Genomic DNA, 57,671 nt, shown 5'->3' on the forward strand with positions numbered 1-57,671 from the left:
AAGTGGTGTGAGCCATTAAGCTAACTTGTACTAATTACCCGTGAGGCTTAACCATACAACGCCAAACGCGTTTTATGTGATAGTGAAACAAGCGAAGAAGTTAATATAACTAAAGTAGATATTACTAAGAAAGACTTAAAAAATATTATCAGATATTTTCCAAATTCAGTTAGTGCGTAGCGATACGGATTAACGCCCAAATTTGCTTGGTGACAATAGCGTTTTGGACCCACCTGATCCCATGCCGAACTCAGTAGTGAAACGAAACAGCGCCGATGATAGTGTAGCATTTGCTATGTGAAAGTAGGACATTACCAGGCTTCAAATTGTAGAAAGCCCGAATCTAACGATTCGGGCTTTTTTACGTCTGCAGAAAAGTGAAATGTGCGTAATTAATACACACTCACATTAATACGCATCACGTAGGGCGGGCGAGCATAGCGACTCCCGACGCTAAAATCATGAAAAATATCCGCTCAGCAATGAGTGCGCATCATTTTCACTATGACTCTCCACCGCTGTGGGCACTATGACATTACACAAGCTTCACATTGTAGAGAGCCCACATCTAACGATTCGGGCTTTTTTACGTCTGCAAAAAAGTAAAGCTTGGGTGGGTTTTTCATATATCGGATTATAATTAAATCAATTACGCTTTATCAAACACCCACATTAAACACTCAATCCTAGTGAACGACATGAATTAAGAATCTGTTTTATCTCCTACTTAGTTGATAAGTATCTATATAAGTATAATCAAGCTCTATCTCAGTAATATTCAAGAGGGGTGAGGTGCTTTTCCATGTAAATAGTATTACCTAGATGCTTAATGTTTTTATAGAACACATATATTGTTCCAACATGTAATTCATTGACTATAATGATTAATCCTAGTTATGACTTTGCTAGCTAAACTTAGATAGCGGTAAAATGCGCTACTTAAAATAATTAAATAATTGATTATCCGAACAGGTGAATTATTTCATCGTTAGCATAATTAATCTTCACTGTATTTTGCATAATTCAACAAAGGATTTAATTTTCTCTGATGCGATATAAAATATCTTGGTGCTTACTTTTTACCACTATGCTTACTCATTTTTCTGCTTTTTCTAATGAGTTTGAATTTTCTGGTTATGCTCGAGTTATTGGTGGCTACTTAGACGAAAAAAATGTCGAATATAAGGGATATGAAGACAGCATTAAATTTTCTCCATCTAGTTTAATTGGATTCCAAGGCGAGTATCAGTTTGATGATAAGTGGTCTGCAACAGCTCAAGTTTTGCTAAGAAGCAATAACACAACAGCTTCCGATAACTCAGGGTTAGAGTGGTTATATTTAACATATAGACCGACGGATAATATTCAAATAAAACTCGGAAAATTACGCACACCTTTTTTTACCATGAGTGACTTTTCGGATGTTGGTTTTGCGTACCCATGGATCAATCCACCTCAACAAGTTTATGATACTTATTTATTTAAAACGTTTAATGGCATAGATGCTGTTTATAAATTTGGTGCAGAAAATTTTGATGTGAGCTTTGAAGGTTACTATGGTGAAGAGTCGGGTGATATAGGTATTGGCGCCTTAAGAACGGGCTTTGAAGTTGATAACCTTTTAGGATTTATTGGTAAGATTAATATTGAAAACTTAGAGTTTAGAGTTTCCCGTTATAATGGGAATATCAAGCTTGATATTGATGAGATAAGACAGCTAGAAAACGTACTCGATAGTCTTAACTTTACAAAAAGCGCTAGCTCGGTAAAAACAAAAGGTCGAGCACATGCAGACCAATTTGGTGTGATTTACGATAATTTAGATTATTTTTTTAGAGGTGAGTGGATCCGCATAAAAACTGACCTAGGGATAGTGCCTATAATTCAAAGCTATTATTTAACTGCCGGTGTTAATTATGCCCCTTTTACTTATCACTTAACATTTGCAGATAGCGACGTTGAAACTCGTTCTGCTGAGAATGAAATTCCGTTAGGTATTAATAGCGACTTAGATCAACTTGCATATGGGTACAATCGTATTTTTGATGAATCTACGCCTGATTCAATTAAGAGTTGGACAGTTGGTGTACGCTGGGATGTGTTGCCAAATCTTGCCTTAAAAGCTGAATTTTCAACGCTAGAAGGCGACGATGTAAAAGACTCGTTTTTTGTTACTCCTGATGACTCTGATTTTGATAAAAAAACTAATCTTTATCTTATTGGTTTGGATTGGGTGTTTTAATGATATTTTTTAAACCTATTAATAACATTAAAAAAACTATGATGCTCTTTGTAGTCGCTAGTAGCCTATTTGGTATTAGCATTTCAGTTTATGCAGAAAATACAAAGTCCTCGAACGTCATTATTGTAGTAAATACCACAGACCAAAACTTATCTTTTAGTAAGCAACAAATTCGCCATATTTATATGGGTGGAGCTATGAGCAGACAATTTAAAGCTGTTAACCTATTTGTCGGCAATCCGCTTAGAATAAATTTTAATACTAGGATGGTAGGTCTTACTGAATCTAGAATACAAGCTTATTGGGCCCAAATGCGATTCACTGGGCGCAGCAAACCACCTGTTGAGTTTGAGTCTACAGAAGAGGTTATAGAATACTTACTAACCGTTGAGGACTCAGTAGCTTACCTTCCTGCAGGGATCACTATACCTAAAGAGCTCACCATAATTTCACTAAATTAAAAGTAAGTCGTTTAGTTAGAAAAAGCATCAATTGCACTGAGTTATTTTGTAGTTATTGTTAGTTCTTTAAATAATGTTTCTGCTCGTTCAATTGCTTGTGGTAGTTGTGCAATGCACACTGGCTTTGCAAAATAATAGCCCTGCATTTCATCACTACCATGTGATACTAGGTAGTTAGCTTGATCGGCTGTTTCAATCCCTTCGCTACATATTTTCAAACCAAGGCGCTGGCCTAAATCGAGTATTGCTTGTAATACCGCAGTGTCTTTTGCTGAGCTTGCATATTGATTTACAAACATTCGATCTATTTTTAATGTATCAATTTCAATTTTAGTAAGATAACTCAATGAAGAGTAACCAGTGCCAAAATCATCTAATGCAATCGAGCCGCCCATAGCTTTTACTTGATTAAAAAATTTATTAGCGTTCTCAAAATTTTCTAAATAGCTTGATTCTGTTATTTCAAACTGAATGTTTGAAATATTTACGCTATGTTCAAGTAGTTTACTTTTTACAGTATGAATGAAGTTATGATCTTTTAAGTCATGGCTTGAAAGGTTCATGGAGACGAGTACATTGTTCCCCATAAGTTGTTTTAGCATTTGCATATCTTTAAATACTTGTGTGATAACCCATTGAGTAATCGCTTTTATTTTACCTGCTTGTTCCGCAATAGGTATAAACTCACCAGGAGAAACAAAGCCTAGCTTTTCACTTTGCCATCTTATTAAGGCTTCTAAACCTTTGGCTTCTCCTGTACTCGACATTTTAAGCTGGTAAAATAACTCAAATTCATTTTGTGTTATTGCATGAGTTATTAAGTTAGCGACTTGCGATTTTCGTTTGTTATCTTCAAGCATCTTATGATGGAAAACGGTATATGCACCTTTGCCTTTTTCTTTTGATGTGTACATTGCAATATCAGCATTACTAATGAACGTATTTATATCAAATTTAGCTTCTTTGGCACTCGCTATACCAATACTAATACCTGCTGGTACGTCCCATTCGTTTATAGTGAACGGCTCTTTCATACCCTCAATGATACTTTCGGCGATATCTATAACGATAGACTGCTCAGTGATATTAGGTAGCATAATTAAAAACTCATCGCCGCCTAATCGCGCAATTATGTCGCTACTTCGCAGATGGCTTTTCACTTTATTTGCGACGGCTTGTAAAAGCATATCCCCGGTTTCATGGCCAAGTGTATCGTTAACCCCTTTAAAGCTATCAACGTCAAAAAACATAATTGCAATGTCTTGGTCGTTACTTTTACTACTAGCTAACTCAAGTTTAAGCAGCTCCATAAAAAACATGCGGTTAGGTAGGCCTGTTAATATATCGTAGTTAGCGAGGCGCTCCATTGAATGTGTTTGTACTAAAAGCTGTGCGGTGTGTTTATGATTGGTTTGAACTTGGGAGTCAATTGTTTGTAGTAATGTATTAATGTCATTACCAAGTTGAGATACTTCATCGTGTCCAGTTACTTGATATTGAAGCTTATAATTTGTTGATTTTTCTACTTTCTGTGTGAATTCTGAGAGCTTTAAAAGTGGGCTTAATAAACGCTGATATATCCAAAATGAAATAATAATGGTGAGTACAATAATTAAAACTACAAAGGGTGCTGCACTGTAAAAAAGGCTAACCTTACTTTCATCTAATGGTTTTTTAAAGTCTTGTACAATGAGTAAATACCCAATAGGAAACTGTTCCTCCCCAATTGCCTTTAAGGCAACTAGTCCTTCATTGGTTATTGTAACCGCGTAAGGTAAATCTTTAGGTTGAATACTGACGAGTTCAGGTTTGAAGTTCTCTAGATATAGATAGTTAGGGCGCACGTATGACTGAATTAACTGCCAGTCAGCATCAAATACATTTACAAACTTAATATGTTCGTATCGATCAAAACCGAGCAATTCGGTAGTTATGGAGAACAAGTCAACTTGCTCAGACATAACGCGTAATAAACTATCGGAAATGTTTGAAGACATTGCATCTAAGTTTTGTTTAACAGATTGACGATACAAATCTTCGTGCTCATTAATCGCGAGGAAGAAAACTAAATTTGCGCTAAATATAATTAAAACTGTTGTTATTATAATAAATTTATACCGAATACTATGAAGCATCAAATTTAACCCTTAACCGTCATTTAATTATGTTTTAGTTATTATTATGTAATCAGACAATCCATAATTACAAAAAAAGTTACTTACTTCGCCCTTTTTAGCACTAAAAATCTAACATTAAGAATGCTTTTAAATTCATATACTAAATATAGCTGTTTATTTAATTTTGTACTGACTTACTTTGTTGCAATTTCATTCTTGGTTTAATAAGTGACCTGTGTAAAACTACCTGAGTTAATTTAGTAAATCAGGTGACATGAATGTCGAATATTAAAGCTTGGAAACTTATAAGCCTGTTTTGTTTGTTCGCAGTGCTTATGGGTTGTCAATCGAAAGAAGAGCAGCTGCAACAAACAATTCAAGAGTCTATTAAAAAGGTAGATACGGAGCTGTCTCAGCTTGGTACTGCACTCGATAATGGAAGTGTACGCAATGCTGTGTTACTTAAAGAATATGGCGAGCTTCTTAAAAAACAACAACCAGAGCTTACAAAAGTTGTTGATGTAATTACCCTTGATGCAACGCGCCAAGGCGCACTTTATAGTGGCTTAACACAGCGACTTAAAGATATTAAAGGAACTTACTTAATTCCTCCTTACGAAGATACGTTACATAGCATTGATTTGTTGCGTGATGCATCTAAACCTACGCTATTTTCTGATGCGTTAACCGATCCTATTAACATGCTAGCAGATATGTCGAAAGGCACTTTAGCGCGTGTAGGCGCAATTAGTAAGCAAGCTGAAGGTGAGGGTGTTGGTAACCAAATGGTAGGTAACCCAAACTATGGTAACTGGCAATCAAATAGTAACGGTATTAGCTTTTGGCAATGGTACGGAATGTACCGTATTTTAGGTGATGTATTTGATCGTGTTGAATACGGAAGCTGGAGTAAGCGCCGAAAGTATAGCTATTACAATGACTATGGCCGTTCGCGTTATTCAAGCCCTAAACAAATTAAAACCCAAAGCGCTTTAGAAACACGCACGCGCCAAACATACCAACGCCAAGGTAAGCAGTTTACCAGTCCTTATGCGAGTAAAAAAACAGGTGCATCAGGTTTAAGCCGTAGTAGTTATACGCCAGCAAAAAGCCGCAGTAGTTATTCTCGTTCGAGCAGTTATAGCAATAGCTCAGGATCGGTGCGTGATAGCGGTAGCAGAACCTCTCGTGGCGTGAGCCGTGGTAAGTAAAAGAATAAAGTTGGAGTTAGAATAATATGTATGAATTTAATGGAATAACTATGTGGTCACTGCAAGCGCTGGCGATTGATTTTGCAATTATTGTTTTATTATTTGTAAGCCTTAAATATATAAAAGGCTGGGTTTCAAACTTACATGCAAATGATGAAATAACAGAGCGTGATAACTTTGCTTTTGGGATTAGCTTTGCCGCTGGCTTAGTGGCACTGGCGATTGTATTAACGGGTGTAAGTAGCGGAGCTTTTGCTGCAACACTGCAACAAGAAGCACTGCAAATGTTAGCTTATGGCGCATTAGCAATTGTACTGATTAAGTTGGGTCACTTTTTTCAAGATAAAGTAGCTCTTCGTAAAGTAAGCCTGCACGACGAAATCGTTAAAGGTAACGTTACAGCTTCAATAATTGATTTTGGCCATGTTGTCAGTGTTGCTATCGTTATTCGCTCAGCTCTTTTATGGGTGGCTACTGACGGCTGGCATGGTCTTCCAATTGTAATTGCCGCCTTTATTATAGGTAGTGTTGTATTACTACTTGTTAGCCAGTACCGAGTGCAGTTATTTAAGCGTACAAATAAAAGTGGCGACTGCCTACAACAAGCAATTGTTGATGGTAACTTAGCTGTGGGTATTCGTTACGCTGGATTTTTAGTCGGTAGTGCATTAGCTATTACAGCAGCAACGGGTGTTGCACCTTACGCGGCTGATAATATTAATGCGAGTTTACTATACTGGGCTATTAGCGCAGTAGTGAGCCTTGTTGCATTTATTATTTTGCACTTAGTGACAATTAAAATAATTTTATCTGGTTGCGATATTTCCGATGAAGTTAATCGTCAAAAAAATGTAGGTGTAGCTACTATTTCTGCAGCAGTATCATTTGCTGTAGGTATCACTATGGCAACATTACTAGGCGCATAATCAGTGTCATCAACCACAACTAGCCCAAGTAAGTCTCGCTTACTTGGGCACGATATACTACTTATTACTGTTATGGCCGTGCTTGCTGGGTGCGGCCTTATTTATGAATACTTACTGTCTCATTATGCGGGCCGTGTACTTGGCTCGGTAGAGAGCGCTATTTACGCCATGATCGGTACTATGATTGTAGCAATGGGCTTAGGCGCTTTTTTAGCGCGTTGGTTTAAAGATGCATTTACCGCTTTTGCTTGGCTAGAAAGCATTATTGCTTTGGTTGGCATGGGCTGCATTTTAGCGATAGCGGGTGTAATAGCAGTTAGTTATTCTCTTCCTCATTTATTTTCGAGCATTTTTAATTTACCCCCTGATGTTGTACTTAATGGTTACGTATTTCAAAAGCTACAAGAGTGGTCACGTTTTCTACCTTATGTTTTTGGTTTAATACTGGGCTTATTTATTGGTATGGAAATACCGCTTATAGCGCGCATTCGTCAGCACGTTTATGGCCGTTTTTTAGAAAACAACGCAGGGACTATTTATGGTGCCGATTATATTGGTGCTGGTATTGGTGCAGCCATTTGGGTAAGTATCATGCTCTCAATGCCTATAATGCAAGCTGCAGCGTGGACGGCGTTATTTAATATCATTGCGGGGCTCGCGTTTTTATGGCGCTACCATACCCATGTGCGCTTTGCTAAGGCACTTTTAGTTTGCCATATAGTATTACTGGCATTATTTGGCTTTATTTTAGTATTTGGCAGTAGCTGGATGAACAACCTAAGTAATGTTTTATACAAAGATAAAGTAATTTATTCGCAAGCAACTAAATACCAACACGTAGTTTTAACCGAAAGATTAAGCAAAAACCAACCTCAGCCAATTACCGATTTATATTTAAATGGGCGTTTACAGTTCTCAAGTATTGATGAGCAAATATATCATTCAATGCTGGTTTACCCTGCAATGCTTGCCTCTAACAGACACGACCGTGTATTAATAATTGGTGGTGGTGACGGGCTTGCACTTAGAGATGTTTTAAAGTGGCCTGTAAGTGAAGTAACGCTAATAGATTTAGACGCGCAACTACTCAATTTATTTGGTCATAAAGACGGTGACTTTACGCCGCCAGAGCACATCAATAAGCGATTACTACAGCTAAACAATAAATCGATGCATGACTCGCGAGCCAACATAATTGTGGGTGATGCATTTTTAGAAGTTGAAAAGCTACTTGACCAAGCTAAGCAGTTCGACACTATTTTAATTGATTTACCTGACCCTAATCATCCTGATCTAAATAAAATGTACAGTGATTACTTTTATAATCATGTACGGCAGTTATTAGCACCCGATGGCGCAATGGCGGTTCAATCAACCTCACCTTATCATGCTAAAAAAGCATTTTTAAGTATAGGTAAAACGGTTAAAGCTGCAGGGTTTGGTTATGTTGAGCAATATCAGCAAAACATACCTTCGTTTGGGCAGTGGGGCTGGACTATAGCCACTAAAATGGGGCAGTCGGCCAGTGGTCGTATTAATGATACGACGGCTATGCCTGTGCCATCAAGGTGGATTAGTAAAGAATATTTATTGGCAAGTTTTGTATTTCCTAACCACTACTTTGAACAAGTTAAAAGTATTGAGGTCAATAGGTTAGGATCTGGTCAGTTGTATGATTACTACCGAACTGCATGGCAAATAGAAAGCGAATTGTATAAAAACTAATAAAACATGGTTGACATAATATGTCGACCATGAGAATCTTAACTCAGACATAATATGTCAAACGACAAAAGGCAGAGACATGGAATTAAATGAACTTTCAATAAAATTAGCTTCTTGTGAAACCGAAGGCGCTAACTTTGAGTCTTTCTTGATTGCCAACCCTGGCGAGCAAGATGTTTTACAAGTCATTGTTGATGGAAATGATGAACTTCCAATTTTTGTTACGCAAACGCAAGAGCAGTTATTATGTATTAGCTACTTGTTTGACGAAGATGAAGTTAAAAGTGAATTACGCGACGAATTAAACGAAACATTATTACGTTTAAACGTGCCAATTCCACTGAGTGCATTTGCTAAAATCGATAACAAATACGCGATTTTTGGTGCACTGTCGGTAAATTCATCATTAGATGACGTTACCCACGAACTAGTGACATTAGCCGATAACGCTATCGATGCACTAGAAGCCGTGACCTTGTATTTAAACGATTAATAGCTAGTTAGTGGAGTTAAGATTATGAGTATTTTAAAAAAATTATTTACAGCCGTACGTGGCGGCGCTCGTGAAGCAGGCGAAGCAATTGTAGACAAAAATGGCATCCGTATTTTTGAGCAAGAAATTGCAGACGCGCAAAATGCACTTCACCGAGCTAAAAAAAGCCTTACTGAAGTAATGGCTAAAGAAATGCAAACTAAGCGTAAAATTAGCGCTGTAGATGCATCAATCGCTGAACATGAAGCGTATGCAGGCCAAGCTCTTGAAAAGGGCAACGAAGCATTAGCATTAGAAATTGCAGAAAAAATTGGTGACTTTGAAGCTGAAAAAGCTGAAAACGAGCAAGTATTGTCTGGCTTTAGCAATCACATTGTTGCGCTTAAGCAGCAAGTTAAAGATGCTGAAAAATCGATTAAAGAGAATCAGCGTCAGCTTACAATGGTTAAAACCACTGAAAGCGTACAGCAAGCAACAATGGCTGTTAATAGCACGCTTAATACAAACAGCTCGTCTATGACATCGGCTCGTCAATCGCTTGAACGCATTAAACAGCGCCAACAAGATCGAAGTGACCAGCTTGGTGCTGCAAAGCAACTTGAGTCAGACGTAAATGGCGATGACTTAAAAGCAAAAATGGCTGAAGCAGGCATTGGCGACACAAGTCCAAAAAGCGCTGATATTTTAGCTCGCATCAAAGCGAAGCAAAATAGCTAACCATTACGTTTATACTTTAAAAAGGTAACCGAGTTTTTCTCAGTTACCTTTTTTGCTTAAAAGGCAGCCTTCCTATGTTTAATTTTTTCAAATCTAAAAAAGAGCCAGAACGTCAACTTAATCATCCGAGCGATCTTAAAAAAGGCGACATGTTTAGCGTTATTGACTCATTTGCCTATCCTGCATGGTTAAAGGGTGAAACATTACGTGTTACTGATATTCAGACTTACCAATATCAGCACAGTAGTGATACTGAATTTGTACTTGAGACAAATAGTGGCCAAGTTGTATTTTTACAAATTGAGCAAGATGACGGCGAAGAGTGGGCTAACTTTTCTATTAAAATTCAGCGAAACGAAGTTGAAGAGATATTTAGCCTTGATGAGTTTGCGCGTATTTTTGATGAAGAGTCGTTAACCCACATTACAGTGCAAAATACACCAGAGCGCTTTATGCAGTTTTTAGCTAAAAGCTATCAACAAAGCGAGTCGCCTTATGTGTGTTATTTCCATAATAAAGATTACCGCAACCAAACTTTGCCTCGCTATGAGCAAGAAGGTGGTGAGCCATGTGAAATGATTTGCTTAGCGTCAGATAATGAAGGCTTTGGTTTAAATATCGAAATTTGGGATGGCGGCGAAACCGAAGTATCGCTAACGCTCATGCGTCCAATGTCAGACATTGTAGACTTGTTTCCCGGAGATGCTAAGTGAGTGATGCTAAAGATAAGTGGTTACGTCAGGAACAAGCTGTACGTGCCACACAAATGGCATTCGATCTAAGCAGCGAAGTTCAAAAGCTGATAAAAAAGCAGGCAATTGATCAAGAGCTAACGCCGTCAGATATGATCCGAAAAATACTTGGCTTAGACGTAAAGTCTAAAAAAACGCGTCAACGTTTATCGTTTAACTTAAATGATGATGAAATAGCGCAACTAGCCAGTCGCTTTGATGTACAAAGCGATGATAAGCGAGCCGTAAAACAACAAGTAGCTGATTTATTAATAGCTCACACTAAAAATAAAAAAGTGAAATAATTTAATTAGGTTTTTATGAATATTGTTTTAATTGCTTACTTAATTATTTTTGCGTTGTTTGGTACTGCGGCGAGTTATTTTGTACGTTTTATTTATGCATATTGGGTGCTTAAAACAATGCCCATGAAATACATTATTAAAGCGGGTATTTGCGTGGTACTGGTGGTAGTAATTTCAGCGTTAATTCCGTATTTAAGTTAACGCTGAAATTAGCTTATACGCGGCCGTTTTTATTTTATATCAAACGACTGGCATTGGTGGTTAATACACAGCGATTGCACTTCAAGTACAGGAGAACAATCAGTTAAGCCTTGTGCTTTATTTTGTATGTTTTCTTGTTTTGTTATTTGTTGAGCAAGCTGTTCTGCTTCTTCTTGAGATGTGTTTAGCGTTGAATAAACAGCATATTTACTCGGTCCGCCGCATGAGCGGGCGCCCACTTCAAGTACTTTGCACTGAAAGCTTGCAGTGCAGCTATTATTACTCACCATGTTATTCAGATCATAGTTTAAGTCAGATAAGTTTTTACTTTGCTCATTTGACGTCACAGTACTAGCACAACCACTTAGTAATAAAATGCTGCTAGCAATGCTTAAAATTGATAGTTTAATTGCCGATGGTAAACATCTCATAACGTTATCCTTAAAATGCACTTACCGCTGAGCCTTCAAGTTTAACACATTTATTTTCAACACACTGCGTGCTTGGCGTTGTTAAATGCTGACAAATGCTCATCATCCCTTTTTGTGAATTATAACTACTTTCAAGCTTAGTAATTTTATCGCTAAGGACAGCTACTTGTTCCTCAGACGCGGTGTTTGTTGAGTACACAACAAAGCTGCTTGGCCCACCACATGCGCGACTGCCTACTGCACTTACTCTACATTGGGTGCTGGTATCACATTGCTTATCTGTAATTAGCGTATTTAATTCGGTTTTAGCTGTTTTTATATCGTCTATTGAAACGTTTTTTAAATCAGCTTTTGGTATTTTTTCAGCAACTACGTTCTTTTTAGTATTTTCTTGTAATTGAGTGTTTTCTTTTAGCTTTTGTAGCTCTTGCTTTGGTGCTTCAGCTTCTGAGGTGATTGTTACTTGCTGCGTTTCAGTGGGTGCTTTATCTAAGCATGCAGTTAAACACAGTGGTAAAAGTATGGCTAACAATGGGGTACGCATAACAAACCTTGATAGTGATGAAATATTCATCACTATCATACACGGTGCATTTTTTACGGCAATAAAAACTATATTATCAAGTAATTAAAGCCGTGAAAAATACCGTTTTGTTAAAGTCCACCCTGCGTTAGTTTGGTGGGGTTAAGTAGTTTTTCGAGTTCACTGCGTGGTAAATCAGTTTCTTGTTCGGCTACATCAATAATAGGGCGGGCTTCTTTATAAGCCTGCTTTGCTATTTTTGCTGCTTTTTCATAACCGATCACCGGATTAAGTGCCGTCACTAAAATTGGATTTTTAGCGAGCGCTTTATCTATATTAGGCTGATTTACCTTAAAGCTGGCAATGGCTTTATCGCCCAATGCCTGCGCGCTATTGGCAAGTAATTCTATGCTTTGTAAAATATTATACGCAATGACTGGCAGCATAACGTTTAGCTCAAAATTACCCGCTTGGCCTGCTACGGTAATCGTGGCGTCGTTGCCAATAACTTGTGCGCTTACCATGGCTGCGGCTTCTGGTATTACTGGGTTTACCTTACCTGGCATAATAGACGAGCCCGGTTGAAGTGCTTCAAGCTCTATTTCACCTAAGCCCGCAAGTGGTCCTGAATTCATCCAGCGTAGGTCATTCGCTATTTTCATTTGTGCTACAGCGAGTACTTTTAATTGCCCCGAAAGCGCGACTATGGCGTCTTGTGAACCTATATTATAAAAAAAGTTACTACTGGGCGTAAATCTAATACCTACATTGGCACTCAGATTTTCTGTAAATTTTGCTGCAAATTTAGGGTCGGCATTTATTCCTGTTCCAACGGCTGTACCGCCTTGTGCAAGTTCGCATACACGCTCTAAGCTATGTCTAATTCCTGCTGCGGCATGATTAACTTGTGACTGCCATGCACTTAGTGTTTGATCAAACGTTACAGGCATTGCATCCATTAAATGCGTACGGCCCGTTTTAACTATATGGCCTACTTCAGCTTTTTTCTTTTCCAGGCTTTGCGATAAGTTTTCAAGCGAAGGAAGTAATTTATACACTACATTTATTGCGCTACTGAGTGCGATAGCAGTAGGGACTACATCGTTAGAGCTTTGCCCCATGTTTACATCATCATTAGGGTGAATGCTTTCACTGCCTAATCGGCTAGCAAGCGTTGCAATAACTTCGTTGGCATTCATATTTGAGCTTGTGCCTGAACCAGTTTGAAAAATATCAACGGGGAAATGCTCAACATGCTCGCCATCAATGATACTTTGACAAGCTTGCTCAATAGCATCGGCTTTAGCTTTGCTTAAATGGCCAAGCTCGCAGTTACTTTGCGCAGCAGCTTGTTTTATATAAGCCAGTGCAGTGATAAATTGCTTTGGCATAGATAAGCCACTAATGGCAAAGTTATTAACTGCTCGTTGTGTTTGCGCCTGATAGAGCGCATCAGTAGGTACTTGTAGCTCGCCCATGCTGTCTGATTCTGTTCTAAAGTTGCTCATAAGTGTGCTCCTTAAAAAGGGTTGAATTCGTGACTAAGAATACGAGCTTCACGCTCAAGTATTAAAAATTGTGCAGTATTGTTATGCACTTTATAAAACCGTTTTAGTGCTAATAAAGGTTTGTATAACTGCTCTAAACATTGTTTACGAATAGCATTATGTATAAGAGGGTCGCACATTTTGTTCATAATTTCATGGTGTGTGCGTCTAAGATAAAACTCTTGAAGCAAGGGATTACGTTGTTGCTCAAATTTTTTGGCGACGTTAAGGGCGGTTTCTATGTAATCGGCAACGAGCATGGGTGCATGCAGGCCAGGTCTTAAGCAATGGCAAGAGAGTTCTTGATGGTAACGATGCTGGGCATAATTTGAAGACATAAAAAAACCGACTTAAGTTAACGATAATAGTTATCATTACATTTAATCGGTTTCAGTGTAAACAGTTATTATAAAAATTATTTGCGATACTAATTTGAGTTTTAATTGTAGCCAAGAATAAATATCTGATCTGTTTCATGTTTGGTCATCGCCTGTTGATTATGTTTAGGGTGCGAAAGTAAATCGATTACTGTAGCTCTCATATCAACGGCGTAACTATGATCGTCGGTGGTTTTTTCGGTTATAGCAATAGCTGCGTCTACAGCGGTATAAGGGGGTATATGCATAATTTTATCCTTTGAAATTTAATATAAGTTAAACCCTTTAGTGGGTTAGTTATATAAAAGCATATTACGTACCAATCATAATAAATTAACTCAACCATATGATAGTTATAATGTTTAAAAATTATCTTTTTTTCATCACGACAAAATAAGCTAAATTTGCTTTACTGTTGTGCATTAATCTACAATTTTGGTGCACAGTAATGACAAAGCCATTTTCACAAGCCTGTGAAAACAATAAAGCTCCTATTTTAAAGCAATTAAAAACCGTATTAAAAAATACTAAAACAGTACTCGAAGTTGGCTCAGGAACCGGCCAGCATAGTGTTTTTTTTGCAGAGCAATTACCACATTTACAATGGCATACAAGTGATCGTGCTATAAACCACGAAGGGATTAATTTATGGCACCGCGAAGCTAATTCAACTAATTTACATGCACCATTTGAGCTTGATTTAAATAATGAGTGGCCAATAGATAAAGTTGACGCTATTTATACTGCAAACACATTTCATATTGTAAGTTGGCAATTAGTTGAGCGTTTTTTTGACGGTGTTAAACGCCACTTAAATAGCGACGGTATGTTGTGTATTTATGGGCCATTCAAATACCAAGGTGAATTTACCAGCCCAAGTAATGATGACTTTAGTGCCTTTTTAACAGAGCGCGATCCGTTAAGTGGAATAAGAGATTTTGAAGCAGTTGAACAACTAGCTAAGCAAGCAGGGCTTACGCTTATTAGCGATACAGCCATGCCTGCAAATAATCAGTTACTCGTTTTTAAACGGCAGTAATGAGCTACATTGCTCTTTATATATATCAATATGGCCGCGTTCACGCTTTAAGTAGTCGCTTATTGCATTACTAAAGTCGCCATCAACAATATGGTGAGCAGAGTAGGTAAGTACGGGTTCAAATCCGCGTGCTATCTTGTGCTCACCTTGTGCACCCGAATGAAAACAGTTGAGTTTATGCTTTATTGCAAACTCAATACCTTGGTAATAACACAATTCAAAGTGCAGCGAATCTACTTCCTCACTTGCTCCCCAGTAGCGCCCATAAAGCGTATTTTTACCTACTAAACTAAGTGTTGCAGCAATCACGTTATCGTCTTTTTTGGCCAGCATAATAACGAGACTGTTAGCCATTAAGGCATGTAAAAGCGTAAAAAACTCCATATTTAAATAGCCCAAATGACCAGAGCGCTTTAAATAGGTACGCTGATAAAACTCACAAAACAATTGCATTATCTCGGGCGTAATTTGCGCCCCTTGCAGCCATTCAATATCAATGTTCTGTTGCGCTATTTTAGCTCGCTCTTTTTTAAGTGACTTACGTTTTCGTGAGCTAAGCATCTGCAAAAAGTCGTCAAAGGATTCATAACCTTTATTAAACCACTGAAATTGCACACCCACTCTTAACATGGCGTGTTGCTCAGTTAATGATGTTGCTTGAGCTTGATCGCAAAAGTTAACATGCCATCCCGACCACCTTTGCTCAGCACTGTGTAAGCTAAGTTGCTCTGTAATGTATTGATATACCGCATTTGGATTAGCGTGCTCGATAGCAATGCGCTTGCCTTCAATAGGGCTAAAAGGAATGCCAGATAGCCACTTGGGATAATATTCTAAACCGTGTTTTTCGTATGCCTCAGCCCATGCCCAGTCAAATACATACTCGCCGTATGAATGACTTTTTAAATACCCAGGTGCAAGTGCAACGAGCGTATCACTTTCAAAAATAGCGAGGTGATGGGGCTGCCAACCACTTTTTTGTGTTACGCATTGGCTTTGTTCAAGGGCATATAAAAAAGCATGTTGAGTAAATGGTTCATCACCAAATAAACGTTGCCACTGCGCCTGATCAATCTCATTAATACTGCTAAACCATTGGTGCGAAAACGTTCCCATGACTACTTACCTTGTAGTTGTTCTAAGCTGTTCTACGTTTTTAATAAACGTACTAATTTGCATTTTAAGCTCGGTAAAATGAGGATTATAAGTTAAGCGCTGTAAAGCCGGATAGTGTTTTAAGTTGGCGCTTGTACGCTCTCCTAGTTGTGGGTTTTTAGTTGTTTTACATGTTTTATATAGGGGCTCGTCGTTAATAAAGCTGCCACAATTGCGATAAGTTGCGTTAATTCCATAATGTGGATTTTGCGGTGAGTTAACAACAGCAATATGCGATATACCATGAACCTTTTTACATTGAGGTGTTGTGCATTGCGGATTATTTACTGTGTAGTCACTAGCAAAGTCTGGCGGTAAAATATCAGTACTTCCATAAAGTACTAAAGTATCGAGTGGCTTATATTTGATTGAATTACCTTGGTGTAATGCACTTAATAATTTTAGCGTGGCACGCGTATCTATCGTGGTATCAATATCGCTAAGTACACTAAAAATAGGTAATTTAAGTGCAGGGCGTTTGTTTAAGCTACTTACGCTTGCAAGTGACATTGCATCGTACGAAGCGGCAGCTGCATTTAAAGGAAATGACTCATACTTAGCAAAGTCTACATCGGCGTCTTTATCAATCCAATTAACAAAGGGTATGGCATCAATCCACTTTGCTATCCAGCCGTACTTATTATGTGGCTCGGAGCCTGGCGAATAAAGCATAAGCGCTTTAATTTTAGGGGATACAGTGTGTTTGGTTGCGTAATCAATAAGTAACGCTGCACCGGTAGAGTAACCTGCGAGTATCACCTCATCAAAGTCTTGTACGGAGCGTTCAATACCGTATTTTATTGCTTGTTGCCATTGGCTAACGTCTACATTGAGTAAAGCACTTGCGGCGCTTCCATGTCCTGGTAATAAAATAGTACGCACAGTATAGCCTTGCTGATAATACACTTGTGCTAAATCGTGATACGTAAAGGGGGAGTCAGTTAGTCCGTGGACTAATAGCGCAACTTTATTGCTGTTTGGATGCGTAAGCTCAAAAGGAGCAATAATATCTGCAATAGTAGGGTCAGGTTTTCGCTTACCTTGTGTTACTAATTGCTGATACGTTTGTGTAATAACAGGGCATGGCATATTTGCACGTGGATTGGCTTTATTTATATGTTTATATGCAAAATCTAAGTAATCGTTAAATGGTAAAATGGCGTGGTAATTAAAGCGCTGGTGGTTGTGCTCATTTTCAAAGCGTAATAAGCCTTGTTGCTTACTTTTTGTTATAAATTTAAAGTCGCTCGCCTGCGATATACAGTTTTGAGCGACAGCTGTATGAGAAAAAAGACTTAAAACAAAACCAAAAAATACTCTTAAAACTATTCTTAAAATTAAACCACTATTGTTCATTAACTTCTGCATATTGGACAAGACACTCGGTTAGCTTAATGAGTTCAAGCGGTTTTGCAAGATGTTGATTAAATCCAACTGCTTGTGCATGTGCTTTATCCTCTGGCATTACGTCGGCAGTTAAAGCAATAATCGGGAGTTCTTGTTCGGTTTTAAACTGGCGGATCAGGGCCGTTGCTCTATAGCCATCCATTATAGGCATTTGGCAATCCATAAGGACTAAATCAAAATGTTGTTTTTTCACTATATCGACCGCCAACTCACCGTTTTCTACTATATACGGCACAATCCCCAGCGAGCCAAGCATCGCTTTAATAACCATTTGATTTACTGGGTTATCCTCTGCGACCAAAATGTCTAGCGAAGTAATATTAGTATTATCAAATGTAATAACATGTTCTTTTTTAGGCTCTGTTGTTTCTAATCGCATTGAAAATGTAAAAGTAGAGCCTTTATCTACTTCACTTTTAAGGGCTATTTCTCCCCCCATTAATTGGCTTAGCTCTTTTGCTATTGTTAAGCCAAGCCCTGTACCGCCAAACTGCCTTGAGGTAGAACTATCAGCTTGGGTAAATGCGTTAAATAATTTTTTATGCTGGCTTGGTTTTATACCTATTCCGGTATCACTAACGTTTATAACGAGCTGTACTTTATTGGCGGCAGTAAACTCTGTTTCTATGTTTAAAGTAACGCTGCCTTGGCTTGTAAATTTAATCGCGTTACTACATAAATTAAGTAATACCTGCTCAATTCGCATAGGATCACCAATAAACCAGGTATTTAAAGGTAGCTTTGAGTTAACTTGCCAGTTAATACCTTTGTTAAGTGCGCTTTGTTCAAACATATTGTCTATGCGTGTTATTAAGGCACCTAGGTCGAATGCAATAGATTCAATAACTAACTTTTGGGATTCTATTTTTGATATATCAAGAATGTCGTTAATTAAGTTTAATAAACTTTTAGATGATGAGTTTATTTTATCTAAATAGCCAATGAGTGTACTTGCACTGTCTGTTTCTCGAGCAAGTGAAGAAAAACCAATAACGGCGTTTAATGGTGTACGTATTTCGTGGCTCATATTCGCTAAAAATTGGCTTTTAGCCTGATTAGCTAAATCAGACTGCTGCTTTGCTTGTGCGAGTGAGTGTGTACGCTCTGCAACTTGACGTGTAAGTGCAATCTGTTGCTGATTAAACAGCAGTAAAACCATTAAAATTAAAGAACATACGGCAACTTGAAGTATGAGCAATAATAGAGTTAGTTGGCTATTATGTTGTGTTAAAAAGCTTTCTTTAAGGGCTAGTTTTACAATCCATTTTTGCCCTGCAAAGTCCACGTCAAACGACATTAAACGGCTGCCTTTGGCTTGCTGAACATCTTGAGAGTAATTACTATAAAACGGCGGTGTGTTTGTATCTTCGTATATACCAATCGAAAACATATCAGACTGTTCTTTAGAAATGGCCTGCTCAATAATACTACGCACTAAAAATATACCAGTGGCATAGCCTTTAATTGTTTTTTCATCGTTATATTGGGAGTACACAGGGGCAAATAATAAATAGGCTGGTTTAGGTTGTTTGGTTTGCACCAACTGAATTATTTTAGTTCCGACTGGCATGTACTTTATAGCGGGGTTAAGCAGAGAGTTTTTTCGATCAGGGTTTGAAAATACATTAAAGCCAATAGCTTTTTGATTACCATTAAAAGGAGCTATGTATTTTACTATAACAAGGGGATCGTTAATTTCAAGAGGTTCGCCAACTATATCAATATCTAAATGGTAAATGTTTGATATTTCTTGAGCAAAGACTTCGCGTTGATCTTGAGGTATTTTTGCATTCCACGATAAAGCGTTAATAAACTCGTATTGAGTTAGTAACTGACTAGCATAAGAATAAAAATCTTGCTGGCTCAGCATGGGAGATGATTGAACCTGACTTGCTAAGCTCTGCACTGCAATAATACTACGATTTGTATATCTATAAAGGCTGTTTTCTATAACGTGGACTTCACGTTCGGCAATTTTAATAGTGCTTATACGATTTTCCTGATCGTATAATTGTGTTGTTACCGCGACTGATAAAAATAAAACTGAGCATACTGCAATTGTCGGAAATGCCGATATAGTATGTTGATTAGACTTTTGTGGTAATAAAGAAAGTAAAAACGGAGTTGCAATTAACACCCCTAATGTATCACCAAGCCACCAGTAAATAACATTTTTCCAATGATTATCAATGCTATAAGCAGTATTAAATTGACTCAGTGCGAATACACCAAAATTGGCCGATATTAGGCTGACTAATATAACTACCACTAGAATAAAGTAAATTATACTCTTACGATTTTTAAAGCGTAGTGGATGCCCAAGCCAATACTTTAAAAGTGCTCCACCTACCATGGCTTGTACTACAACGCCAAAGGCAATATACATAGCCTCGTTAAATGAATTACCTACTAGTACCAATTCGTGTACTGAATTATTAAAAATATTTAGATTAAATGCAATTGCCGCTATAAATAAAGGCGGGATAAAGCGCCACCACCAAATATAACAACCAACTAAGGCTATGCCGGCAGGTAACCAAATTGGAATTATTTGCGAGTTAAAAGCAAGTTTAGTGAGTGCTATGCCGACTAAAAAATATGCTAAAGCAAACATAATGTAAAAAATAATGGAATGATTTTTAGAGTTAAAATTTTTCACATAAGGTCCAAGCAATTATTATTATCGTTTTGAAATATCAGTATAGCTAACAGTAAGTTATTTTGGTTATTTTTATAATGGTAACTGTTTTTTGCTAAATGACTGCTTTAACACGACTGTTGATTCTATATTTGCAATACAACTTAAACTACCTAGTTGATGTTTTACAAACGTTTCGTAGCTCTCAAGATCATGTGCAATGATTTTTAATAAATAATCATAGCTTCCTGATATTACACAACACTCTAATACATGTGGTAATTTTTCTACATGTTGCTCAAATTGCTCTGCAGCACTTACCGAGTTTTGGCTTAATCGTACGAACGCATATACCAACACATTAAGGTTAAGTGCTTTAGGATTTATGGCGGCGTGGTAGCCGGTAATAATGTTTTCTTGCTCTAACTTTTTTATACGCCTTAGGCAAGGTGTATCCGATAGGTTGATACTGCTGGCCAAGTCTGAAACCGACATACGAGCTTGGCTTTGCAGTGCAATGAGTAATTGCTGATCTTTTTTATCTAACATAGTTGTCGGCTTTTATTAATTATTTTTATATTTGTAGTGATTATTGCTAAGTATTGCAATTTTTACTAATTTTTTTGGCGTTTTACCCTCATTGAACTCTGTTAGCATTTAACTATAAAAATAATAGAGCACAACAATGAACACACATACCGCTATTTTTGATCACTGGATACGAACAGAGTTTGTCACTTTAAATAGTGAATTAGAGCAGCTTTATTGGCAGCAAACCGATAAAGCAAATGTAGAAGGAATAGGTGAGGCCTTAAAGCAACAATTAGAAAAAGAAGGCAACGCATTAATTAGCAATTTATTAGCCGAGGGAAACACAGATCAAGGCTTTGATAGCGCTTTTGACTTACTCGGTAACGTAGGATTGTTTATGGCGGCGTGTAGGCGCCATGAAATTACTGAGCCAAGCAGAGAAACCAGCTCCCCACTAATTGAAGCCTCAGCGCTTGCTATGCATATAGGCGCATCCATTGGCGTAACCCCTCGTTTTGCTACCGCCCACTTAACTACTCATAACAAAGCACTTAACGGTATTTATAAACGATTTACCAATTTACCTGATGAAAAGCTATTTCTTGATTACAACACCCAAGGTATTTTGGCCTATAAACGTGCAAGTGATGCTTTATTAAAAATATTGCCGTTAGGTATCTCACACCCCCTGTGTGGTGAGTTATTAAAAGTAGCCAAACAAGCGCTTATAGATGTAATTGAGTCAAATAATGCACTTTATTCTGAGCTCGATGCAGATCGCTTTTTTAACTGCGTTCGCCCTTATTATAAACCGTACCGTGTAGGTAAAGAGGTTTACAGAGGTGCAAATGCTGGTGACTTTGCAGGTATTAACGTGATTGATATGTTACTAGGGCTTTGTAGCGCAAATGAGCCTAGTTACTCGCAAATGCTGGTGGATAAGTTTTTATATATGATGCCAGAGGATCAACAAATCCTGCGAGAAGCCATGCGTATGCAAAGCTTTATGGATGACTTTTTACAAGCCAAGCAATATAAAAATACAGATTGGTTTAAAAACCATGCAACGTTATTTATTCAAGTGTGTAAATTACATGGCGACACCGCAGTCGGTCATCATAATCAACTGGTTGAAAAGTTTATTGCTCAGCCCTCAAAAAATATGCAACAGCAGCATATGAGCAAGGTAACAGCAAGTGGTCCGCCGCTTCATGTGTTACTTGATTCGCTCGAAAAATTAAGAGATAGGCGAGCCAGTGCCAAACGCGACGATATAAAAACACGTTTTGACGATCTAAATACACTTAAAAAATGGGTTAAATAGCATGCTTAAAAATGATTTTTGTATGGCTGATGGCTGTTATTTACTAAACCACTCGGTAGGGCGTCCTCTTAAAAATACGCAGCAATATTTAGCTCAGCACTACTTTTTACCGTGGGAGAGCTCAAATAAAGAACCTTGGCAACAATGGCTGCCCGCAGTTGAGCAATTTACTACCGCGCTTGGTAAGTTATTTAATGCGCCTAGTTCGCAGTTTTGTCCTCAGGTTAATTTATCAAGTGGCTTAACAAAGTTGCTTATGTCGCACCCACGGTTACAGCAAAAAAATTGTAAAGTGCTAATGGCACAAAGTGATTTTCCGAGCATGGGTTTTGCAATGCAAAAAGCATTACCAGAGTGCGCACAAATTATGTTTATACCAGAGCACGAAAACCTAACTGATATTAGTGTTTGGCAGCGTTATATAACCGCCGACATCGATTTAGTTTTTATAAGTCATGTGTATTCAAATACAGGTGTACAGGCGCCTGTATACGATATTGTAGCTATAAGTAAATTAACCAATAGTTTATCAATAGTTGATGTTGCTCAGTCAGCGGGTGTTATACCGCTTGATTTAAGCATACTCGATGCGGACTTTATGATTGGCTCGAGCGTTAAATGGTTATGTGGTGGCCCAGGTGCAGCTTATTTATGGGTTAACAAAAATCAAATAGAGTATTGTGAGCCTAAAGATGTGGGTTGGTTTTCGCATCAAAATCCATTTGAGTTCAATATAAACCACTTTGAATATAACGCCAGTGCGCTCAAGTTTTGGGGGGGCACTCCCTCTGTAGCGCCTTATATTATTGCCGCAAATAGCATTGCTTACTTTGCAGAGCTAACTGCTCACAAGGTAAGGAATCATAATTTAGCTATGCTTACGCTTATTCATGAGCAACTAGGCAAATATGTTGCATCACCTATGAGTAGTGATAAATGCAGCGGGACTGTTATTTTGTTTTTTAACAAGGAGCAAGACCATGTACTTACAGAGCTTAATAAAGCGAAAGTCAGTGTAGATGCCCGTAAATTTGGGATACGAGTATCGCCACATATTTATAATACTCAAGAAGACGTTGCGCAGTTTATTTCGATAGTAAAACGAGCGCTTAAGGGTTTTGGCTAAGCTGCTGTTTTCTTTGTTTTAATGACTCTATTTTTTGCTGCGTTTGATTAATTGATGCGTCGTAAGCTTGCTTTAACGAATTTGTTTTAGTTGCGATAGCATCAGCAATAGACGAAGCGCCTAAACGATTGGCTTTATCTTGAGTCATGTAATCTATCTGCTGTTTTTTAGCTGCGTATTCTTTTTGGCTTTGTGCAATAGATAGCTCAAGGCGCTTTATTTCTCGTTCTATTTGTTGAACTTCTAAGTAGTCATCCACAGAGGTGTCGGTAATACCTTTACCGGGCGTAGAGCTTTTGTATGCTTCAATTACGTTTATATCTTTAAGAGTAATAACTTGTGCATCTTTAGCGCAAGGCGTTTGGCTAAAGGTAGGAACGCCCTTAATTACACACTTATACACTGTTGTACTTTGTGCCAAGGTAAAAAATGGTGCTGCCGCGCAAACTGATAGCAATATGAACCGGATCATAGCTAAACCTAAAGTGGCTAAAGTTATGTTAATAATGCCCTAAGTTATTACTAGGCACAATTTGTTTAGTTTTTATAATTTTTAGGCACAAAAAAACCACAATCAAGTGGTTTAAATTAAGTATGGTCCAGAGGGAGGGATAGACTTGCTTACATCCATGTAATCAATCGCTACGCGACGCTTGCAGCGGCCCAAAATGTTCCAGACATTTTGTCGAACCCTGTCGAGGGTTCTCACCCTCCCAATTTTGTACTGGTGTTAAAGTTTAGGTACAAAAAAACCACAATTAAGTGGTTTAAATTAAGTATGGTCCAGAGAGAGGGATAGACTTGCTTACATCCATGTAATCAATCGCTGCGCGACGCTTGCAGCGGCCCAAAATGTTCCAGACATTTTGTCGAACCCTGTCGAGGGTTCTCACCCTCCCAATTTAGTATCGGTGTTAAATTTTAGGCACAAAAAAACCACAATCAAGTGGTTTAAATTAAGTATGGTGGAGAGGGAGGGATTCGAACCCTCGATAGAGCTACAAACTCTATACTCCCTTAGCAGGGGAGCTCCTTCGGCCACTCGGACACCTCTCCAACGCATAACCGTTTGTATTGATGGAAGTAAAAAAAGCCACCAATTAAAATATGGTGGAGAGATAGGGATTTGAACCCTAGATGGGCTATAAACCCATGCCGGTTTTCAAGACCGGTGCATTCGACCACTCTGCCATCTCTCCGTGACGCAGAATAATACTTAGGTGATACCGCTGTGTAAATAGCAAAATGACTGTTTGCCTAAAAAACGTACGTAAATGAGGTTTTTTTTGTAAATAAGGGGAAATTAAGGCAATTTTTAATAAAATAAATAGGTTGCAGCAAACAAAGGGGAGCTAAATAAGTGACTTCATTTAGTGGTTGAGTGTTCGCTGCACCGAAAAATAATCATGGTTGGGTGATTATTTATATTGAGCTGCGCCGCTAAGTGCTAGTCTTTTACCAATAGTGTTAAGTTTAGCTAACATTCTTGCTTTACGGTTAGTTGGTTTAACTGCTACTTGAGCTGCTGCTGTTTGATTTAATGTGTTAATTGGTTTCATTATTCTGCTCCGGGTTGTATATGTTGAAATCGCGTGCATTTTGCACGTTGTTTGATTAAAAAGACAACGATAAAAATTGAGCCTGACGGATTAGTTAAACTAATCCTTATTGATTTTATTAACGTGCGGTTCAGTGTTTTTTATTATCGTTTTTGCATAAATAGTTAAAATAAAATCGGCTTTACTCTCATTGATACTGGTGTTTGTGTGTTTTTTTATTTATTTACATGCATTTTACACAACCTTTTTTGACTAGTTATTCAGATTAAAAAAACTCAATTAAACTCTTTTTTCTTCGTTCTTAAATACATTGTTGGAAACAAAAGCTTGTCACTACTAATAATTATTAAACCAAGTACAAAAAAACAGAGTGAAAAATCACTAATGTGGCTTAAAAGCATTTGTAAAAAACGCAGTTTTTCTTATTGTATGTTTACTACAACGGGAAACTTTAACGATGACTGCGCTCAAATAAGGTTGCTACTGAGTAAATTTACCAAAGTAGTTGTACTTGGCGGAGACGGTACATTGAGCTTGGCGGTTAATGCGTTAATAGGGAGTAGCTGTACGTTAGCATTATTGCCTTGCGGTACAGGTAATGATTTCTCGAGAGGGTTTAGTTGCAAAGAAGATGATTGGCGAAAGGCATTATTTAATACGCCGACATCAATTGATGTAGGAAAAATTAATAGCCGCTATTTTATTAATATTGCAGGGGTAGGGTTTGATGCTCATGTAGTTAAAGCGGTTAATGCTAAAGCTAGTTTTTCATCTTTTGATTACGGTTGGACGAGCATTAAAGAGCTATTTTATTATCAAGCTCAGCAGTTACAAGGTACGTTTAATAACGATGTTAGGCAGTATCAAAATTTAATTACCGTATTTGCTAATCATAAGTACTTTGGTGGTGGTCTAGAAATAGCGCCAAAAGCAGATTTAACTGATGGGCTGCTTGAGTGTTATCAAATGCGATCGGGTGGGCTTTTTTATAATGTAATAAGCTTCATGAAGTTGTTTTTTAAGCGCCATCAGCATATAAAAAACCTTAACTACAGTCGCTTAAATACAGCTTCCATAAAAACTGAAGGGTTATTGATTGAAGCAGATGGTGAACTGGTAGGTAAAACTCCTGCCGTTATTAGTGTACATGGACAGGCTTTACTTTTTCATATGCCAATAAAAAAGCGCCTACAGTAGGGTAGGCGCTTTTACGTTAGTTGCGTTAATAACGCGTCTAACTGGGGACGGAGCCACTTTTAGCGATTGCTCTATTAGCTAAAAAGGCGTTAATTCGTTTTGTTGGAGTAAGCACAATGGCGTTACCTAATAGCACTAGGCTAAATCCTGCAAAGGTATTTGCGTGCCATTCAAAGCCTTCAAAAAAGCTACTCAGTGTTACTGCCACTAATGGGAATAAAACAATAACGTAGCTGGCTTTTTCAGGGCCTATATTTCTAAGTAGAGCAAAGTAGCAACCAAAAGCGATTACAGTGCCAAATATTGATAGATAAAGTAGTGATAACCAGTAACTTGGTGGAGCATTTAAACTAAATTGCACATCGTTCATTAATACATATAAAGCCAAGCCTATAGCGCTGTATAACATACCCCATGCATTGCCTTGCAATACACCAATTTGTTTACGAGAATTACGAACGCTTACCATATTTCCCAATGAAGCCACAAAGGTGCCACCGAGGGCAAGTAGTAACCCGACCAACGCACCATTACTCAAGTCGAACTGCTGTAACTGTGGCCAAAACAGACACGTAATACCTAATACAGCGAGTACAGCACCTGTATAAATTCGTTTTGAGATTGGCTTACCAAAAAATAACCGAGTATTGACTATGTTCATAACCAGCAGCATTGAAAAGGCAATAGAGGTCATGGCTGAGGTAAGGTGATTTTGTGCCCAGTAAAGCATTAAATAATTTAATCCAAAATTACAAATGGCTAATAAAACAAAAAAGCCATGATCCAGTAACTTAAATCGCATGTCGGGTTTTTTGTACGCTACATATAGCCACATTAAAAGCGCTGCAATAGCAAAGCGATAAAATAACGATAACTCTACCGCAATATCACCTAACTGAAACTCTATGGCTAACCAAGTTGAGCCCCAAATTAAAACGATTGTAATGTATAGCGCTGCACTTTTCATGGTTAGTCTCCAAAGCCCGGTTGAATGGCTATTTTAAGACCTATCTGTATACTTACCATATACAGAAAAGTAAAAATGTAACCTATACAGATTTGGTGTGTGATGATAAGACAAAAAAATAGCCAAGGGCATGAGTTTTTATATCAGCAAGTTATTCAGTTGATTAGAGATATGAGCGCTCAACAAGTTTTACTCCCCGGCGAAAAACTTCCATCACTGCGTAAAATGGCAGATAACTTAAGCATAAGTATCCCCACTGTAAAACAGGCTTACCAGTCACTTGAAGATCAAGGGTTGGTAGAGGCGCGTGAAAAATCAGGATATTTTTTAAAAGTCGTTAGCATGGCACATAATTTACCTAAGCGAGTTAAATTAAGTCGCGAACCTGTTGTGGTAAATAAACAAGCCTTAATAGAGCAGGTGTACAGCGCGATTCATCAAGCGAACGTAGTCCCTTTTGGTATCGCTAACCCAATTGCCGCAGCACCTACCGATAAAGCACTCGCCAGAAACATGCGCCGCGTAATGACAATTGCGGGCAGTAAAGCCATAAACTATGGCCCAACAGATGGGTTTGTACCGCTGAAAAAGCAATTAGTGCATCGCTATTTAGATTTTGGTATTGGCATTGATATGGACGAGCTTGTGATCACCAATGGTGCGCAAGAGGCCATGGCTATTGCGCTTAAGTGCGTGACAAAGCCAGGCGATGTAGTGGCTATTGAGACACCTTGTTATCACGGGATTATAGAGCTAATAGAAAGCTTAGGACTTAAAGCGCTCGAAATACCACTGTGCCCAGATAATGGCATTTGGTTAAGCGATTTGGAGCGCGCTTTGAATGAGCATGACATAAAAGCGTGTTTATTCTCGACAGCAATTAGCAACCCTGTAGGCAGCTTTATGCCAGATACAAACAGGCAGCAGCTGGTGGAGTTACTCGAAAGCCACGACGTAGTGCTTATTGAAGATGACGTATACGGCGATCTATATTTTACGGCTAAACGAGGCACACCTGCTTTAGCGTACTCTAAAAAAGGATTAGTGATCAGTTGCTCATCTTTTTCTAAAACGGCAGCGCCTAGCTATCGTGTAGGTTGGTTAGTTGCCGGTAAATTTGCAACACAAGCGCGGCGATATAAACGAGCACTAAGTTGCTCCGCTTCGTTAATAAACCAATGGGCGTTATCAGAATTTATTGCCAGCGGCGAGTACGACCGTAACTTAAAGGTACTCAGGCAGCGCCTGCGCGATAACAAAGAGCGTATGCGATGGTGTTTACAACAAGCTATGCCAAAAAATACACGTATAAGCGATCCAAAAGGAGGCTGTGTAATGTGGCTAGATTTAGGAGGCGAATACGATAGTCAAAAATTATTTTTACTTGCTCTTGAGGTTGGTATTAGTATTACCCCTGGGCTTATTTTTTCAGCCTCTAATAAGTATAAAAGCTGCGTAAGGTTAAGTTATGGTGTGCCGTGGAGCGAGCAGATAGAGCAAGCCATTATTACTCTGGGTAAGCTCACTTTATTAGCTAAAAAGTAAGTTTGGGAAGCACAAAAAAGCAGCATTTAAGTAAACTTAAGTGCTGCCAAAGGGATGTTAAATAACGTTTGCTGTACTAATTCTGTTTAAAGCTAAATAACTGGTAACCTTTAAGCTCTGGCACTTGCATTACTAATTGCTCTTCTTGTTTTGCAATATCAGCAAAGTTTTCACATAAAGAGTTAGCTCTCTCTTCAAGTGCGCTTGCATGTAGCTCTACTTTTTCTTCTATTTGTGCACCCATATTTTCCATGCGTTGTTCAAAGGCATCCATATCGCCGCCTGAACCAAGTAACTCAGAACCTAAAGCCACTAAAATACTGCCCATTGATTGCATTACTGCTGATTCAACCGCTGTTTCTATCTGCTGCTCAAATTGTTGTTCAAAGCTTTCGCCAAATTGATTAAAACTTTGTTGGCCCATTACAAATGTACCTTGCTGGTAAAATGTATTTTCTACCTCAATTTTAATGTCGTCCATAAGCTCAGACATATTATCAAGACCGTCAATATTAAATGCATTGCCTACTTCTTCTAATGCCACACCGGCAATTTTAACACCCTCTAACGCTATATTAGCTACTTCAGGTAATTGAGTGCGTAAGCTGTCAGAGTACTTATTCAGTGCTTCGCGTTGTGAGCTATTAAGCGCTACAAGCTCGCCATTTACGGTTAAGTCACCATGGGTATTAAATTGCATAGTTTTATTATTGGCAGTAAAAATTTCTAATTCGTTTGGTTTAATACGTACATCGTTTTTAAATTCGACGTTACATTCATCGTTACTAAATGAAATTGCAGAATCGTTGTCGTTATGAGCCATAGCGGCTGGCGTACAAATTAATGCGCTAACTAATAGTAATTTTTTCATGTTTGTTCTCTACTTTTTGTTGATGACGATTAATTAATAACAAGTTTGATGCCAGTTTTATTTTTCCATAAAAAACAATTGATTAAGTGTTTTTCTTTGTTTTTTAGCAAGTCAAAATAATTAATAAATAACTATTTTTTAGTCAAATTGGCTAACTAATAAAAATTAATAAATTTTATTTATCGATACGATAAAAAACTCTCACTTTCCTCAATTCAAATTTAGCGCTATTTATTCACATTACTGACATGAAGACTATTTACAGTAGTCGCGTGGCTTTATTTTGATGTTAATTTGCAGTGCACTTTGGCATTAAACATTTTTAATTTTACCGGCTATTGCGATAATAAAATCCTTGGTTGGTCTCAAACACTTTATGGAGTGGGTTGTGGGTAAGACATTTAGTTACGATGCGCTAGATGACGATTTTGTTGAAGACGAGTACGAAATGCTCGGACGTAATCAACACGATAAGAACAAGCAAAAGGTTAAAAAGAAGTTGGAAGACTACCTTGAGCAAAAACGCTTGCGTAAAAATCTAGGCGAAGACGATTTAAGCGATTACACCGATTAAATTTCACTAGTATAAATAAAATACCAATTAATATTGAGAGTTTAAATGTGCAGTTATGCGTATGTTTAAGTTTCAATAGTATTGGCAATAAAGAGGCTTTGCGCCTCTTTATTACTTTTCAAAGCGTACTTTTAGCCTGTGCTAATGCTTTTTGAATTATAAGTTCTAGCTTTTCGGGTTTAGTAAAAGGTGCATAACGTTTAATTGGTGTACCATCTGCGGCAATTAAAAATTTAGTAAAATTCCACTTTATTTTACGTGTTAAAAAACCAGGTAAAGCCGATTTCAAGTGACGAAATACAGGATGTGCATGCTCACCGTTTACATCTACTTTGGCCGCCATTAAAAAGCTCACACCAAAATTAATTAAGCACCCTTGCTCTATTTGTGTTGCGTCGCCGGGTTCTTGCTGACCAAATTGATTGCACGGAAATCCCAGAATAACTAAACCTTGGCTGGCATACTTATTGTGCAAAGCTTGCAGTGACTCGTATTGGTAGGTAAATCCACATTTACTTGCGGTATTAACAATAAGCACAACCTTCCCTTCAAAATCATTAAAGTTGATAGGCTGACCCTGTAAGCTTGTTGCGCTTAATTGATGAAATTCGTGCATATTGGCGTCTTTTTATTGTTGTTAGCCGCATTTTAACCTGAGTGCAGTATTTCATAAAGTATAAAGATCGCACTAATTTAAAATTAGAAATAGCCCCATACCGGCAAGCGTAGTGTAATAAATATTATGTGTTTTGTAGGCAACAATAATGGCGACTATTGCTGCGCTTAAATAAGGGTTCTGCCAGTTTAAGTTAATGCCATCTTCATTCAAAAACACGATAGGCACCCAAATTGCTGTAAGCACTGCCGGTGCACTAAAGCTTAAAAATTGCTGCATTTTAGGGCCTACTTTAAACGGTAAAGCACGGTGTAAAAATAAATAACGCGTAAAAAATGTAATGCATGCCATGAGTAAAATAGTCGTCATCATGGCGTTACTTCCTTTTTAGTGGTTAGTCTTGCTGTGCTGTAACCTGCGGCCATTGCCAGCAGCGCTGAGCAAACAAGCCATAACTCAAATCCTGTGCTTTTTAAAAGCGTTGCGCTAATGCCTGCTACAATTACCGTAACGAGTGAGGCTAGGTTTTTAATTCCCGGAATAACCAAAGCTATAAACGTGGCAGCAATGGCAAAGTCGAGCCCTAAATTAGTTAAGTCGGGCAGCATTGTGCCTGCTACAATGCCAATTAACGTCCAAATATTCCATGCAATATAAAAACTAAAACCAGCGCTCAATGCGTATATTAAGCGTGTTTTTGTTCTGTATGCTTTTCTATGGTGAGAAAACGCAAATAGCTCGTCGGTTAAAACAAAGCTCACCGGTAAGCGCCAACGCATAGGTTGATCAATGACTTTATGACGCACAGCTAAACCGTATAAAAAGTGCCGAGAGCTAATAATAAATGTTGTGAATAAAATTGTGAGCAATGGTGTGTTGCCCGCCATAAGTTCAATCGCAACAAGCTGTGCAGAACCTGCAAATACTAATAACGACATTGCTTGGGTTTCAAAGGCGCTAAAACCATTTTGAATCGCTAAAGAGCCGCATAAAATACCCCAAGGAACAACGGCTAAACACAGTGGTAGCATATCTAAAAAGCCTTTTAAAATAGCTTTTTTAACTGGTTGCATGATATTTACTCTCACGGCTTGTAGAATGGCTCATAAGGATACCTTAATATTATGATGTTAAAGTAGTTAACAAATTAAATAATACTGTTTTTTTAAGGATAGGCGCAATGACGACGTTAAAAGTGTGGGATGGGTTTATTAGATGCTTTCATTGGTTTTTGGTTGTAAGTATTGCGGTGCTTTATTTTAGTATTGAAGAGGGCATGATTGAGCTTCATTTTGTTGCTGGGTTCTTTACTTTAGCACTTATCGTAACGCGTTTAATATGGGGCATTATCGGAAGTAAAACCGCGAGATTAAGTGGGTTGCTGCACTCTCCTCGTGCTATTTTAAAGGCACTAAAGACACCAAGCGACTCGCTAGGTCATTCAGCACCTGGCAGTTGTATGGTAATGGTATTTTTTATAATTATAATTACGCAGCTTATTACCGGGTTAATGAGTAGTGATGGCATTTTAACTGACGGCCCGCTTGCTCAATATGTGTCTAGCGATACGATTGATTTTGCAAATTGGCTACATGAGCTGAATTTTGACATTTTACTTTATGCTATTGGTCTACATGTATTAGCTATTATTGTTTATAGAATAAAAGGTAAGCCGCTAGTTAAGGCGATGATCACAGGCTCAAAAGAGTTAAAAGCGGATGACTCTGAGGCTAAAGTAACAAAAGCGTCTTGGCCTGCGTGGCTAATATTTATATCTTTATTGGTGTTGCTGATATTTACGTGGGCGAAAGAACCTTTAACTTATTTATTTAGTTAAAAACACATTAAACCAACCTTAAAGGGTTGGTTTTTATTTTTGGTTGCATTCTTTTGTTTGATTGTTATGCGGGGCCGAATTATAATCGCCGCATTGCTGGCAAACTAATCGAAAGATTAGGGCGCAAAGTTTCCGGTCTAAGGCTTTTTATAAAGCTATGGTAGCGGGACTACTGCATAACGTGTTGTTATGTATCACTTGCCCTCAGTGTATTTTTTGTGTATCCATAGTGTATGGATAAGATTTTGTAACTCTTAAGGTGTTGCCGTGTTTATGCATACGTCGTTGGCCTGTGGAAAGTGGTCAACAATAGGTTGCTTAAATCATCATACCCAATTGTTTATTGGCGATGTGGTGAGTGTAACCTTTTATGACATGCAAGGAGAGCTAGTTAGTTTATCATTTGATTACAAAATCACCTCGCTTGAACAAGGTGAACCTCACGCATGGCCACGTTTAGTTGCCGAGCATATTAACGTGCATGTACCCCTTGTTAGCGCAGGTAAAATGACCGAACAAGGTTTAATTGTTGCCTATAGAAACAATGAAATCTTTGCTTTGCAAAGCAGTGGTATATGTAAAGCGCATGTCGATTTTCATTGTATTGCAAAATGCGATGAGCGTGTTGTTAATAACCTTGATACTTATGATTACGTGTACCCTGAAAATTGTGAAAACTATAATGCGGGTACAAAGGTATTGCAGCCAAAAACAGGGCATGTTTATCAATGTAGGCCTTGGCCATTTAATGAGTTTTGCCGCGCGAGTGACGATAAAAAGTTTATGTTCGAGCCCGGTGTTGGACAAAGTTGGGCTATGGCTTGGCAGCAAATATAAGGCTTAAGTGAATTATCTTCCCAAAGGTATAGCGGTTTTAGTAATGAAGCGTTTACCGTTTTAGCCCATCCAACTATTGGATGGGCTTTTTTATTTTTATGATAAACTGCAAATCACATTATTTTTTTAATTGGTTTTGTTGTGTCTCGTCCTGACTACTCTTTAAGTTTATTACCTAATTTCCCGATTGCTAAACAGCAAGCCCATACATTAAGTACTCATAATAAAATACGCACTGATAATTACTATTGGATGCGTGATGACGATCGTCAGGATGAGCAAGTACTTGCACATTTACATGCTGAAAATGCGTATTGCGATGAACAGTTAGCTGCAATGAAGCCACTCCAAAATACACTTTTTGAAGAGTTAAAAGCACGCATTGTAAAAGACGATAACTCGGTACCCGTTAAAGACGGGAAATACTGGTATCACTCAGAAGTTCGTGGTGATGATGAGTACTCTCGCCATTATAGAAGCACGAGCATAATGGCTGATAATAAAGAGCTTTTACTCGATGTGAATATATTAGCTGAGGGATTTGAGTTTTTTGAGCTAGGAGAAGTCGCACTAAGCCCATGCGAGCAGCTTATGGCTTACTCTGAAGATACTGAAGGTCGTCGTATTTATAATGTTCGCTTTAAAAGCTTAACGACCGGTGAAATGCTACCTGATGTACTTGAAAATACAGAAGGGCAGGTTGTTTGGGCTAACGACAATAAAACTGTTTTTTATGTAAAAAAAGATTTAAAAACGCTACTAGGATACCAAGTATTTAGGCATGAGCTTGGCAGCGAGCAAAGCCAAGATGTAATGGTTTACGAAGAGCAAGACAGCAGCTTTTTTATGGGGCTTGGTAAAAGCCGCGACGAAGGCTTAATTATTATTGATTTAGCATCGACAGAGACCAACGATACATGGGTGCTTGATGCTAATAAGCCCACTGACGAATTTAAAGCATTAATGCCGCGTGAAGATGGCCACGAGTTTGACGTAGATAAGCTAGGTGACACATTTTATATTGTGACTAACTGGCAAGCTAAAAACTTTAGATTAATGACGGCAACAAACGAAACGATTGCTGATAAAACACAATGGTTTGAGCATACAGCTCACAGAGAAAATGTACTGCTTGAAGGTGTAGAGTTATTTAATGACTTTTTAGTATTGAGTGAACGCGAGCAAGGGCAAGCTCGATTTGTAGTTGTTAATAGGCAAGGGGATCGTATGGCACTTGAGTTTGCCGATCCTTGTTATTATGCTGCAATAGCAATGAACCCAGAGCCAGACACTCGCACTGCGCGTATTTATTACTCAAGCTTAACAACACCAGGTTCTTTATATGATGTTGATTTAGCAACTGGCGAAAAAACACTACTTAAACAGCAAAAAGTACTCGGTAGTTTTAATGCCGATGACTATCAGTCGGAGCGATTAATGGTAACTGCTCGCGACGGAGTTAAAGTACCTGTGTCTGTTGTTTATCGAAAAGACAGCTTTAAAAAAGATGGCACAAATCCGTTATTTCAATACGGCTATGGCGCCTATGGCTATACGATTGATCCTAGTTTTTCTAGTTCGTCACTGAGCTTGCTCGATCGTGGCTTTGTTTATGTTATTGCGCATGTTCGAGGCTCTGAAATGCTAGGTCGCGAATGGTATGAGCAAGGTAAAAAAGAGCATAAACAAAATAGCTTTAGTGACTTTATTGATGTGACAAAAGCGCTTGTTGATCAAGGTTATTGTGATAGCAATAAGGTGTTTGCCTCAGGCGGCAGTGCCGGTGGCCTATTAATGGGGGCGGTTGTAAACCAGGCACCAGAGTTATATTGCGGTGTTGGCTGTCATGTACCATTCTTAGACGTATTAACCACAATGCTTGATGAAAGTATTCCACTCACAACAAATGAATACGATGAATGGGGTAATCCAAATGAGCCTCAATTTTATGATGTGATAGAAGCTTACTCGCCTTATGACAATATTAGCGCACAAAACTACCCGAACATACTCGTTACTACCGGTCTTCATGACTCACAAGTACAGTATTGGGAGCCTATGAAGTGGGTTGCAAAAATGCGTGAACTTAAAACAGACAGTAATATTTTAGTATTTAAAACCGATATGGATGCAGGTCATGGCGGTGCATCAGGTCGTTTTAAAAGCTTAGAAGAAAAAGCCCTCGAAATGGCCTTTTTTATTGCGCTGTTAAATTAACTGCAAAATCGGAAAATTGTATTACTCTATATATAGAAGTTGATATATATAAGGTAATTTATGTTTGGAGCACATGGCGAATTTCAGATTTGTTCACAGCCCCCTCATATGTATTTAAAATTGAAGGGGAGCTTTAACAATGAAGGTATAACATCATTAACTAATGGTGTTATTCAAGAATTGAGCACTCACCCTGAAAATACGATTAAGTTTGTGATTGTTAACTTAAAAGAGTTTGAACTGTTAACTTTAGATAGTCTTGATTCGTTAGAGGCCTATTTTGCGGGTGTAAAAGAACGTGGCTATCAACGAGTTGACTATATAAACATTAATATCATAGCTAAAAACATGTTTGAAAAAGTATGGAAAAATAGCGATGTAGAAGTTAATTTTTATAAAGATACTGAAAGCTATTTATTAGTGCATCCAAGTGATAGTTATATAAAACAGAACTGGTAATTAATATGAGTATTATAAACCGCTACTGAAGAGGGCTTATAATACTCTCTAAACACCCTTTATAGCGTCTTGAAAGGTTTAAGCACATATCGTTTTTAAGTCTGACTTTATAATCGCCACTGTCAGTAGGCATCAGTTCGCAGATAGCTTGTTTTCTTACCAGCGTTGAGCGATGAATACGAATAAACCCTTCTGGCTCTAGCTGCTGTTCAATATTTTTCATGGTTTCGCGGTGTAATACCGGTGTACTACCTTGGGTAAAATGCAGCTCTACATAATTGCCCGCACCATTAATCCAAATAATATCTTTTATATCAATTAGCCTTACCTTACCTACATCTTTAACTACGATATGTGATGATGGTTTTTCGGTTTGTGTGCTTTGTTGATATTGACGTTCGGCCGCGCTTGCAATCGGGCAAAGGTGAATCAGTTTATCAAAGCATTTATCGATACGTGGTGCAGTTGAATCTACTATTAAAAAATCAACAGCGCCAACTTCAAAAGCAAAACTCGCAAAATGACCCGACTGGGCAATAATGACTAACTTAAGCTTTTTAGCTAGCTCTGTTAAATGCACTATTTGCATAGGGTCAGCCAGATTAGTTAGTTCGTAAAACAGTACGTTGTATTGATCTGTATCTATCTGATCTAATCTGTTTGCCTGAATAAAAGATTGAGATTCAAAGTGTCGGTGCTCTTGCACGCGCTTTGTTAAAAATGTTGCAAACTTAGTGTTACTAACAAAAGTTAATGCATGAAAAGAAGCGACCATTATTTTATATCTCTTGCTGTATATAATAATAAAGACCGTGCTTAGCGGAAAAACTGTTATGAAAAGTACAATATATTTATAAAATAATTGTGACGTACTAATTCATCCCATCAAACTAGCTATTCATACCAAAGATTACGCCTAATAAATAACGTACGTAGAGTGTTTAAATAAATCCCCTTACTGTAATCCGCGAAGTAACTATTTAGTTACAAAAATAACAATTCAGGGGAATTATATGACATTAACTAACAAAGGTAGCGCGCGATTATTTAAAAAATCGTCGTTAACAGTTGCGCTAAGCAGCGCGATACTTGCAAGCATTTCATTTCAAGGTGTGGCTGCAGAAGATGACGAAATTACTAAAATAGAACGTGTACAAGTTACAGGCTCTCGCATTCGTTCAGCTGAGGCGATGTCATCAGCGCCTATTCAAGTTGTAGATAGCACAGCAATCGACGCATCTGGTTCATTAAATATTCAAGATTTACTACTAGATAATCCAGCATTTGGTTCACCGGCAATCAGTCGTACTAACTCAAACTTTAGTACAGCGAGTGCAGGTGTTGCGACTGTAGATTTACGTAATTTAGGTTCTAACCGTACATTGGTATTAGTTAACGGTCGTCGTTATGTATCAGGTGTACCAGGTAGCTCTGCTGTCGATTTAAACACTATTCCGAGCCAATTTATTGAACGTGTTGAAATTATGACAGGTGGTGCTTCATCTGTTTATGGCTCTGACGCTGTTGCTGGTGTAGTTAACTTTGTTTTAAAAGATGACTTTGAAGGCGTTGAGTTTGATGGTCAGTACGGTGAATCGAGTGAAGGTGATGATGAGTCACGCCAATTTAACTTTACCTCAGGCTTATCAAGCTCAGATGGTAAAGGACACGCAATGTTTCACCTTGGTTACTCTGATCAAGGCGCTGTTTTCTCACGTGACCGTGATCGCTCAGCGGTAGACCAATTTTCAGGTATTTTCTTCGAAGATGATCCAGTAGCAAATCCAGGTTCTGTATTTGATGCAGTAAGCCCGTTTTTATCTTCATTTCCACCACAAGGTCGTTTTAGCGCTGGGGATGAAACATTTACGTTTAATGATGCAAACAACCTACAAAACTCATTTAGTACTAATGGCGGCGATGGCGTAGCTGCAAATGGTTTTAACCGAAGCGGTGTACGTACAATAGCAATACCTACAGAACGTTACTTATTTGCCTCAAATGGTAGCTACGAGTTAAGCGACAAGCATAGCTTTTTTTATGAAGGCACTTACGCTGCAACAACAACCGTTTCTGAATTAGAGCCATTTCCTTTTGCCTCTGACGACATTTATGCAAATGGCCAGGTACCAATTGAATTTAATGTAAACGGTGAGCTTTTACGTAACGCGTTTGTTCCAGACGATATATATAACGCAGCAACCGATACCGACGGTGATGGCGCACGAGATATCTTCTTTGCAAAACGTTTAAGTGATATCGGTAATCGTGGAGCACGAGCAGAGCGTGATACATTCCGTTTAGCACTTGGTTTTCAAGGTGAAATAGCCGATGGTTGGTTTTACGATACTTACTATGTATACGGTAAAACAAAAGAGCAACAAGTTTCAGGCGGTCTAGTTAATGTACAAAGCTTCCGTCAAGGTTTAGAAGCTGTGATCGATAGCCAAGATTTAGATGGTGATGGTATTACTGATGAGGCTATCTGTATCGATGCGACAGCACGTGGCTTTAATTGTGCACCAGTAGACATTTATGGTTTTAATTCGTTATCGCAAGGTGCTATTGATTTTGTAAGTGCACCTAGTTCGCTTTCAACGTCGGTTGAGCAAGAAATCATTGGTGGTAATATTTCAGGTGATTTATTTGATTTACCAGCAGGTACGGTAGGTATTGCAGCTGGTTTTGAATACCGCGAAGAATTTTCACGCAGTGAATTTGATGCACTACAGCAAGCAGGTCTTAATGCGGGTAATGCAATCCCAGCAACAGAAGGCTCGTTTGATGTAACTGAGTATTATGTAGAATCAAATATCCCAGTGCTTGATTCTGTAACGATGAATGCAGCAGTTCGTTTATCTGATTATTCAACTGTAGGTAGCACTGAAAGTTGGAATGTGGGTGTTGATTGGGAAGTAATGGATAGCTTACGTTTACGTGCTACTCGTGCTCGTTCAACACGTGCTCCAAATATCGATGAACTATTTTCTCCGCCTTCACAAACTTTCCCAAGTGGTTTAAACGATCCATGTTTAGGTGTTACTAATAGTGGCGGTGGTGCTGCTGGTGATGCTTGTCGAACAGATGGTGGTGTTACAACTAATATCGCTTCAAATGGTGAGTTCACGCTTAACCAGTCTGACTTACAAGGCATTAGTGGCTTTAACCGTGGTAACCAAGATTTAAAAGAAGAAGTTGGTGACTCTGTAACAGTAGGTTTAGTATTTACACCAGAAAACCTAATATCAGGACTAGATATTACGCTTGATTACTTTGATATCGAAATTACAGATGCAATCGTATCAACACCTCGTCAGTTTATTCTTGACCAATGTTATGGCGGCGGCGATACAAGCTTTTGTGACTTTGTAACTCGTCGTAGTGCGCCATCAGGTAATAATAGTGCTGGTTCACTAGAATTTATCGACAGTGGTGTATCTAACAGTGGTGGTTTAGGTACAGAAGGTGTTGATTTAACACTAACGTACTCTGCTGATATTGGTCCTGGTGCGTTTAGAACTCGTCTTGCTTATACTTACCTAATCGATGGTTATAGCATTCCACTTCCAGGCGCTGATAAAGATGAGTTTGCTGGAGAAATTGGTGCATCAGAGCATAAAGCTAACTGGAACTTTGGTTATAAACTTAACGACTTTGATTTTAACTGGAGCTTAACTTACATTGGCGCTGCAGACTTTGATGATCAATTCTTAAGTGGTTTTGGTATTGCTCCAGGTGGAGTAGGGATTGGTTCAGTAACGTATCATGATGTTCAAGCAAGTTACCATATCAGCGATTCAACAGAGCTTTACGCTGGTGCAAGTAACTTATTTGATAAAGAGCCACCACGCATTTTATCGGGTGTGAGCGGTTCAAGTACTGGTACTGAAACTGATGCTGGTACGTACGACCCAATTGGTCAATCATTCTACATAGGTTTTAGAAGTAAATTCTAACCAACAATAACGACACTAATATAGTTACTTAATTAGTTACGTTCACAAAGCCTCAGTATCGCTGGGGCTTTTTTATTGGAAAAAATAATAAGAGCAGTAATACTTATACATTGTTTATCCCAATATATGAGCATTGTGCCCACTTAAACCAAAAACAACGCCACTGGTAACAGGGGCGTTGTTTAGTATTGGGGGGAGACTAATATAGTAACCGAATCGCTTGATTATTTAACGATTTATCCCTATTTGTGGCCCTCTTCATTGAGGGCTTTTTTTTTTGCTGGTTTAGTCTAAGTAAGCCTTTAGCATCCAAACCAATTTTTCTTGCTCTGAGATGTAATCGCTCATTAGTGAGGCTGTACCTTCATCGTCTGCATCACCAGCTTGGCTTAAAATATCACGCTGCATGTGAATTAATGTACTGTAACCAGCAAGTAGATTCTCTACGGCTGTAACACCATCACTAATACCTTTAGCTTCTTTAATTTTACTTACTTCAAGGTAATCAGAAAATGCATGTAGAGGTGCGCCATCTAACGTTAAAATACGTTCTGCAACTTCATCTACTTTTAGAAGTAGTAAGTTATAAATTTCTTCAAACTTAACGTGTAGTTCAAAAAAGTTACGGCCTTTAATATTCCAGTGAAAGCCACGCGCGTTCATGTATTGAATCTGGTAGCTACTCAATAATGTATTGAGTGACTTTATGATGTCTTCGCTTTTTGCGCTGTTTAGACCAATTGCGTTTACATGTGACATAACTTGCTCCTGAATAACCGTTTGTTTGTGAACTTGTGATAAGTATTACTAATTTCGATAAATTAGTAAAATCGTTTAAATGTATCTAGTTAATAGTTTTAACCTATTAGCTGTTTTTGATACCTATATTCACTTTAGACTATTAATAGAAGTGGGTCTGATTAATAAAAATACTACCCCTCAAAAGTAAATAAACCTCAAAAGTATATAAATCATGATCTAAAACAAACTTTATTCAAGGTAATAACTTAGCTATTTTTTTATTGATGTAGGTCAAAAATCATCCACCCTAACGGCGCATAATAATGTTGTCGAAATAATTAGGAGAGATAACATGCATGCAAAAACAGCGAAACAAAATAAAGCAGAGTTAATAGTGGTAGGAATTGCAGTCATCGCATTTGTACTTGGGTTAGTAGCGCACTTAGCGGGTGCAAGCTTTGCGAACTCAGATTTTTTTGGCTACATTGCGGCGCCGATTCCGCTTATATTGGCAGTGGTATTTTTAATTAGTTATAAAATAGCAGCCAATGCTGAGGATTAATCTTTCTCGTTTAAGCACTTTAAAATGTAATCGAGTACTTGGCGCGAGTAAATCATACTGGTATGGCTTAAATGAAACACTTTATGTTCGGCCATACCTTTAAGTTTGGTTTCATCTAGTAATACAGTGCCATCTGACTGGCTACCTTTGACTATTAAGGGCATAAGGCCAATAGGTAAATCGCCTGCGATACTATAAAGCTTAGCTTTAAAAGGCCAATTACCATTTTTAGTAAGCAAAAACTCAACACTATTTTTTAAGAATGATTCAAAGCCTTTTTGCTTCATTTTTTGCGCTATATGGCTGCCTTTATGTGGAGTACCCAGTGTAATTACCTTCGTAATATTCTGGCTAGCAGGAGAGTTTGCCTCTAGGTAAGCACGTGCAATCAGCCCTCCCATTGAGTGGCATACAAGCGCTGCAGGTTCGTTAGAAATACACTCATCAATTTGTGCAAATATGGTATCGCGGTGAGGGTCGAGCGTATTATAGGTAATGTTTAATACCGTCATACCCGATTCTTCAAGTCGTGAACAAAGTGGGCGCATAACAAAGCCAGACATATACAAGCCATGTAAAACAATAACGTGTTTAACTTTCATATGCTCCCTAATACCAATTTTATTAAAAACATGATCATTCTAGCGTATTAAATAATCCGCTACCTGCGTTAAAAATTATTTATATAGAACAACTATATGTCATAATTTTCGCCTTGTTATCGACTTATTTATTTGTCGCTATAATAGATAACTAATTTAATGCAATTGGTATAACTACCGTAATTACATTAATTGCAGCGGTTTTATTTCAATATTGGTTGTATCGGTATTTACCCATACTTCACCATCTTGAATGGTAATGGCGAGCTTAATTCCACGATCAACCAAAGCAGCAAGTGCTTGTGTTGCTGCATAATCAAGGCTAAAAATACTTAGATTTTTAAATTCATACAATTTAGGTTGGTGTTTTTGCCACCAAATTGCTTGATTGTTTTCACCGTAAGTATATAGCACCACTTTTTTAGATTTATTACAGGCTTTTTTAAGGCGTTTTTCATCTGGTAAGCCAAGCTCAACCCATAGTTCTATTTCTTCACTATAGCTTACATGCCAAAGTTCAGGCTCATCATCAGCGCTTAATCCTTTAGTAAATTCTAAACCATCACAGCTATTTAGCGCAAAAGCGAGTAAGCGAATCATCAACCGCTGATCTGTTTCTGAAGGGTGTTGAGCCAAGGTTAAATTAAAATCTTGATAAACGTGGCGGTCCATATCGCTAAGCGATAACTGCACTTTCATAATGGTGGATTTAAGAGCCATAACAACTAATCTGAAAAAATTTGCGTCAGTATAGCGCAATTAAATGAATTGCCAGTTAAAATAGCGGTTAATTATACGTTAGGAGTTAAAAATGGCTATCCAGTGGTTCCCTGGGCATATGAATAAAGCCCGCAATGAAATTAAAGAAATAATGCCACAAATGGATGTGATCATTGAAGTGCTTGATGCGCGCATTCCCTACAGTAGTGAAAATCCTATGGTGGCAACCTTGCGTGAAGGTAAGCCGGTCATCAAAATTTTGAACAAAGCTGATTTAGCTGATCCTAAAATGACTCAAATCTGGAAAGATTATTTTGAGCAAGAAAATGGTGTTAAAGCGATTTCTTTTGGACATGATAAAGCAGCTGAAGTAAGTCGTATAAATGAGCTTTGTAAAAAGTTAGTACCGCATAAAGTGGGTGCAGATAAGCAAATTAAAGCCATGATAATGGGTATTCCTAACGTGGGTAAATCTACGTTAATTAATGTACTGGCTGGACGTATAGTTGCAAAAACAGGTAATGAACCTGCGGTAACCAAAGCACAACAACGCATTAAGCTTGAAGACGGTATTATGCTTTACGATACGCCAGGTATGTTGTGGCCAAAAGTAGAGAATGAAAACTCAGGTTATCGTTTAGGCGCTACAGGTGCCATTCGTGATACGGCGCTTGAGTATGAAGAAGTAGCAAGTTACACAGCTGAGTACTTATTGCGTGCATACCCTGAGCTTTTAAAAGCGCGTTATAAAATAGACGAATTACCAGAAAGTGATTGGGAATTTGTTGAAATGGCGGGTAAAAAACGCGGCTGTATTCGTGGTGGTAATCAAATAGACACATACAAAATGTCTGAAATACTAATCAACGAATTACGCGACGGTATTATTGGCCGTATTACTATGGAAACCCCGCAAATGCGTGAGGAAGAAGAAGTAATGGTTGCTGGTTTACGCGCCGCTGCAGAAGCTAAAAAACAAGCTAAAGAAGAAGAGAAGCTTCAACGCCGGGCAAGAGCTCGTAAAAACCGTCGTTAATATTTAACCAGAGTTCAGGTTATTTAATTAAAGTGATTTAGTTTTACTAAATTACAGACATAAAAAAAGCCCGTAAGGGCTTTTTTAGTTTCATATCTACCGTCACCGATATGAGCAATGTAGCAAGTAAAATAGTAGGGCGGTTACTTATCATCAACATCAAGGGGCGTTGCGGTTCATAACAAGTAACCATAGCTGTTTACGTGCGCCACACGTTGTTTCAGGGTCGAGAAACAAATCAATTCATTCCTTAACAAGTGGTATGCAATCCGTCTTGTTGATATTGATTATCAGTTAGATCTAACTGTCTGTCAACATCTAAATGCAAATAATTCTTATTATTGTGGCGCTTGTTTTTTATTCATATATAAATCGGCTAGTTAGCACTGCCATTTCATAAAAATGCTTATCTTGGTTAAACAATTAAGAATAGATGTTTAATGCTTATTGAATAATTTGATATGAATTTTTATTATAAAAGTATTAATCTTTCGAAGTTAAAATAAATTCAAGCTAGGAATGATTTTATCGCCTTCCAAGACAGCGACTGCTTTGATATCAAATCAAATAGTCTCTTGTAAAATCTTAGCCCCCGAAGATCAACAGCCACTAACGCACTTTATTTGCTGTTATACGTAAATTAATCTGCTTCACTAGTACTTTATCCTGCTTGTTTATACGCCCTACAATGAGCAAGAAATCACTACCGTCAGTTTTTATTACTTTAATGCTTGTGTTATCAAGTTTGGTTTTACCGTAGGTGGTTTCTATTTTTTCTATGTCTTTAAAGTGACTAAGATCCGATTCAAGCCTGCCGTCATCGTTTTTGTAGTAACTAAAAATATAGTTCTCGGTTATTCCGTTACCGTCTTCTCGGTAATCAAATACTGCATCGCTATAAAAATAAAGTATTTCTTCGTTTTCAGGTGTTAGGCGATTACGTTTTAAAAAGTGTACTTGGTAAGACCATAAACTATCGCCTTTTATAATTGCGGCATTGGGTAAAATATTTACTTCTTGAAGTACGCCTAAAAATAATAGAGGTGCAAACGCAAGCGAGATTAAATACTGTCTAATTCGCCAGTACGAGTTGTAATGTAGGGCTTCTTTACTTGTATCGGTTTGTTCAATGTAACTAACTAGAGGCAACCATAAAAATGGCATTATACAAATCACTATGGTTGCGTATTCGTCCATACGATAAGCAAAGGCGCTGGCAAGTACCATTAGCCAGAGTGTTAAGGCAGTCCAGTTAGGCATTACTCTATTTTTGTTTAACTGTTGTTGGCTGTGCTCTGCAAGTGCGAGATACAAAGGGTAATACCATAAAAATGCAAATATACCTCGAGCAATAGGCATAATACTTGAGTTATCGCGCTCTTTAATGGCTTTAAAGTTACGATAACTCCAGTAGTTAACAAATATGCCTAAACTTAAAATACTGTAAATAATAAACTTACTTACAGATACTGCATAAAATGGACTATCTTCAAATTTCACTTTTTTTGCTGACTCTAATCGCCAATCGGCGAAAAAGAATATGAGTACTAAAATATAGCCAGCCAACACATATTTAAGCCAACTATAACCAAAGCTATCTAGCACATCAGCTGTTGTTTGAGGCGTTTCGGTCGTTTCCGCGTATTTTAGAATAGGGTAATGGGTTGCTGATATTAACTTTTTACGCTGTGCTAAATAATCATCTATTTGAGCGGCTTTAATATGATCTTGTTTTGCGTAATAGTCATAGCTCAGTGTTAAAATATTATCATTAAATTCAGTAGTTTTTTTTAGGTTGAAGTAGTCGTTATCAATTTCTTGTTGGTCGCTATCAAATCCCCAACCTTTTTCTGCAAAATGTAGTTTTATTGTGGTGTTAATTATATTGGGGTAGCCAAAGTAGAGTGGGTCGGTGCGATTTACCTGCTTTGGTTCGTAAACGCTATTTTGTATTTCATTCGCGTAAAAACTAGCTTCGTAGCCTTCGTCTGTTTTTTCCCAAAATTCACTAATTAAATACGATTCTTTGGTTATTAGTTTACCCGTTTGTTCTTGCTCACTAATAGTCATTGCTTCATTGATTGATAGACCCTTTAAAAAGCCTTGGTAATACTCGAAGTAAGATTTAGCAACGCTATTTAGACCACTGCTGGCTATACTGCTTCTTCGGTTGATAGCTTCAAATTCAGCATAAGTGTACTGGGTTTCAAAACGTGATGGCTCAGATACTTTTTCAGCAATAAAAAAGTTATCTTCTACAGATACATTTGTATGTACAGGTTTTTGCGCCATTGAAGTTAAAGTGGTTTCACCTTTATCAATAATTAGGGCATAGCCATAATCAGGCTGTGCTAAATACTCAAGAGTACCTCGTTGGTAGCTAACCGTAGGATCGAGCCAGTAGCGTTTTCCGTTTTGTTTAAGCGTAACAATTACGTGATTAAATACACTTGCAGAAGGTGGAAGTTCTTTTAAACGTTTGGTTTCCTCTGTATCAACTAGCGCAGGGAAGGCCTCTATATCCATCGCTTTTAGTAACGAAATAAGCAGTACTGTTTTATCTTTACAATCGCCATATCGTAGCGAAAGCGTTTCTGAAGCTGACGTTGGTTGATGCGAGTTAGTGCCCATTTCAAGCCCTAAATATCGAACTTCGTCTTGGCTAAAGCGCAGTGCTGCGGCAATTTTGTCTGATGTTTTTGTGTGTTTTGCTTTTATTTCTTCAGCTACATCCAAAATGCTGTTTGGGGTTTCTATGGCTGATTGATAAAGTGGATATGCCCAGTTAACTACCTGACCCCAATCGTCAAACTCAGAAAAGTAAACTTGTGTATATGGGTCGTACCACGTTGGGGTTTGAGAATTTTGCTCGAGTAAGGGTTCTTCAAAAAGAGTTATAGAATAATCTTTGCCATATTTGTTAAGCGTTTCTTGAATATCTGCTGTGCCGTTTATTGTATTAATATGTAAAGGCGTTTGTTTACCCCAAAGTACACGCATATTTTGTTGCACTACAGGTACCGACCAGTTAAGCGTGCGTCTTGTACTAAATTTATTAGCATATATAGGGTTGCTACCTGTCATTGTGTAGCTGTAATCGAGTGTGTCGCCACTGCGCATATCATCAATAATAATATTGAGTGATAAGCTACCATTATAAATACGATCAGCTAACTCAGATTCACCTTGTATAACCGTCATTCTCGCGCTGCCAAGCTTATCAATACGCTCATTATTTCTAATAATCGTTAAGCTATTTAGTGTTAGCGACTCGTAACTTGGATCAAAATCAAGATTAAGCTGGCTTATATAATCAACACCACTTTGATTTAAAGCTTTCATAACCAAACGCGTATAGCGTTGCTGTTTTTGTCTGCTCGGTATATAGGATTGGTTATCGAGTAACAAATAAAGTGTGCCGTCACGTACTTTGGTTATGTCGGAATGCTTGGGTTGCTCAATAATATGTGTATTAACCCAATTAGCTGGTTTATCTATTTTATATTGCTGCGCAAAAATACTATGAGAGGAAATTAATAAGGTAAGTGCAATTAGCCAAGAGCTGAGTCGAAGGAAGTTCCATTTCATTGTAGGGTCTTATAGTTGTTTTTATAAATACTATTGAAGGAATAATGTACCAAATTTAGGCTTTTTTGACAATGAGATGTTAATTGAATCCATCCACATATTTATATCTATAATTATGATAATGAATAAGTTCAGCTCAATTTAGCTTATTATTTATATGCATAGGTTATAAATACAATGAAAGCATAAAGGTATTTAATTATCTCTAAAAATGGCTTTGCTGTTTGTCTTATTGCTCGGCACACATTTTACTTTGCAAAATACACTATGCTTTTATAAAGCACGCAACCACTGCATTTACCGCTCAGAAAATGGGCGATTTGGTTGGTGTTAGTCGCTCTACAGCACGCCGTTACTTGGAGTATTTACTTGAATCAGTAAGTTAACAGCGGATCAAAGTTATGGCAGTATTGGCCGCCCTGAACGTTGCTATAAAATAGCGAAGTAACTTTGTGTACCTGATGCTAAAATATTAAATGCTATTTATTTCAGTGCCTTACGTTTTTTTTGTTATGTTTGATATTTAATAGATACTGACGATAAAAAAAATATGTTGAATTGATTGCATTTTAAGCGGCTTGTATGGTGATGTTCGCTTTAAGTGATGTTATACTCCTGCGGAATAATTTATCGACTTTATTAAGAGCAAAATTAATGGCAGATTTATCGAAGTACAGAAACATTGGTATTTTCGCGCACGTTGATGCGGGTAAGACCACGACTACTGAGCGTATCCTAAAGCTTACTGGTCAAATCCATAAAACTGGTGAGGTTCATGATGGTGAATCTACTACTGACTTCATGGAACAAGAAGCTGAGCGCGGTATTACTATTCAGTCTGCGGCTGTAAGCTGTTTCTGGAAAGATCACCGCTTTAACGTTATCGATACTCCTGGACACGTTGACTTCACAGTTGAAGTTTACCGTTCACTTAAAGTACTAGATGGCGGCATCGGTGTGTTCTGTGGTTCTGGTGGTGTTGAACCACAATCAGAAACTAACTGGCGTTATGCTAATGATTCAGAAGTTGCACGTATTATCTTCGTAAATAAATTAGACCGTATGGGTGCTGATTTTTACCGTGTAACTGAGCAAGTACGTAAAGTACTTGGCGCAACTCCACTAATCATGACTTTACCAATTGGTATTGAAGATGAGTTTGTTGGTGTTGTAGATGTTTTAACTAAAAAAGCATACGTTTGGGATGACACTGGTCTTCCTGAAAACTACGAAATCACAGACGTTCCTGCAGACATGGTAGATAAAACTGACGAGTATTATGAAATGCTTGTTGAAACTGCCCTTGAGCAAGACGATGCACTACTTGAAGCTTACATGGAAGGTGAAGCACCTTCTTTAGAAGACATCAAACGTTGTATCCGTAAAGGTACTCGTGACCTTGCTTTCTTCCCAACATACTGTGGTTCTGCGTTTAAGAACAAAGGTATGCAGCTTATTCTTGACGCTGTTGTTGATTACTTACCATGTCCTACAGAAGTTGATCCTCAACCTCTTATGGATGAAGAAGGTAACGAAAATGGCGAGTTCGCAGTAGTATCTACTGACGAACCTTTCAAAGCGTTAGCATTCAAAATAATGGATGACCGTTTTGGTGCATTAACATTCGTACGTATTTACTCAGGTAAACTAAACAAGGGTGACACCATCCTTAACTCGTTTACTGGTAAAACTGAGCGTGTTGGCCGTATGGTTGAGATGCAAGCAGATGACCGTAACGAATTAACTAGCGCACAAGCTGGTGACATCATTGCTATCGTAGGCATGAAAAACGTGCAAACTGGTCACACATTATGTGATCCTAAGCACCCAGTAACACTTGAGCCAATGGTATTCCCAACTCCAGTAATCTCGATTGCTGTACAGCCTAAAGATAAAGGCGGTAATGAGAAAATGGGTGTTGCTATCGGTAAAATGGTTGCAGAAGATCCATCTTTCCAAGTTGAGACTGATGAAGATTCAGGCGAGACTATCCTTAAAGGTATGGGTGAGCTTCACTTAGATATCAAAGTAGATATTCTTAAGCGTACTTACGGCGTAGACCTTATTGTTGGTCAACCACAAGTTGCTTACCGTGAAACTATCACTAAAGAAATTGAAGATAGCTACACGCATAAGAAACAATCTGGTGGTTCTGGTCAGTTCGGTAAAATCGACTACCGCATCAAGCCAGGCGAAGTTGCTTCAGGTTTCACGTTTAAATCATCAGTTGTTGGTGGTAACGTACCTAAAGAATTCTGGCCTGCAGTTGAGAAAGGCTTCAAGTCAATGATGGGTACTGGTGTTCTAGCTGGCTTCCCTGTACTTGACGTTGAAATTGAACTTTTCGACGGTGGTTTCCATGCCGTGGATTCATCTGCAATCGCGTTCGAAATCGCTGCTAAAGGCGCTTTCCGTCAATCGATCCCTAAAGCGGGCGCACAACTTCTTGAGCCAATCATGAATGTTGACGTGTTCACTCCAGAAGATCACGTTGGTGACGTAATCGGTGACCTTAACCGTCGTCGTGGTATGATGAAAGACCAAGAAGCTGGTTTAACAGGCAGCCGTATTAAAGCTGACGTACCGTTATCAGAAATGTTCGGTTACATCGGTACACTACGTACAATGACATCTGGTCGTGGTCAGTTCTCTATGGAGTTCTCACACTACGCTGCATGTCCGCAAAACGTTGCTGATACAGTAATCGCTGCAGAAAAAGAGAAAAAAGCTGCTAAGTAATTAGCTCTTTAACTCTTTAAAAAAACCCGCACATGTTGCGGGTTTTTTATTGCCTATAATTTGGTTTTATTTTTTTTAGTTGTTTATAACTACTTTTTATTATTAATTAGTCCTATGTTGCTAATTAATAAAAAGGTACTAGAGAGCAATTTATTTACCTCAATTACTTAATTGGTTGGTTTATAAGAGGTTAATTGTAAAGTAAATGTAACTGTATGAATTTTAAGAACTTCTATTGATGCATCTATATACGTAATGTAGAATATTAGCACTTTTAGACTAGAGCTCTAAAGTCAGATAAGGAAGTCTCCGCAGCAGAGACGTTTGCTATTAATTCTATATAAGACGTAACAATCATGAAATCTATTAAATTAGCACCAAACTGGTGGCTACAATTTACAAAATGCGTTTTAGCATTCAGCTTAATATTTTTAATTCATATTATATTTTCTGTGAACCTAAAAATTGTTTTTCTCACTGTAATGCCAGCTCTACTGATTATTACTACTTTTAATATTCTTCATCTTCGTTTTTTACATTGTTATAAAGCAGGCATTTGTTATACGCGTTTATGCACAAAGCGTTATATCAATAGCGAGGAAATTAGTTGCGTATCATTTAGTTCGTTTTTTCTTTTCACCATTTTTAAGGTGGAGTTAGATAATGGTAAAACGTTCCATTTTTATAACTGGCAACTTGATGATGAAACGCAATCAGCTATTTCTAAAATGTACTGCAATAAGTCAGCTAACAAAATTGAAAATATTAGCGATAAATGCAATGCTTGATCTTTAATTTAGATAGCAAAAAGGAGCGATTAATCGCTCCTTTTTTGTTTTTGTATTTTATAACGCGCTAATTAAACTTTTTTATAGCCTTAGCTTTTAGCGCTTTCATCTTTAGCCTGCGTGGCTTCTTAAAAGACTGGATAGGCATTGTTACCAACTGCTCTTGTGGTAGTGCCGGTATTGTTTGTGGATAAGCACCTTCCTTTGGTACCGAAATTTCTTTTAGATGTATTTTAAGTGCTTCTAGAGTTGAGTCGTTATCAACTTCACTAGGGCAAATAAATATACCTAACTTTCTTAGTTGTACACCGAGTTTAATGCTACTGGTATAACGGATAATCGGAGCGCCTAATACTAAGCCCAGCAATATAGGTGATAACCACCAAAAGAATACTGGCGTGAAGTAGTAAGCCGTACAACCCCATGCAATAGCCACAATAGTTGAGAATAACGTATAACCAAACGCCTCTTTCCACGGAACCATACGACCTTCGCGCGGTTGTGCATCCCACTTCACTTTTTTACCTAAAAACACACAAAGTACAAAGTAAGCATGAAATACCATCATTAATGGGGCAACAATAATAGCAAATACGGTTTCAATGATTGAACCTAGTATGAGCTTAATTGAACCACCAAAGCGTTTGTTTCTATGTATTAAGGTTACTATTATGCCCATTAGTTTAGGCATTAATAAAATAACAATAGTTAAATACAAGAGTGAATCAATCAGATCGGTTTTAGCTATTTGCCATGTAGGGAATAATTGATAAACACGGTTAAAGTACACATCACTATTTAATGCGCGCGTTACTGCATCAATAGTACTTAGCGCTAGCATTGAGAGCCAAATTAGTGATGAAATATAGGCTGTCGCACCGAGTAAAAAGTGTAGCTTACTCATTAATTTTAATTTTGATGATGATAGTAAACCTAAGTGCTGAATATTACCTTGCACCCAGCGTCTATCGCGTACAGCGTAGTCTAGAATGTTACTTGGTACTTCTTCATAGCTACCTTCAATATCTGATAGCAACAATACATCCCAACCAGCACTGTGAAGTAGTGAAGCTTCTACAAAGTCATGACTTAAAATTTCGCCGCCAAAAGGTGCATTACCTTTTAGTGTTGGCAAGCCACAGCACGTTATAAATGCTTCAACTCTAATGATTGCATTATGACCCCAGTAGTTGGCTTTATCAGTTTGCCAAAAAGCTGAGCCAGTAGCGAGCATTGGGCTATATAGCACTGACGCAAACTGTAAAAAGCGGCCAAAAAAGGTATCTTGACGAACAGGGATCGGAATAGTTTGGATCAGGCCTGCTTGTGGGTTGTTGAGCATACTTGTAGTAAGCTCTAACATACATTTCCCGGTCATTACGCTATCTGCATCAAGCACAATCATATGGTCGTACTGGCTGCCCCAGCGCTCACAAAAGTCGGTTAGGTTACCTACTTTACGGTGTTTGTTATCTTCGCGACGACGATAAAAAACGTTTTTAGCCGTATCACCTAAACGTTCACACAATGCATGCCATGCACTTAGCTCGTTTTTAGCTATTTCTGGGTCTTGCGTGTCGCTTAATAAGTAAAAATCAAAGTTTGCAAGTTGGCCTGTTTCTTTTAACGATTGCAGACTAACTTCAAAGCCCGCGATAACACGGTGGGTGTCTTCGTTGTAAATAGGCATTACAACGGCGGTTTTTTGGGCGTTAATTGCCTCACTATTGAACTCAATTGGTTTAATACGCTTTAGCGTAAGTGGGTCAATTCGTAATAGCTGTAATACAAAGCCGATTGTTCCACTACAAAAGGCCGTTACAATCCAGGCAAAAGTGATTGAGAATAATACTAAAAGAGCATACTCAAGTAATGTCATACCGTTTGAGCTTAAAATCTCAAACATAATAGATATGCCGTAGCCAGATGTGCCGAGCGCTGCAATAGCAAATAGCCAAACTCTTAATGTTTTGAATGGCATTGGAGTGCCCTTACCTTTATTACTTGATGTCATTTGGGTACCAAACATAACTCCATACCTCGCTAATTTCTTTATCACGTAGTTTTAACGATAAACGCATATCAACGGGTTGATCGTCCTGTGGTGCAATCTTAAAGGCTACACGCCATCCGCGTGAATCAGGCAGTTTTTGTACATTCACGTCGGTTACTTCGCCTGTTGTAAGTTGAATGTCGGCATCTAGCTTTAACTGTTCAGAGAGTTGATTTATTTCTGACCCAGTAAAATCAACAGTAAATTGGCGATGGCTTTTTGGTGGCGGGTTGTCCTCACCAGGTAAAGCAGCACTACCGATTCTTGTGCGCAGTACTCTCGCTTTTTCGTGCTGAGTTAAAACTGCATTAAAGGTCGTCATTTTGTAGCTTAGCTTTAATGAATCACCGGCTTTCATTGGCTTTTCTGGTACCCAGTAACTGACGATATTGTCGTTAGTTTCTGTGTCAGTAGGTATCTCTACAAGCTCTACACGGCCATTTCCCCATTCACCTTGTGGTTCAATCCATAGACTAGGGCGGTTGTGGTAATGTGCTTCTGTGTCCAGATAGTTATTAAAATCTCGATCTCGTTGAGCTAACCCAAAACCTTTTGGATTATTGTATGAAAACGAAGTTACACTTAGCTGTGAAGGGTTGTTAAGAGGGCGCCATACCCATTTATCATCAGCAGATTGAGTTAATAGGCCATCCGAGTCATGAACTTCAGGGCGATAGTCATCAAAAAATTTGGTACTGTTTTCACCGTGGTAAAACATACTCGTTAATGGAGCTACGCCGAGCTTTTTAATGTCTTTACGTGCAAATATCTGCATATCAACATCAACTAGCATATTAGTTGTAGGGTCAACACTAAACTTGTATGCACCCGATATAGATGGGCTATCTAATAATGCAAAAATGGTAATTTGTGTTTGGTCGGCCTTTGGTTTAACTAACCAAAACTCTTTGAACATTGGAAATTCTTCACCTGAATTTTCTGCAGTATCAATGGCAAGGCCTCTAGCTGATAATCCATAAACTTGCTGAGGGCCAACAACTCTAAAATACGATGCTCCCTGAAATACCATTACTTCGTCTTTATACTCGTTAGTATTTAACGGGTAATGTAAGCGAAATCCAGCATGGCCTAGTTGAGTATCCGCAACACTTTTAGCTATTTCTTCTTGTAGTGGTGCAGCAGTGCCATCGTATTGGTAAAAGTCAGTACTGAAAGGTAAGCGACTGCGTTTAGAGTCGCTATCAACGGTATTTATTGTCACAGGTGTTTTATATAAAAAACCAGGATGGAATAATTGCAGCTCGTACAGGCCTTCATCTTTCCATACTGCTTTGTCTTTTTTAAATCGAATTGAACGGTAATCTTGATAATCAATATTGTTAAGTGCTTCAAGCTCAATGTTTTTAGGCGCCACGTATTCTTCGCTTGCTAACTTTTTAGCGCGGGCGCTAATTACGTCAAATAAGCTACTTTGTGGGATTGCTACATCAACGGTTGCAGCAATCGCTTGGTTGCTATTGCCCCAAGTCGAAAAAATAATAAGTAGACCCAGTAGTGGTGCTGACTTCTTTTGCCATTTAGGCAGATTTTGGGTTAGTTGTTTCATTCTCATTCCTTTATAAAAACACGACTTATTTTTACGTTTAGGGTAAATATTGATTTTATTTTGTAAGTATCTTCTAAATAACTTAGAGCAAAATTTAAACCTTAATAAAAGTTCATATTTTTCAATAGGTAAGATTTATATACATAATTCACTGAGGTTTTGTTGTGTAAAATTCACTCAAATGTATGTAGTTGTTACTGATTAATTACTAGAAGATTCACAGATCGTCTGAACATATTACGGGGGGTTTAATGAAGCTTGTCTGAATTACATTTGTATAAAATAAAAAAGCCGCAAGAGCGGCTTTTAAATGTTTAGATTTAACTTAGTTATTTCTTTTTAAATCGACGCACTATTGATAGTGGTGCTAAAAGAAGTGATAACCATAATAATGAACCTGCATCATTATCATCATCTGAGCGTAAGTTATTTACTTTCACGGCTACTTTTTCAACGTTAGATAAGTTACCCACGCTATCCTGAGCTTGCACTGTTAAAGTAATACGATTTTCAAATTCGTAATCAATCTCTCCAGCAACAATTAGCTGCCCCTGATTGTTAATAGAAACGCTGTCATTATCAGATGTAATAAATTTAACAACTGGTGATTCATCGGCATTTGGATCACTAAAATCGAGTGTGCCGATAATTGTGCCAATTGCGCTGTTTTCATCGACTGCAAAAACTTGATCAGCTTTAATAACTGGCGTTTGCTCTTCAGGTGTTAAAGTGATTTCAGATTTAATATCAATAATTACAGGGTCGTGATCTGATGCGCGGTATGCACTTTCAGAGTACAAACTAGATTGTTGACCTTCGCTTTTAAACTCTACATTGTAATCAAGAGAAATAGGTTCATCTGCGTTGATGTGCCAATCTGTTGCTGCGACAATTTTGCTAAGTAGTGATTGGGTAGCTACTGCATGATCTAAACTACCAGCGCGACCAGAAAAGCTGTAAGAATAACCAAGCGTATCACCATCAATTTCTGCAACTACATTTTTGTAGCCTTTATCAGCAAATGCACGTATAGGATCTTCCATTGCGTAAGCATTCATATCGCCGACTAAAATAGTATCTTCGTCGTCAACACCGGTTGGTTTGCTATCAAGCCAATTTGCGAATGCATTAGCACCTTCTGTGCGTATTTCATTCCAACAGCCTTGTCCATCACCTGAATCTGCATTGTTTCCAGAAGCACTACCACAGCTTTTAGATTTAAGGTGTGACACAGCAACAGTAAATACTTCATCAGTTTCTAATGATTTAAAGCTTTGTGCAATTGGAGCACGGTTACTAAAATCAAATGGAGCCTCAGTCGTAATAGCAGCAGTACCTACTTCTTCTACTTTGTTAGCACGATAGATAAGTGCGGTAGTAATTGCATCGGTACCAATTTGATCTACGTTAAAATCAACAAATGCATAGTTGTTAGCACTATCAGCGTCATTTAATGCATCTACTAAGCTTGCAATTGCACTAAATTCGCCAAAACCATCATTTTCAATTTCCATTAAACCAACAACATCGGCCTGGATAGCGCTAATGGCACTTACAATTTTAGCTTCTTGGCGAGTAAATTCAGCTTCTGAATCTGCACCTCGGGCTGTCGGGAACCCTCCGCCTTGGCCATCACCATTAAAGTAATTAAGTACGTTAAAGCTAGCTACACGTAAATCTGCTTCAGCATTAAGTTCAGGCGCATTTTCACGTGCATTTGTTGCAATAAACGAAGGTGCTACAGTTGGGTGGATTCTGTAAAGGCTAAAGCTATAAGCAAGTGCCCCCGTAACCGTATTAACTGTATCGCCAGTACGTAATGTATTTTCTGCTGATAAGCCTGGAGTTGGGTAGGCTGTAGGGTCTAAGTTTTGTACTGTAGAGCCATCATCTAGTAAAATCTTTTTAAGTAGATTTTCAGTTTCAACTGCATTAGCTGCATCTCCAGGTAATGCAACTTGGGTACCTTGATACAAGCGTTCTGTAGCTAATTCAACTTCACCATATCGACCAAGGCCAAAGTTATTAGTTACTACTAATGGTTGTTCTAATGTAACTAACATACCTTCAAAAGCTTCTAAATCAGTTGTATCAGCTAAAGGTAAAGTGATTTTTGTAGCTGCTGCAGCTAAACCAGTGCCACATACGGCAACTTGGCTAACACTGCCGATTTGTGTTGCATCAAAATATTCTTCTACAGTACCTTGTACACGTACATGGTCGCCTACGTTTACGTCAATATCTGCAAAATAAACAAATACACCTTCAGAGGTGAGAGGATTTGCATCTATGTCAGCAGCAAGTGAGCTAACGAAAAAGCCTTTTAATTGATCATCATCTTGGAAGTCTGCGGTTACAATACCCTCAAACTCTACTAAAGTATTAACAAGCGGGCTTGCAGAGCTATCGCCTTGTATAGCGTTAATTAGTACTTTTTCTGCGCCACAAACAAGTGGTTCAAGTGGTTCTGGTTCTGGAATTGGTTCAGGAGCACTGCCTTCAGAACCAGAATGAGAACCTAATCCATCGAATGTATCTATATCAAATTGAACCCATTCATCGCTAGGGCTAAACGCTGATGTTGAATCAGTGCGGCCTGTTGTAATACTGTCTTTTCTACGGAGTGTTTTGTTTTGCGTTTGTGCTGAGGCATCAGACCAAAATGACCCTGGATCTACACCCACTTGACCAAAGCTATCGACTACAATACCATCTTTTGTTAACACAAGAGCATCGTCACCGTTGTAAAATGTAACAGTGCTAGTAGTATCGGAAATACTTAGTATGTCTTCAATTGCGCCGGAGTTGGCAATTACGTATGTTGTATTTGCAGCTAATTCACCTGTTAAAGCAATAGAATTTCCTACAGTATCGCTACCGTTTGAATACAGTCCTAATGTGTATCCATCAAGTACTATTGAGGTAGGTGCATTATTATAAAGCTCAATTGCTTTATTATTACTGCTTCCCTCTATGTATTCTGAAATGATTAGATCTGCAGAGGCTGGTGCACTGAGACTTGCTATAACAAGTGCGAGTGGTGTTATTTTTGTTTTAAACATTTTTTTATTATTCCCGTGTATTAATCCCAAAATGGGACACCAGTTTAGAGAATAAATATGACGAAAATAATACAAAAATGTAAACGAATGTAAATAAAAGGCGATTTAACCGCCTTTTTATAAAAACCTTACTTTTTAGCTAGGTATTGTGCGGCTTGCTTAGCAAAATAGGTCAATATTCCATCAGCGCCTGCACGCTTAAATGCAAGTAAAGACTCCATTATAGTAGCTTCCTCACTTAACCAACCGTTATCAATAGCTGCTTTGTGCATTGCATACTCGCCACTTACCTGATATGCGAAAGTAGGTACACCAAACTCGTCTTTAACACGACGTACAATATCTAAATAA

Annotated in this window: 51 protein-coding genes, 2 tRNA genes, 1 rRNA gene, 1 pseudogene and 1 riboswitch (1 of these 56 running past the window's edge); of the genes and pseudogenes, 27 read left to right on the forward strand and 28 right to left on the reverse strand. The window is 38.1% G+C overall.

Annotation, left to right across the window (positions count from 1 at the left end):
• Positions 1-205 precede the first annotated feature (205 nt).
• The 3 genes from rrf to AAEY68_RS09285 all read left to right on the forward strand — a co-directional run bounded on the left by rrf (position 206) and on the right by AAEY68_RS09285 (position 2,703).
• A 5S ribosomal RNA gene (rrf, locus tag AAEY68_RS09275) occupies positions 206-320 on the forward strand.
• Positions 321-1,048: 728 nt separating this feature from the next.
• Positions 1,049-2,242, forward strand: coding sequence for a porin (locus AAEY68_RS09280; RefSeq protein ID WP_024592236.1), 1,194 nt, complete (start codon positions 1,049-1,051; stop codon positions 2,240-2,242).
• Positions 2,242-2,703 carry a hypothetical protein gene (locus tag AAEY68_RS09285; RefSeq protein ID WP_007579756.1) on the forward strand — a complete coding sequence of 154 codons (462 nt, stop codon included), beginning with the start codon at positions 2,242-2,244 and terminating at the stop codon, positions 2,701-2,703. The genes AAEY68_RS09280 and AAEY68_RS09285 overlap by 1 nt, the downstream gene beginning before the upstream one ends.
• Positions 2,704-2,744: 41 nt before the next feature.
• Here AAEY68_RS09285 and AAEY68_RS09290 read toward each other — a convergent pair whose 3' ends face one another.
• A complete protein-coding gene (locus AAEY68_RS09290) occupies positions 2,745-4,736 on the reverse strand; it encodes a putative bifunctional diguanylate cyclase/phosphodiesterase (RefSeq protein ID WP_350585855.1) in 1,992 nt (663 codons plus the stop codon).
• 362 nt (positions 4,737-5,098) lie between these two features.
• On the opposite strand from AAEY68_RS09290, the gene AAEY68_RS09295 reads away from it, so the two are divergent.
• From AAEY68_RS09295 to AAEY68_RS09330, 8 genes are all read left to right on the forward strand, one after another.
• Complete coding sequence (locus tag AAEY68_RS09295) at positions 5,099-6,031, forward strand: hypothetical protein (RefSeq protein WP_007579759.1); 933 nt, start codon at positions 5,099-5,101, stop codon at positions 6,029-6,031.
• Positions 6,032-6,057: 26 nt separating this feature from the next.
• Complete coding sequence (locus AAEY68_RS09300; protein WP_024589503.1) at positions 6,058-6,957, forward strand: DUF350 domain-containing protein; 900 nt, start codon at positions 6,058-6,060, stop codon at positions 6,955-6,957.
• A 3-nt stretch (positions 6,958-6,960) separates the two neighbouring features.
• Positions 6,961-8,682 (forward strand): polyamine aminopropyltransferase, encoded by a 1,722-nt coding sequence (locus AAEY68_RS09305; protein ID WP_024592234.1) that lies wholly within the window; start codon positions 6,961-6,963, stop codon positions 8,680-8,682.
• A gap of 79 nt (positions 8,683-8,761) precedes the next feature.
• A complete protein-coding gene (locus tag AAEY68_RS09310; RefSeq protein ID WP_024592233.1) occupies positions 8,762-9,175 on the forward strand; it encodes a YjfI family protein in 414 nt (137 codons plus the stop codon).
• A 24-nt stretch (positions 9,176-9,199) separates the two neighbouring features.
• Positions 9,200-9,892: a PspA/IM30 family protein gene (locus AAEY68_RS09315; protein ID WP_004335088.1), complete on the forward strand. Its 693-nt coding sequence runs from the start codon at positions 9,200-9,202 to the stop codon at positions 9,890-9,892.
• Between the two features lie 74 nt (positions 9,893-9,966).
• On the forward strand, positions 9,967-10,605 hold the full coding sequence (locus AAEY68_RS09320; RefSeq protein WP_024592232.1) for a DUF4178 domain-containing protein: 639 nt from the start codon (positions 9,967-9,969) through the stop codon (positions 10,603-10,605).
• Positions 10,602-10,928, forward strand: coding sequence for a hypothetical protein (locus tag AAEY68_RS09325; RefSeq protein ID WP_010554828.1), 327 nt, complete (start codon positions 10,602-10,604; stop codon positions 10,926-10,928). Before AAEY68_RS09320 ends, AAEY68_RS09325 begins: the two co-directional genes overlap by 4 nt.
• A gap of 15 nt (positions 10,929-10,943) precedes the next feature.
• The gene (locus AAEY68_RS09330; protein WP_024592231.1) at positions 10,944-11,129 is read left to right on the forward strand and encodes a hypothetical protein; all 186 of its coding nucleotides are present in this window, start codon (positions 10,944-10,946) and stop codon (positions 11,127-11,129) included.
• A gap of 29 nt (positions 11,130-11,158) precedes the next feature.
• Here the strand turns inward: AAEY68_RS09330 and AAEY68_RS09335 are convergent, their stop codons facing one another.
• From AAEY68_RS09335 to AAEY68_RS09355, 5 genes are all read right to left on the reverse strand, one after another.
• Positions 11,159-11,560, reverse strand: coding sequence for a hypothetical protein (locus AAEY68_RS09335; RefSeq protein WP_024592230.1), 402 nt, complete (start codon positions 11,558-11,560; stop codon positions 11,159-11,161).
• Positions 11,561-11,570: 10 nt separating this feature from the next.
• Positions 11,571-12,104: a hypothetical protein gene (locus tag AAEY68_RS09340; protein ID WP_101216212.1), complete on the reverse strand. Its 534-nt coding sequence runs from the start codon at positions 12,102-12,104 to the stop codon at positions 11,571-11,573.
• A 110-nt stretch (positions 12,105-12,214) separates the two neighbouring features.
• Entirely contained in the window at positions 12,215-13,591 is a 1,377-nt protein-coding gene (locus AAEY68_RS09345) for a class II fumarate hydratase (RefSeq protein ID WP_350585857.1), read from the reverse strand.
• Positions 13,592-13,602: 11 nt separating this feature from the next.
• On the reverse strand, positions 13,603-13,968 hold the full coding sequence (locus AAEY68_RS09350) for a hypothetical protein (RefSeq protein WP_231609258.1): 366 nt from the start codon (positions 13,966-13,968) through the stop codon (positions 13,603-13,605).
• Positions 13,969-14,069: 101 nt separating this feature from the next.
• Positions 14,070-14,255, reverse strand: coding sequence for a hypothetical protein (locus AAEY68_RS09355; RefSeq protein ID WP_010554833.1), 186 nt, complete (start codon positions 14,253-14,255; stop codon positions 14,070-14,072).
• Between the two features lie 200 nt (positions 14,256-14,455).
• On the opposite strand from AAEY68_RS09355, the gene AAEY68_RS09360 reads away from it, so the two are divergent.
• Complete coding sequence (locus tag AAEY68_RS09360) at positions 14,456-15,046, forward strand: DUF938 domain-containing protein (RefSeq protein WP_350585858.1); 591 nt, start codon at positions 14,456-14,458, stop codon at positions 15,044-15,046.
• Here the strand turns inward: AAEY68_RS09360 and AAEY68_RS09365 are convergent.
• The 4 genes from AAEY68_RS09365 to AAEY68_RS09380 form a co-directional block, all read right to left on the reverse strand.
• Entirely contained in the window at positions 15,023-16,162 is a 1,140-nt protein-coding gene (locus AAEY68_RS09365; protein ID WP_350585859.1) for a GNAT family N-acetyltransferase, read from the reverse strand. The genes AAEY68_RS09360 and AAEY68_RS09365 overlap by 24 nt on opposite strands.
• Positions 16,163-16,168: 6 nt before the next feature.
• Complete coding sequence (locus AAEY68_RS09370; protein ID WP_350585860.1) at positions 16,169-17,557, reverse strand: alpha/beta hydrolase; 1,389 nt, start codon at positions 17,555-17,557, stop codon at positions 16,169-16,171.
• Positions 17,547-20,267, reverse strand: coding sequence for an ATP-binding protein (locus AAEY68_RS09375; RefSeq protein ID WP_350585861.1), 2,721 nt, complete (start codon positions 20,265-20,267; stop codon positions 17,547-17,549). The genes AAEY68_RS09370 and AAEY68_RS09375 overlap by 11 nt, the downstream gene beginning before the upstream one ends.
• Positions 20,268-20,339: 72 nt before the next feature.
• Complete coding sequence (locus tag AAEY68_RS09380; RefSeq protein ID WP_007579788.1) at positions 20,340-20,795, reverse strand: Lrp/AsnC family transcriptional regulator; 456 nt, start codon at positions 20,793-20,795, stop codon at positions 20,340-20,342.
• Between the two features lie 136 nt (positions 20,796-20,931).
• Here AAEY68_RS09380 and AAEY68_RS09385 point away from each other — a divergent pair, with 136 nt between their 5' ends.
• A complete protein-coding gene (locus tag AAEY68_RS09385; protein ID WP_350585862.1) occupies positions 20,932-22,101 on the forward strand; it encodes a PrnB family protein in 1,170 nt (389 codons plus the stop codon).
• Between the two features lies 1 nt (position 22,102).
• Positions 22,103-23,227 carry an aminotransferase class V-fold PLP-dependent enzyme gene (locus AAEY68_RS09390; RefSeq protein ID WP_290294249.1) on the forward strand — a complete coding sequence of 375 codons (1,125 nt, stop codon included), beginning with the start codon at positions 22,103-22,105 and terminating at the stop codon, positions 23,225-23,227.
• Here the strand turns inward: AAEY68_RS09390 and AAEY68_RS09395 are convergent.
• From AAEY68_RS09395 to AAEY68_RS09410, 4 genes are all read right to left on the reverse strand, one after another.
• Positions 23,211-23,699: a DUF4124 domain-containing protein gene (locus tag AAEY68_RS09395; protein WP_007579794.1), complete on the reverse strand. Its 489-nt coding sequence runs from the start codon at positions 23,697-23,699 to the stop codon at positions 23,211-23,213. The genes AAEY68_RS09390 and AAEY68_RS09395 overlap by 17 nt on opposite strands.
• Before the next feature lie 491 nt (positions 23,700-24,190).
• Positions 24,191-24,283 (reverse strand) — tRNA-Ser (locus tag AAEY68_RS09400).
• A gap of 52 nt (positions 24,284-24,335) precedes the next feature.
• Positions 24,336-24,426: transfer RNA gene (locus AAEY68_RS09405), tRNA-Ser, on the reverse strand.
• Positions 24,427-24,645: 219 nt separating this feature from the next.
• A complete protein-coding gene (locus AAEY68_RS09410; protein ID WP_004335040.1) occupies positions 24,646-24,786 on the reverse strand; it encodes a hypothetical protein in 141 nt (46 codons plus the stop codon).
• Between the two features lie 327 nt (positions 24,787-25,113).
• On the opposite strand from AAEY68_RS09410, the gene AAEY68_RS09415 reads away from it, so the two are divergent.
• Complete coding sequence (locus tag AAEY68_RS09415; protein ID WP_350585863.1) at positions 25,114-25,983, forward strand: diacylglycerol/lipid kinase family protein; 870 nt, start codon at positions 25,114-25,116, stop codon at positions 25,981-25,983.
• Between the two features lie 37 nt (positions 25,984-26,020).
• Here the strand turns inward: AAEY68_RS09415 and AAEY68_RS09420 are convergent, their stop codons facing one another.
• A complete protein-coding gene (locus AAEY68_RS09420) occupies positions 26,021-26,950 on the reverse strand; it encodes a DMT family transporter (protein WP_350585864.1) in 930 nt (309 codons plus the stop codon).
• 102 nt (positions 26,951-27,052) lie between these two features.
• On the opposite strand from AAEY68_RS09420, the gene AAEY68_RS09425 reads away from it, so the two are divergent.
• The gene (locus tag AAEY68_RS09425; protein WP_024593833.1) at positions 27,053-28,495 is read left to right on the forward strand and encodes an aminotransferase-like domain-containing protein; all 1,443 of its coding nucleotides are present in this window, start codon (positions 27,053-27,055) and stop codon (positions 28,493-28,495) included.
• Positions 28,496-28,571: 76 nt separating this feature from the next.
• Here AAEY68_RS09425 and AAEY68_RS09430 read toward each other — a convergent pair whose 3' ends face one another.
• Positions 28,572-29,366 carry a YggN family protein gene (locus AAEY68_RS09430; RefSeq protein ID WP_024593832.1) on the reverse strand — a complete coding sequence of 265 codons (795 nt, stop codon included), beginning with the start codon at positions 29,364-29,366 and terminating at the stop codon, positions 28,572-28,574.
• Between the two features lie 388 nt (positions 29,367-29,754).
• Here AAEY68_RS09430 and AAEY68_RS09435 point away from each other — a divergent pair, with 388 nt between their 5' ends.
• Complete coding sequence (locus AAEY68_RS09435; protein WP_007579801.1) at positions 29,755-29,940, forward strand: PA3496 family putative envelope integrity protein; 186 nt, start codon at positions 29,755-29,757, stop codon at positions 29,938-29,940.
• Between the two features lie 118 nt (positions 29,941-30,058).
• Here AAEY68_RS09435 and AAEY68_RS09440 read toward each other — a convergent pair whose 3' ends face one another.
• The 3 genes from AAEY68_RS09440 to AAEY68_RS09450 form a co-directional block, all read right to left on the reverse strand.
• Positions 30,059-30,556: a glutathione peroxidase gene (locus AAEY68_RS09440; protein ID WP_024593831.1), complete on the reverse strand. Its 498-nt coding sequence runs from the start codon at positions 30,554-30,556 to the stop codon at positions 30,059-30,061.
• 72 nt (positions 30,557-30,628) lie between these two features.
• A complete protein-coding gene (locus tag AAEY68_RS09445) occupies positions 30,629-30,928 on the reverse strand; it encodes an AzlD domain-containing protein (RefSeq protein WP_004335020.1) in 300 nt (99 codons plus the stop codon).
• Positions 30,925-31,629 carry an AzlC family ABC transporter permease gene (locus AAEY68_RS09450; protein WP_350585865.1) on the reverse strand — a complete coding sequence of 235 codons (705 nt, stop codon included), beginning with the start codon at positions 31,627-31,629 and terminating at the stop codon, positions 30,925-30,927. Before AAEY68_RS09450 ends, AAEY68_RS09445 begins: the two co-directional genes overlap by 4 nt.
• 107 nt (positions 31,630-31,736) lie before the next feature.
• On the opposite strand from AAEY68_RS09450, the gene AAEY68_RS09455 reads away from it, so the two are divergent.
• The 4 genes from AAEY68_RS09455 (at position 31,737) to AAEY68_RS09470 (ending at position 35,906) form a co-directional block, all read left to right on the forward strand.
• Complete coding sequence (locus tag AAEY68_RS09455) at positions 31,737-32,393, forward strand: cytochrome b/b6 domain-containing protein (protein WP_007579804.1); 657 nt, start codon at positions 31,737-31,739, stop codon at positions 32,391-32,393.
• Positions 32,394-32,481: 88 nt separating this feature from the next.
• A riboswitch (cyclic di-GMP riboswitch) is annotated at positions 32,482-32,570 on the forward strand.
• 96 nt (positions 32,571-32,666) lie between these two features.
• On the forward strand, positions 32,667-33,230 hold the full coding sequence (locus tag AAEY68_RS09460) for a hypothetical protein (protein ID WP_010554848.1): 564 nt from the start codon (positions 32,667-32,669) through the stop codon (positions 33,228-33,230).
• Positions 33,231-33,371: 141 nt separating this feature from the next.
• Positions 33,372-35,447 (forward strand): S9 family peptidase, encoded by a 2,076-nt coding sequence (locus AAEY68_RS09465; RefSeq protein WP_024593830.1) that lies wholly within the window; start codon positions 33,372-33,374, stop codon positions 35,445-35,447.
• A 60-nt stretch (positions 35,448-35,507) separates the two neighbouring features.
• Positions 35,508-35,906 carry a hypothetical protein gene (locus AAEY68_RS09470; RefSeq protein ID WP_007579808.1) on the forward strand — a complete coding sequence of 133 codons (399 nt, stop codon included), beginning with the start codon at positions 35,508-35,510 and terminating at the stop codon, positions 35,904-35,906.
• Between the two features lie 22 nt (positions 35,907-35,928).
• Here the strand turns inward: AAEY68_RS09470 and AAEY68_RS09475 are convergent, their stop codons facing one another.
• On the reverse strand, positions 35,929-36,681 hold the full coding sequence (locus AAEY68_RS09475) for a LytR/AlgR family response regulator transcription factor (protein ID WP_007579810.1): 753 nt from the start codon (positions 36,679-36,681) through the stop codon (positions 35,929-35,931).
• A gap of 238 nt (positions 36,682-36,919) precedes the next feature.
• Between AAEY68_RS09475 and AAEY68_RS09480 the strand changes: the two genes are divergently transcribed.
• On the forward strand, positions 36,920-39,862 hold the full coding sequence (locus AAEY68_RS09480) for a TonB-dependent receptor domain-containing protein (protein ID WP_024593829.1): 2,943 nt from the start codon (positions 36,920-36,922) through the stop codon (positions 39,860-39,862).
• Positions 39,863-40,147: 285 nt separating this feature from the next.
• Here the strand turns inward: AAEY68_RS09480 and AAEY68_RS09485 are convergent, their stop codons facing one another.
• Positions 40,148-40,621 (reverse strand): Dps family protein, encoded by a 474-nt coding sequence (locus tag AAEY68_RS09485; RefSeq protein WP_004334993.1) that lies wholly within the window; start codon positions 40,619-40,621, stop codon positions 40,148-40,150.
• A 334-nt stretch (positions 40,622-40,955) separates the two neighbouring features.
• Between AAEY68_RS09485 and AAEY68_RS09490 the strand changes: the two genes are divergently transcribed.
• Entirely contained in the window at positions 40,956-41,165 is a 210-nt protein-coding gene (locus AAEY68_RS09490) for a hypothetical protein (RefSeq protein WP_007579816.1), read from the forward strand.
• Here the strand turns inward: AAEY68_RS09490 and AAEY68_RS09495 are convergent.
• Together AAEY68_RS09495 and AAEY68_RS09500 are read right to left on the reverse strand one after the other, a co-directional pair.
• Positions 41,162-41,767 (reverse strand): alpha/beta fold hydrolase, encoded by a 606-nt coding sequence (locus tag AAEY68_RS09495; protein WP_004334986.1) that lies wholly within the window; start codon positions 41,765-41,767, stop codon positions 41,162-41,164. The genes AAEY68_RS09490 and AAEY68_RS09495 overlap by 4 nt on opposite strands.
• A 183-nt stretch (positions 41,768-41,950) precedes the next feature.
• Complete coding sequence (locus AAEY68_RS09500) at positions 41,951-42,487, reverse strand: YaeQ family protein (RefSeq protein ID WP_024593828.1); 537 nt, start codon at positions 42,485-42,487, stop codon at positions 41,951-41,953.
• 91 nt (positions 42,488-42,578) lie between these two features.
• On the opposite strand from AAEY68_RS09500, the gene ylqF reads away from it, so the two are divergent.
• Together ylqF and AAEY68_RS21915 are read left to right on the forward strand one after the other, a co-directional pair.
• Complete coding sequence (gene ylqF / locus AAEY68_RS09505) at positions 42,579-43,523, forward strand: ribosome biogenesis GTPase YlqF (RefSeq protein ID WP_024593827.1); 945 nt, start codon at positions 42,579-42,581, stop codon at positions 43,521-43,523.
• 237 nt (positions 43,524-43,760) lie between these two features.
• The gene (locus tag AAEY68_RS21915; RefSeq protein ID WP_409074715.1) at positions 43,761-43,907 is read left to right on the forward strand and encodes a hypothetical protein; all 147 of its coding nucleotides are present in this window, start codon (positions 43,761-43,763) and stop codon (positions 43,905-43,907) included.
• A gap of 225 nt (positions 43,908-44,132) precedes the next feature.
• Here the strand turns inward: AAEY68_RS21915 and AAEY68_RS09510 are convergent, their stop codons facing one another.
• Positions 44,133-47,111, reverse strand: a complete 2,979-nt coding sequence (locus tag AAEY68_RS09510) for a DUF3857 domain-containing transglutaminase family protein (RefSeq protein WP_350585866.1) — start codon at positions 47,109-47,111, stop codon at positions 44,133-44,135.
• A gap of 245 nt (positions 47,112-47,356) precedes the next feature.
• Here AAEY68_RS09510 and AAEY68_RS09515 point away from each other — a divergent pair.
• Together AAEY68_RS09515 and fusA are read left to right on the forward strand one after the other, a co-directional pair.
• Positions 47,357-47,559, forward strand: a pseudogene (locus AAEY68_RS09515) (response regulator); the annotation flags it as partial.
• 206 nt (positions 47,560-47,765) lie between these two features.
• Positions 47,766-49,850 carry an elongation factor G gene (fusA, locus tag AAEY68_RS09520; RefSeq protein ID WP_024593825.1) on the forward strand — a complete coding sequence of 695 codons (2,085 nt, stop codon included), beginning with the start codon at positions 47,766-47,768 and terminating at the stop codon, positions 49,848-49,850.
• Positions 49,851-50,705: 855 nt separating this feature from the next.
• On the opposite strand, the gene mdoH is transcribed toward fusA, so the two are convergent.
• From mdoH to hemB, 4 genes are all read right to left on the reverse strand, one after another.
• Positions 50,706-52,667: a glucans biosynthesis glucosyltransferase MdoH gene (gene mdoH / locus AAEY68_RS09525; protein ID WP_024593824.1), complete on the reverse strand. Its 1,962-nt coding sequence runs from the start codon at positions 52,665-52,667 to the stop codon at positions 50,706-50,708.
• A complete protein-coding gene (locus AAEY68_RS09530) occupies positions 52,639-54,258 on the reverse strand; it encodes a glucan biosynthesis protein G (protein WP_101216230.1) in 1,620 nt (539 codons plus the stop codon). Before AAEY68_RS09530 ends, mdoH begins: the two co-directional genes overlap by 29 nt.
• A 329-nt stretch (positions 54,259-54,587) precedes the next feature.
• A complete protein-coding gene (locus AAEY68_RS09535) occupies positions 54,588-57,320 on the reverse strand; it encodes an ExeM/NucH family extracellular endonuclease (RefSeq protein ID WP_024593822.1) in 2,733 nt (910 codons plus the stop codon).
• Positions 57,321-57,448: 128 nt separating this feature from the next.
• Positions 57,449-57,671, reverse strand: partial view of a porphobilinogen synthase gene (gene hemB / locus AAEY68_RS09540; RefSeq protein WP_007579839.1) — the 3' end only. The gene runs 788 nt beyond the window's last position; 223 of the gene's 1,011 nt are visible here — the last part of the coding sequence; its start codon lies off the right edge, out of view; the stop codon is at positions 57,449-57,451.

It is taken from the genome of Pseudoalteromonas sp. RB2-MNA-CIBAN-0110, assembly GCF_040309305.1.
Taxonomy (GTDB): domain Bacteria; phylum Pseudomonadota; class Gammaproteobacteria; order Enterobacterales; family Alteromonadaceae; genus Pseudoalteromonas; species Pseudoalteromonas arctica.

What these genes read in the sequence shown, in the direction of transcription:
- AAEY68_RS09280 (WP_024592236.1), top strand. Translation starts at nt 1,049, where the DNA reads ATGCGATATAAAATATCTTGGTGCTTACTTTTTACCACTATGCTTACT.
- AAEY68_RS09285 (WP_007579756.1), top strand. Translation starts at nt 2,242, where the DNA reads ATGATATTTTTTAAACCTATTAATAACATTAAAAAAACTATGATGCTC.
- AAEY68_RS09295 (WP_007579759.1), top strand. Translation starts at nt 5,099, where the DNA reads ATGTCGAATATTAAAGCTTGGAAACTTATAAGCCTGTTTTGTTTGTTC.
- AAEY68_RS09300 (WP_024589503.1), top strand. Translation starts at nt 6,058, where the DNA reads ATGTATGAATTTAATGGAATAACTATGTGGTCACTGCAAGCGCTGGCG.
- AAEY68_RS09310 (WP_024592233.1), top strand. Translation starts at nt 8,762, where the DNA reads ATGGAATTAAATGAACTTTCAATAAAATTAGCTTCTTGTGAAACCGAA.
- AAEY68_RS09315 (WP_004335088.1), top strand. Translation starts at nt 9,200, where the DNA reads ATGAGTATTTTAAAAAAATTATTTACAGCCGTACGTGGCGGCGCTCGT.
- AAEY68_RS09320 (WP_024592232.1), top strand. Translation starts at nt 9,967, where the DNA reads ATGTTTAATTTTTTCAAATCTAAAAAAGAGCCAGAACGTCAACTTAAT.
- AAEY68_RS09330 (WP_024592231.1), top strand. Translation starts at nt 10,944, where the DNA reads ATGAATATTGTTTTAATTGCTTACTTAATTATTTTTGCGTTGTTTGGT.
- AAEY68_RS09335 (WP_024592230.1), bottom strand. Translation starts at nt 11,560, where the DNA reads ATGAGATGTTTACCATCGGCAATTAAACTATCAATTTTAAGCATTGCT.
- AAEY68_RS09340 (WP_101216212.1), bottom strand. Translation starts at nt 12,104, where the DNA reads ATGCGTACCCCATTGTTAGCCATACTTTTACCACTGTGTTTAACTGCA.
- AAEY68_RS09345 (WP_350585857.1), bottom strand. Translation starts at nt 13,591, where the DNA reads ATGAGCAACTTTAGAACAGAATCAGACAGCATGGGCGAGCTACAAGTA.
- AAEY68_RS09350 (WP_231609258.1), bottom strand. Translation starts at nt 13,968, where the DNA reads ATGTCTTCAAATTATGCCCAGCATCGTTACCATCAAGAACTCTCTTGC.
- AAEY68_RS09355 (WP_010554833.1), bottom strand. Translation starts at nt 14,255, where the DNA reads ATGCATATACCCCCTTATACCGCTGTAGACGCAGCTATTGCTATAACC.
- AAEY68_RS09360 (WP_350585858.1), top strand. Translation starts at nt 14,456, where the DNA reads ATGACAAAGCCATTTTCACAAGCCTGTGAAAACAATAAAGCTCCTATT.
- AAEY68_RS09365 (WP_350585859.1), bottom strand. Translation starts at nt 16,162, where the DNA reads ATGGGAACGTTTTCGCACCAATGGTTTAGCAGTATTAATGAGATTGAT.
- AAEY68_RS09370 (WP_350585860.1), bottom strand. Translation starts at nt 17,557, where the DNA reads ATGAACAATAGTGGTTTAATTTTAAGAATAGTTTTAAGAGTATTTTTT.
- AAEY68_RS09380 (WP_007579788.1), bottom strand. Translation starts at nt 20,795, where the DNA reads ATGTTAGATAAAAAAGATCAGCAATTACTCATTGCACTGCAAAGCCAA.
- AAEY68_RS09385 (WP_350585862.1), top strand. Translation starts at nt 20,932, where the DNA reads ATGAACACACATACCGCTATTTTTGATCACTGGATACGAACAGAGTTT.
- AAEY68_RS09390 (WP_290294249.1), top strand. Translation starts at nt 22,103, where the DNA reads ATGCTTAAAAATGATTTTTGTATGGCTGATGGCTGTTATTTACTAAAC.
- AAEY68_RS09395 (WP_007579794.1), bottom strand. Translation starts at nt 23,699, where the DNA reads ATGATCCGGTTCATATTGCTATCAGTTTGCGCGGCAGCACCATTTTTT.
- AAEY68_RS09410 (WP_004335040.1), bottom strand. Translation starts at nt 24,786, where the DNA reads ATGAAACCAATTAACACATTAAATCAAACAGCAGCAGCTCAAGTAGCA.
- AAEY68_RS09420 (WP_350585864.1), bottom strand. Translation starts at nt 26,950, where the DNA reads ATGAAAAGTGCAGCGCTATACATTACAATCGTTTTAATTTGGGGCTCA.
- AAEY68_RS09425 (WP_024593833.1), top strand. Translation starts at nt 27,053, where the DNA reads ATGATAAGACAAAAAAATAGCCAAGGGCATGAGTTTTTATATCAGCAA.
- AAEY68_RS09430 (WP_024593832.1), bottom strand. Translation starts at nt 29,366, where the DNA reads ATGAAAAAATTACTATTAGTTAGCGCATTAATTTGTACGCCAGCCGCT.
- AAEY68_RS09440 (WP_024593831.1), bottom strand. Translation starts at nt 30,556, where the DNA reads ATGCACGAATTTCATCAATTAAGCGCAACAAGCTTACAGGGTCAGCCT.
- AAEY68_RS09445 (WP_004335020.1), bottom strand. Translation starts at nt 30,928, where the DNA reads ATGATGACGACTATTTTACTCATGGCATGCATTACATTTTTTACGCGT.
- AAEY68_RS09450 (WP_350585865.1), bottom strand. Translation starts at nt 31,629, where the DNA reads ATGCAACCAGTTAAAAAAGCTATTTTAAAAGGCTTTTTAGATATGCTA.
- AAEY68_RS09455 (WP_007579804.1), top strand. Translation starts at nt 31,737, where the DNA reads ATGACGACGTTAAAAGTGTGGGATGGGTTTATTAGATGCTTTCATTGG.
- AAEY68_RS09460 (WP_010554848.1), top strand. Translation starts at nt 32,667, where the DNA reads ATGCATACGTCGTTGGCCTGTGGAAAGTGGTCAACAATAGGTTGCTTA.
- AAEY68_RS09470 (WP_007579808.1), top strand. Translation starts at nt 35,508, where the DNA reads ATGTTTGGAGCACATGGCGAATTTCAGATTTGTTCACAGCCCCCTCAT.
- AAEY68_RS09475 (WP_007579810.1), bottom strand. Translation starts at nt 36,681, where the DNA reads ATGGTCGCTTCTTTTCATGCATTAACTTTTGTTAGTAACACTAAGTTT.
- AAEY68_RS09480 (WP_024593829.1), top strand. Translation starts at nt 36,920, where the DNA reads ATGACATTAACTAACAAAGGTAGCGCGCGATTATTTAAAAAATCGTCG.
- AAEY68_RS09485 (WP_004334993.1), bottom strand. Translation starts at nt 40,621, where the DNA reads ATGTCACATGTAAACGCAATTGGTCTAAACAGCGCAAAAAGCGAAGAC.
- AAEY68_RS09490 (WP_007579816.1), top strand. Translation starts at nt 40,956, where the DNA reads ATGCATGCAAAAACAGCGAAACAAAATAAAGCAGAGTTAATAGTGGTA.
- AAEY68_RS09495 (WP_004334986.1), bottom strand. Translation starts at nt 41,767, where the DNA reads ATGAAAGTTAAACACGTTATTGTTTTACATGGCTTGTATATGTCTGGC.
- AAEY68_RS09500 (WP_024593828.1), bottom strand. Translation starts at nt 42,487, where the DNA reads ATGGCTCTTAAATCCACCATTATGAAAGTGCAGTTATCGCTTAGCGAT.
- ylqF (WP_024593827.1), top strand. Translation starts at nt 42,579, where the DNA reads ATGGCTATCCAGTGGTTCCCTGGGCATATGAATAAAGCCCGCAATGAA.
- AAEY68_RS09510 (WP_350585866.1), bottom strand. Translation starts at nt 47,111, where the DNA reads ATGAAATGGAACTTCCTTCGACTCAGCTCTTGGCTAATTGCACTTACC.
- fusA (WP_024593825.1), top strand. Translation starts at nt 47,766, where the DNA reads ATGGCAGATTTATCGAAGTACAGAAACATTGGTATTTTCGCGCACGTT.
- mdoH (WP_024593824.1), bottom strand. Translation starts at nt 52,667, where the DNA reads ATGTTTGGTACCCAAATGACATCAAGTAATAAAGGTAAGGGCACTCCA.
- AAEY68_RS09530 (WP_101216230.1), bottom strand. Translation starts at nt 54,258, where the DNA reads ATGAAACAACTAACCCAAAATCTGCCTAAATGGCAAAAGAAGTCAGCA.
- AAEY68_RS09535 (WP_024593822.1), bottom strand. Translation starts at nt 57,320, where the DNA reads ATGTTTAAAACAAAAATAACACCACTCGCACTTGTTATAGCAAGTCTC.